The organism is Nostoc sp., assembly GCF_036917355.1.
In the GTDB taxonomy this organism is placed as follows: domain Bacteria; phylum Cyanobacteriota; class Cyanobacteriia; order Cyanobacteriales; family Nostocaceae; genus Nostoc.
Genome location: NZ_JBALDP010000015.1, coordinates 1 through 57,671, shown reverse-complemented (window position 1 = coordinate 57,671; position 57,671 = coordinate 1). Strand labels below are relative to the sequence as shown.

The following is a 57,671-nucleotide window of genomic DNA, read 5'->3' as shown; positions in this document are numbered from 1 at the left end:
CTAAACCCGCTTCTTTCAGGGTTTTGAGGTGAAAAGATAGTTTAGATTGAGTGGTTCCCAGGTGGTCACACAGGTCACAGACGCATAGTTCTTGAGAGCGCAGCAGTTCTAATACCTGAATCCGTAGGGGGTCAGACAGGGCATGAAAGCCAGCAGCGATCGTATCAGGAGTGAAGGTGCTATTAGAAACCATCAACTTTTTTTGAAGTATTTCTTTATCGTAAAGTTTCAATCATCAGTTAAAGAATACCTTAACTAAAAAGAAAAGGTCAGTCTATAGTCGATTCTTAGTTGGAATCACAATCATTGAGAAATAGGGTACTTCGGCTGGATCGACTTCATCTAGGGGGATGATGCGTTGCTGTGATGTTGATGCCCGCTCAATATATCTTGCCCGTGATGCTAACCCTAATTTATGCAAGATATCTCGTACTTTGGTAAAGTGACGACCTAGTTTCATAATTGCAGCTGCGTCGGTCATCAGCAGATGTGTAGTCAGTTCTTCTGCTGGCAATGGGGCGGGTAAGACTGTGAGAATATCAGTGTAGTAGGTGAAAGGTACACCCAAGGCTACCGGACAAGCCATCAGTGAGGAAACTCCGGGGATAACTTCTGTTTCGTATTGGTCGCATAGCCGCGTGAACAGGTACATGAAGGAACCATAGAAAAATGGATCGCCCTCGCATAACACTACGACATCTCGACCTGCTGCTAAATGGTCAGCGATTGGTTGAATTTCGTTATCATAAATAGACTTGGCCTTTTCTGGTTCCAAAGCGCGGGGGAGGTGAAATAATACCTCGATTTGATTGCCAGGAAGATATTGCGCCACGATCGCTCTAGCGATACTTTCTTTATCTGTGGCTGATTGATAAGCTACCACAGGAGCCGCACGTAATAGCCGCAGTGCTTTCAGAGTCAATAATTCGGGATCGCCTGGGCCCACACCAATTCCATAAAGACGACCTTTGGGTTGCATATTCATTCTTCCTCCGTTGCCAGGGCGTTAACTGCTGCTGCCGCGATCGCACTTCCACCGCGCCGACCGTGTAAGGTTAAAAATGGTACATTCCTGCTGTCTGCTGCCAGTGCGGCTTTTGATTCGGCTGCACCGACAAACCCTACTGGAAAGCCCAAGATAATCGCAGGTTTGGGCGCTCCTTCATCGAGCATTTCTAACAGTCGGAACAAGGCTGTGGGCGCATTGCCAATTGCGATTACTGAGCCTTCTAAGTGCGATCGCCATAATTCTAGAGCCGCCGCCGATCTTGTGGTACCCGTACTCTGGGCAAGTTCTGGCACTTCTGGCTCGTTCAGGGTACAGATAACTTGATTGTTTGCAGACAACCGCCGTCTGGTAACGCCATCGGCAACCATTCGGCAATCACACAGAATTGGCGCTCCTGCTGCTAATGCTGCCCTTGCGGATTGCACTGCTGTTGGTGAATATCCCAAGTCAGTGACGATATCCGTCATTCCACAGGCATGAATTAGACGCACAGCAACTTTTGCTACATCTTGCGGCAGCACATCTAGATTCGCTTCTGACCGGATGATTGCAAAGGAATTACGGTAAATTTCGTTGGCATCTCGGATATAGTCGGGCATTAAATTTGGGATTTTAAATTTGGGATTGACATATAAAAATCAACAGGCTCAGATTGCCGATTTCTCTAAAAAGGTGGCAATCTTGTTGTTCGCAATTGATTGAGGGATTATATTAAATAATTGTTGTAATTGTTCGAGTGCAAATCGATTAGCAAATTCTCCAAAGGACTCATCAGAATTTAAGCGTTGAATTTTATATACATATAGCATCCGCCTTATTAATGCAGGTAGTTCGGCAAAAGTTACATATTGATATAGTTCGCGTCCGAATTTCTGATTGCTGTCACCAACATAAACGTGATAGCCTTCCACGGTTGTATTCTCAGCCTCAATGCTGACGCCGAGGAGAGTAATATCACTTTTGCTATGCTGGGCACAAGATTTTTCGCAGCCAGTAAAGTGAATATTAACTGGGTAATCGAGAGTAATGCGAGTTTCAAGATACTCTGCCAATGCCAACGCATGACTTTTAGTGTCAGTGGCAGAAGCGGCGCAACCCTTTTTTCCAGAACAGGCAACTAATCCACCCTTGATGTTGGTTGCAGAGGAATCTAATCCTAGTAAAGCAATTTCACTTTGGACATCAGCAACCCATTGCTGAGGAATATCTGTAAGGAGTAAATTTTGCCAAGGGGTTAGCCTGAGAGTTCCGCTACCGTATTTTGCTGCTAAATCTGCTAAACCCCGTATCTGTCTACTCTCCAATCGGCCAAGAGGTAAGACGACACCAATGTAAAATAAGCCTTGCTGACGTTGGGGATGGATGCCAATATGCTGATATTTCTCCCCTTTGCCTTCCTCTACGGTGTACACACAAGTCGAATTACCCCCCTTAATCCCCCGATGCATTGGGAGGAAACTAGAAATACAGTTCCCTCCCCTTTCCAAGGGGAGGGTTAGGGAGGGGTAAAACTTACGCTTAAACTCAGATGAGTGAACTGTTTCAGACTTGTGTGTACACCGTAGCTTGCCTTGCTGGGGGAGTAAGTCTTTTCTTATTTCACTGCATAAAAAAGAAAAAGGTAGACGCTGTTCAACTTCCTGGAGATAATTTTCACAACCCAAAGTATTCAATAACTCTCTCAAACGTAGCCGCCGCTTACTCGTAGGATGACTATAAGCTAGATAGACATCCGCCAAAGCTGCTAAGACGGGCAAACATTCCTCTGGTGGTAACAAAATTCCCGTATCGCCGGGGGGTTGACCCTTCTCACCAACACTGAGATAGAGACGAAAGTAAACATTATCGTTAACTAAGACAGCTGCAAAGGCGATATCATTCAAGCGATCGCACACCTGAATTATCCCACCACCATCAAAGCAAACGCTAAATTTGGCCGACAGTCCCGAAAGCGCCGGATGTGCAGCAATATAATCATCCCAACCTTGGACAAAAGGGCGAGTGTCGATTAATTCTTGGGGATCGATACCAGCAGTTGGACTGGTCATAATATTGCGGATTTGGTCTACAACAGTATTGTTAGAACCCAATCCCATATTTTGGAGGTACTTCAGAACTTCAGCATTTATCCCCGTGCGGATTTCACGAACTTGCAGGTTAGCTCGGTTAGTCACATCTATATAGCCGCCACCGTGCTGTTCTGCTATATCTGCGATCGCACGGCACTGCTGACTACTAATAATTCCACCTGGTATTCTAACGCGAGATAATATACCATCTGCGGCGGGAGTAGCATAAAACAAGCCAGGACAAGTGGCAAATCCAGAAACCAAACTTAGAACTCCTTCCCCGTGCAACGCAGGGAGTAGACGGTGAGTGTGTCTTGAGGACATCCTGAGAGTTGGCATTCTGACTTGGGTCATCCCATCACAGCTGCGGCACAGTCCCGGAATTTCACCGGAGTTTCCCAACTCCCAGCTTGAGTAATTTAGATTTTGTTTAGGTTATAGATTTCAACCAGACATCATCCAGATAATTATTTTACATTACTATTGCGATAAATAAATTTTAACTGAGCTTATCCACTGCCGTGTTACAGCAATTTTCGAGCAATTGATAGTATCCCTGGAAGCAAGGATGGAAACGTTTGTTTGATTGGTACAGAGGCACACAAAGTAAGGGATTTCCAGTGAATGTAGGGGCGCAAGTCCTTGCGCCCCTACGAGTTGTTTGAATTTTGAATTGCTTATACTGGCTGGGGTTTGAGTAAATCCGTTTTGGTAACAAATTCACTGAATGTACTTGCAACTTGCTGCGGTAATGCGATGCCTGGCGTTTGCACTGGTAAGCGAGGAAACAGTAATTCTGCAACTCGATAAGCTTCTTCGAGATGGGGATACCCTGAAAAAACGAAGGTATCAATTCCTAAATCGGCATATTCCAGCATCCGCGCTGCAACTGTGTCTGGATCTCCAACTAAGGCAGTCCCAGCACCTCCACGCACTAAGCCAACACCTGCCCATAAGTTGGGGCTAATTTCTAGGTTTTTGCGATTACCTTTATGCAGTTGAGCCATGCGGCGCTGTCCTTCTGATTCAGACTGAGCAAACCGCTGATGTGCAGCTGCTATGGTTTCATCATCGACATACTGAATCAGTTCATTGGCCGCATCCCAAGCTTTTTGCGTAGTTTCGCGGACTATAACGTGCATCCGAATCCCAAAGCGGACTGTTCTACCTTGTTCTGCTGCTAATCGACGTACCTTTGCAATCTTTTGGGCAACTCGATCTGGTGGTTCACCCCAAGTTAAATACACATCAATGTGTTTGGCCGCAACTTGGAGCGCCGCATCTGAAGAACCACCAAAATATAAGGTGGGATAAGGCTTTTGTACGGGAGGAAATTGGAGTTTTGCGCCTTGAACTTTTAGATGGCGACCACTATAGGTTACTTCTTCACCTTGCATGAGCGATCGCCAAATTGTCAAAAACTCATCTGTAAGTTCATAACGCCGATCGTGATCTAAGAAAATCCCATCTTTAGCAAGTTCTTTTGTGTCGCCACCAGTGACAACATTCAAAATAATTCGACCATTAGAAATCTGGTCAAAAGTAGCAGCCATTCTAACTGCCAAAGAAGGCGACATAATTGCCGGACGAAAGGCTACAAGAAACCGCAACCGTTCTGTAACTGAAATTAATGAAGTAGCTACAATCCAAGTATCTTGTTTTTGTCCGGTACCAATCAACATCCCGCCATAGCCCAATTTATCAACAGCTTGGGCGATTTGCTGCATATAGGGATAAGTAGCTGGTCGCCTGCCGATTGTAGTACCTAAATAACGCTCATCTCCCTGTGTCGGCAAATACCAAAAAACTTCCATTTTCTTATCTCCTGGCGCTATTTCTGACTAATGGTTTCCGGTGTGATGGCTGCATATTGTTCGCTAGTCAGCATCGCTTCTTTAATATTAATTGGCTTAGGTATCACTTTTTCTTTGGCAAATAAATCTGCAATTTTCTGTTGTTTTTCCATAATTTCAGGCGTAATTGGTCTTATACCGTAAGTTCGCCTTTCAACCATTGTTGTTAAAATATCTTCATCAATTTTGAGGTGAGGAATAGTCAGTTTTACAACTTCTGCTCGGTTTTTTTCAGCCCATTGACCTGTGTTATCTATCTCCTCAAGAACTAATCGCACTAATTTCGGGTTTTCTGTGGCAAATTTTCGCGCTGCCATGTAATATCCGCCCTGAGTAGAAATGCCACTAGCATCTCGCAAAACACGAGCATTTGCTTTTTTTTGGGCCACGGCTAAATAAGGGTCCCAAGTTACCCAAGCATCTATTTTGCCTTGAATGAAAGCATCACGAGCTTCTGAAGGAGGGAGGCTAATAGCTTGAATATCATTATATTTCAAACCAGCCTCTTCTAAAGCTTTTATTAATAAGTAATGGGAAGCAGAACCCTTTTGAAAAACTACTTTTTTCCCTTTGAGATCGGCTAAAGTCCGAATCGGTGAATTATTTTGGACAATAATTCCGCTTCCTTTACCAGTGCTGGGTTTATTACTAGCAACATAAACTAAAGATGTACCAGCCGCTTGGGCAAATATCGGGGGAGTCTCGCCTACGGAGCCAATATCAACTCTACCCACATTCATCGCTTCCATCAGTTGTGGCCCGGCAGCAAATTGCGCCCATTCTACAGAAATACCTAAAGGCTTTAGACGTTTTTCGATCAATCCTTTAAGTCTGAAAATATCCCCAGAACTTTGATATCCCATTCGGACGACTTTGGTTTTTAACCCTGTGGTTTGATTTGCTGAATTTGGGGTTTGGACTGAGCAACTGATTAAAGTTGTTGAGATTGTTAATAATCCAGGTAAAAGGAATAGTGAAAAACCTTGGAAAATCTTAACTCGTGGCTGTTTGAAGGCAGGAATCATGGACGTGATACTTTGTTTTTTAATTTGCTTTTGGACTTATTTGACTAATATTTGCCTATGTTCAGTCGTAGAGGCGCACATTTGTGCGCCTCTAGTGTTGTATTGCTGCTAACCTAAAAATTTAGACTTTTTGAAGCTGAAGGTTCTTTTGGAATAGTTCTTGAACATTTTTCCAAGCATCGGCGGCAGCTTCGGCATTGTAGCTGGCGCGATGATTGCAGAAAAAGCCATGCCCTGCACCGGGATAACGGAAGATAGCATGAGTAATCTGATTTTTCTTCAATTCAGCCTCAATCTGTTCTGTATGTTCTAAGGGGATTCCCCGATCGTCAAGACCAAAGAAGGCGTAAATAGGGCCTTTAATCTCTGGAGTGCGGGTGATGGTTGGTTCTCCACCACCGGGAGTTGAGTTGGGAATACCGCCACCATAGAAGGAAGCTGTAACTTTAATATCTGGTAAAGTGGCAGCTAGATAAACGACGTGACCACCAAAGCAGAAACCAATAGAGCCGATCGCATCTCCTTGTACATTTGGTAAGGTTTTTAAATAAGCGATCGCAGCTTTAATATCACTCAATATTTCATCGGCTGTTGTCTGCTCCTTATATCCTCTCCCTTGCTGAACATCTTCAGGAGTGTATCCACCCTCAAAACCGGGAGCGGTGCGTTGAAATAAAGTCGGTGCGATCGCCACATACCCCTCTTTGGCAAATTTCTCAGCAACTTCCCGAATGTGAATATTAACCCCAAAAATTTCCTGAATCACGATAACGGCTGGGAAGGTTCCCTTTTGTGCTGGTTCAGCTAAGTAAGCATCAATTTGCAAATCTCCGTTAGGGACTTTAACTTGAGCAGTGCGAATTTCTGTGTTTGTCATCTTGGGATTAGCTTGTAATAGCTTTCAGGACACGATGTTTTATCGTAATTTTTATGCAATACTACTTAAAATACATCAATTTACCGTAGTTTAAGAGTAGTATTTCACAAACAATGTGCAAAGGCAAGTCCTTTGATTTAGAGATGTAGATGAATATAAGACCATACCAAGAATCTGATGCTAAATTAGTCAGTGCTTTGTGGGATGAGGTGTTTCCGAATAATCCGTCGCACAGCAGCCCAAAATTGGTAATCAGTCAGAAGCTTGCTGTACAGCCTGAGTTGTTTTTCGTTACTGAGATTAACTCTGTAATTGTAGGCACTATCATGGCAGGATATGATGGGCATCGCGGTTGGCTATACACAGTTGCAGTCAGTCCTCAGTATCAACGGCAAGGTATTGGTAGCAAGCTAGTGCAGCACGCAGAGAAGGTATTAATAGCGATGGGATGCCTCAAAATCAATCTCCAAGTTCGTGTTTCCAACGCAGAAGTAGTTGAGTTTTATAGAAAACTTGGCTATCTCATTGAAGAACGCATCAGTATGGGAAAGCTTGTTGTATAGATGTTTGGTGAGTTTGAACAGAAAAACTTTAGAAATACGCCAGTATTACGGCAAAAGGTGATTGTAGCATTACCAAATTTAACCCAAATTAGGAGAAAAATTTATGAAGCTTAATGCAATTCATCATATTCAAGTAACCTATCCTTTTGAAGTAGAGGAAGCAATGCTATTTTTCTACAGCAAAGTTTTGGGACTGACTGAAATTGCCAGACCTGATGCGATCAAAAATGATTCAGGAGCATGGTACAAGTTGGGAGACATTGAACTGCACGTAAGTAGTGAGAAAAACGCCAATAACCAAGCATCTAGACGGCATTTTTGTTTGCAAGTCGATAACTTGAACGCCTTTGAAGAACACCTAAAAGAGCATGGGATAGAAATTATTCCCGATCGACGACCACTTCCAGGATGCGTGCGGTTTTTCCTCCGAGATCCCGGTGGGAATCGTATAGAGATTGCAGAGTTCGTTAAGAGTACCTTTGCACAGCGACAAACAATCGATTTTGTCGCCTGAAATCCTTACTATGGAAACAATCGACACCAGTCAACGTTCGCGCAGCGTCTCGTAGAGAAGTTATGATGGTTTTCAAGGTTCTGGCGAGTGGTGTCGATGAGTTCAATACATTTGGAAAAAGAGCATAGAATTTTACCTATGCTTGTCAAAATCTTGTCAATCTGACTCCTCAATTCTGATTTCTGAATTCTTTTTCAAATCAACAATTTTCTCCTGACGTTTCACACGCACCAATACTCACCCAAGTGCTAGAACCATCTTGCCAATGTTCTTTCTTCCATATAGGGGCATTGTGTTTGAGCGTATCAATAGCATATTGGCAAGCTTCAAACGCCTCACTCCGATGAGGAGAACCCACAGCTACTAAAACGCTGATTTCCCCAACTTGCAAACGTCCAACGCGATGATAAATCGCGACTCGATTCACATCAGACATAGATAAGCGAATATCAGCAGCAATTTGATAAAATATCCGCAACGCCATCGGTTCATAAGCTTGATACTCTAGAGCAATCACAGGTTTACCGTCGGTTTGATTGCGAACCATACCACTCATCACAACCACAGCACCGTTGGCTGGATCGTCAGACTTGGTGTAGATTTCTTCTAGAGATAATGGTGCAAAGGTAATGGCAAAACTATCTTCGGCTCTTGGTTTAACAGCAGAGGCAAGTGTACTCGTCATAATTGCATTGATATTATGTGGGTTTTTTCTATTGTCTCTGAACAAAGCGTTGCTGGCCTATGTTCGCTAGCTCTTGTTAATGCTTTTGGGCAAAAAAGGATTTTTGAAGTTGAGAAATTTTGTTGCCGTTCGGGACAGCAATCAAGGGTTAAAATTATTTTCCCATAGTCAAAGTAATTTTATCTGTTAGCAAAAAATTATCATGACTCAAATATTCTAGAATTTACTTAAAATCACGAAAATTAACTGTTACCCTCTTTATGTCATATTAATATAATTAAAGCGATCAAGCTATCTGCTTGTTTATTTATTTAAGTAATCCGATGGTAATAGACATTTGAAATATTGGTGGCAATATCCACCTATAGAAAGAGCTATAAATCCACGTTTATTAGTAATACGAGGGCAAGTCGTCATTCAGCAATAGTTAGGAACAATTTAATGAAATCTTTCGTGTGTAACAAAGAATTAGAGAGGCTTGAGGCTCTGTATCAGTACCAGATTCTGGACACTCCACCAGAAGAAGAATTCGACGATCTAGCGTTCTTAGCCACACAGATTTGTAACACACCGATCGCCTTGATTAATCTAATTGACGCTAACCGTCAGTGGTTCAAAGCCAAGGTGGGATTGGATGTACCGGAAATGCCACGAAATAACGGGTTCGGCTCGATTTGTATGGAAAGTGGCGAAGTTTTGATTATTCCCGACACCTTGGCTGATGAACGATTTGCGACAAATCCCCTAGTTACCTCTGTTGAATTTGCTGTGAGATTTTATGCTGGTGTCCCTTTGTTAGCACCTGGAGGAGAAGCGATCGGGACTCTGTGTATAGTCGATCGCGTACCACACCAAATCAGTGTTCAACAGGTGGAAGCATTGCAAACTCTTAGCCGCGTGGTAGTTAGACAACTAGAGAAACGACGGGACTTAGTTGAACTGGCAAGCATCAAACGGGAGTACAAGCAGTTACAAGAAGCATTACAGCAAAGCGAATCTACTTTGGGCACTTGCAAACAAGTAGAACGACAAATTCACGAACAAGCAGTATTGCTGGATATTGTTAGTGATGCAATTGTCGTGCAAGATTTGTCCAAGAAAATTTTATTATGGAACAGAAATGCTGAAGAGCTTTATGGCTGGAAGTCAGAAGAAGCTATAGGTAAACAGTTCGATGAAATTTTATCCACTGAACCTTTGATACAACATTTAGAGATTTATCAAACTGTTTTTAAGAATGGCTTTTGGCAAGGTGAATTACACACAACCAACAAATATGGTAAGCAACTGATCGTTGAAACTCGCTGGATGCTGATCGAGGATGAGCATTCTCAAGCTCAATCAATTCTTACCGTTGATACTGATATTACTCAGAAAAAACAACTGGAAAAGCATGTTTTACGTGTTCAACGAATGGAAAGTATAGGCACTCTTGCTAGCGGTATTGCCCACGATTTAAATAACGTGTTGTCACCAATTTTGATGTCAGTGCATCTGCTCAAAGCTAAAAGCCACGATCGACAGATTAACCAGATGTTATCAATTATAGAAAGCAATGCCAAACGTGGTGCTGATTTGGTCAAGCAAGTGCTGTCATTTGCTAGGGGAATCGAAGGTGATATCCAAGGACAATCCGCTACGCCTCAACACACCGTGCTTCAAGTAAAACACCTGATTTTAGAAATCTGGCAAATTATCTCACAAACATTTCCCAAATCAATTTTAGTGTATACAGAAATTCAAGAGGAATTGTTACATGTTTGTGCTGATAGCACACAATTGCATCAGGTACTAATTAATTTGTGTCTCAATGCGCGGGATGCTATGCTTACAGGCGGAACTTTAACAATATCTGCCGAGAATATCTGGATTGATGAAATTTATGCGAGTATGCATATAGGCGCTAGAGTTGGCGCTTACATTGTCATGACAGTTGCTGATACAGGATTTGGCATTAGCAAAGAAATATTAGATAGAATATTTGAACCATTTTTTACCACAAAAGAATTGGGTAAAGGTACGGGGCTTGGGCTATCAACAGTAATGGCAATTATTAAAGAACATGGTGGTTTTATCACTGTATCAAGTTGTGTAGGCAAGGGTACAAAATTTCAGGTGTACTTGCCAGCAGTTAATCAAGTTCCAAGCCAATCATTACAAGATAGAGAAATACCAACGGGATCGGGAGAATGCATTTTGGTTGTAGATGATGAAACTGCCATTCGGGAAATTACTAAAACATCCCTAGAAAATTATAATTACACAGCAATTACTGCTAGTGATGGCATAGAAGCATTAGCAATTTATGCCCAGTATCAAGAAAAAATTAGTGCCGCAATTGTTGATATAATGATGTCCAAGATGGATGGAGCAACTACCATTCGCACATTGCAAGGCATAAATCCGCTGTTGCCGATTATTGCTGTAAGTGGACTGGCAACAAGCGAGCAAGTACCGATCGATAAAACGGCTGACTATACTGCCTTTTTACCTAAACCCTATACAACACAAGAATTATTGAAAACTCTACATACAGTTATTAGTCATTAATCTGCACTATCTAGACGATCGCAGTCATATCTACCTTTAATCTCTTGATTGAAAAAGCTGCCAATTGAGTCCGAGGAATGTAAATCTTCCCAAGTATCCTCGTCTACGCCTAAGTACTGATAAACCGCTCCACTCTGAAACTCAACTTGCAAAATCTGTTCGTTGCGATCGTAGCCTACAGCCATAGCCATTGATGAGACAACTGGTAGCATCACAATGGGTTCTTCTTCAAAGGGTAATGCAGTCGTTTCGGCAATCGCTTCGTTGAGTTCTTGCAATCCTTCATAAGCTTGTATCGGTGCCGGAATTTCCAAAAACTCTAGTTCGTTGCCTCGATCGAGCAACAACTGCAAATATCCATCAGAATGAGCGATCGCTACTAAACTGCTCAAGTCTACCTTAGATAGCTTCATTTATTTTGTACTCTCCTATTGGCGTAGTCGGGAGTGGTAAAGTTTTATGCAATATCAAGTGCTTTTAATAGTACATTTATACTAAATAATCGCTTAAGTGTCAAGTTTTTCCTTCTAAGAGAGAATTTTAGGTATGTAGAGACGCTTTAGCAAGCAGCACGCAGTGTTTTTCTCTGACATCCTGGGAAATACCCATGATTAAGTTTGGGTAAATGGGGTGTTTGAGTCACCTGCCGCAGCAATCTCTGCTTTGTGAGGGGAACTCAACAGGCGAACTAAAAAATTGCATAAATAAATGTTCAACTCGCCTCAGTTAGGTACTTAGAGGATGTCTGAGAAGTATCAAATATTTCTTGATCCTCCCTAACCCACGCCAGTCGCTCATGGGGGAAACCCCCATTGCGCAGCGTCTCGTAGAGAAGACCGCGCTGGCTCCCCTTAAAAAAGGGGGAATAAGAGTCTTAAAGTCCCCCTTTTTAAGGGGGATTTAGGGGGATCTCCAAGGGTTAGATGTATAGAAAAAAACTTTTCAGACATCCTCTTAAAAATTTCAACCAATCTTTTCTGTGTCTAGACTTAACTGAGTTTCCATTGCTATTTGTATCGCTCAATTAGCTCACCCTTTTGGGTGAGTCATATATCAACCGATCAGATGACCTGACTGAAGGAAGTTGAGATTAATAATAAAGAGGACTCTATTACTAAGGAACACGGATTGCATTTTACCTAAATATAACTTATGAAACTTACTAACTTAATAAATTCTGCACTGATTTTTGCTTCTATCACTCTTGTACCTGGAATCGCTGGCGCTCAAACAGCTACTACCAATAACGGTGAAACAATAGCTGTTAACTCTAACAATTTATCCATTAACTCGACTTCTGCGAATTACCTCCAGCCTTTGAATTTAGTTACTTTTGCTTATCAAGGAGGTCTGCAACAACATGGTATTCCTAGCGGAGAAGCGCTAGTACTTAAAACTCTGAATAGAAATATTATTGCAAAAGATTTGGTTAAAGCTGCTGTGAATGCAGATAAATTACCATCACAAGTTTTAAACGATCAAAATTATTTAAGTGCTGTTAATTTAGAACTCAACGTATTGCCAGATTATGCTGCTGCTGATTAATTTGGTTTTTCTTATATCTTTTGAGAAAGCTAAGTTTTTCAGTATGGTATATTTGTATCCTTGTTACTAAGGATAAATAAAAGCCTTTCATACATAGCGATCGCAGTGTATTAAAAGTATACAAGAAAGCTTGATATTGAAGAATAATTTCTAAATTTTGACATAAGTTATATTTATGCTGTGCTAAAGCCATAGAAAATTGTATAATCGACAGCTTATCGAGCAAAAATTTCTATAGAGAATGACAGAAGTAATAAGATCCGGGGGCCTAAATAATATTGAGTCCATTGAATTTGAAGAGCAGTGCTTAGAAAAAGCCAGACAAACAGGCGATCGCAATGCAGAAGTCGTTTCTTTGGCAAGTTTGGGCAATGCCTACCAGTCACTAGGTGAGTACCACCTAGCAATTGAGTTTTATCAGCAGTGGTTAGATATAGCTAAAGAAATAGGCGATCGCTTAGAAGAAGCCAAATCTTTATCTGGGTTGGGTAACGCTTACCAATCACTCGGCAAATACCAGCGAGCGATTGAATTTTATCACCAGTGGTTGAGTATTAGCAGGAAAATAGGCGATCGCACTGGGGAAGGCATTTGCTTGGGAAGTTTGGGTAATACTTATGAATACCTGGGTAAGTACGAGCAAGCGATTGAATTCTATCACCAGTGGTTGAGTATTACCAAGAAAACAGGCGATTGGACTGGGGAATGCATAAGCCTGGGAAGTTTGGGCAATACTTATGAATCATTGGGATCTTACCAACTAGCAATTGAGTTTTACCAACAATGGTTAGGGCTGGCAAAATTCATTAGCGATCGCAATGCTGAAGGCATGGCTTTGAGTGGATTGGGCAGTGTTTATAAGGCTTTAGGAAAGTACCAAAGGGCGTTGGAGTTTTATCAGCATTCATTAGAGATCGGAATGGATCTTGATGACGGAAACGGGGAAGCAAACGCCTGGTTTAATTTGGGTTTGGTCTTAGAAAAAATCAATCGAGAATCTGAAGCAATGGATGCCTTTTGCAATGCTCGTGAAATTTATCATGCAATGGGACTCGATGCCAACCTGCAAGATTGTAACCATGCCATTGAGTTTCTTTCTCAAAATATTGCAAGCGCACCATCTACTTTCTGGTTAAGGAGATGGTTAAGTCATTTGTCGCAGTCGATTAAAACTGGTTCTAAATAAAGAGTGCTGAGTTTTGAGTTAAAAGACCCATTTAATTCACTCACTCAGGACTCACCAGGATACTTATTGAATACTGCAACTGAGTTCTTGCGATCGAAGGAAAGCACAGAAAACGGGTCTTTTCGATTCCCCATTTCCATCCCAGGAGTGCCTACAGGCATTTGCGGAACAGATAAACCAACAACATTTGGCTTTTCTTGAAGCAGACGTTTGATGTCGCCTGCGGGGACGTGTCCTTCGATAACATATCCATTAACAATTGCTGTATGGCAAGATGACAAGTTATCCGGCACGTTGTACTTTTGTTTGACTGTTTCGATGTCAGGCGTAGAAAAATCTGTGATTTTAAAACCCTGTGTCTTTAAGTGCTCAATCCACCCGCCACAACAGTTACAATCGGGACTGTGATATACAGTGGCATTTAGCACTGTTGATTTTGATGGTGTCTGTTGCTGCTGGATGTGCCTAGTGCTACTTATCAGTTGAGCATTATCTGAAACAGAAGTTGAAAAAACAGCTTGAGCATGACTCATAGGAGCAGTGCTTCCCAAGATGCTTAACACTCCTAATGTTAGAACCACTATTTGCACAGTGGCAGGCATCAAGATGGGAAGTAACCATTTTTGCCAGCAATAAATCAATTGTTTGTGCGACATCTGATACTTCCTTACAACATTCCTTCCAAAACACTCTGCGCTTACTTTGCGCCTCTGCAAGTTTAAAAAGACTACGATTTTACATAAAAGAGATATGAGTAAAATTAAATATGTGTTACCCATAACCCTTGTAGAAACATAGCAGTGCTACGTATCTACATTCATTTTTGCTCGTATCTCTAAAACTGTACTATATCCTATAAAGCAAAAGCGATTCCTTATTAGTCATCATATTTTCATGAAAACAAATGGAGCGATGTCTACGACGGGCTACGCCTACGCTTTTCTTGAGGCGATCGTCCCATGATTGATATTTGATATTTTGGTGGCTAGTCACTTCAAATACTGTTCGGTTAAGAGACGCGATGAATCGCCGTCTCTACAATAATCAGTCTACAAGTCTGAAATAATTCGTAATTCAATTGTTAATTACGAATTACGAATTATTTATTACTTAAAGACGTGATGGTGTCAAAAAACTAATTGTTTGTGGCTTGAAACTCGATACACTATCCCAATAATTAACCTGGCTAATATTCACCTTCAGTAAAGCAATGTCAGGTTCGTCTAGTCCTTTAGGAAACCAGGTTTGAAGTTCCGGCTTCCATAGCTCTCGCATCTTGTTGCGGTCTTTTACAAGTTGTGCTGTACCTGAGATAGAAACGTATCGCTGCTGTTCGGGTGATGAGAAACTAATATTGACCTGCTCATGGTGTTCAATTTCAGTCACCTTATGGGAACCAGCATAAGTAAAAAACCAGAGTATACTATCAGAATTTATCTCACCACTCTTTGACATTGGGTAACTATGCAAGCTGCCATCATCATCGACTGTGGTAAACATACCATAATCAATATCTTTGATTAGCTCATGCAGTTTTTTAATCTGTTGATCGCGGTCTGTAGAAGTTGCCATTGTTTGTACTTTTTTCTCTATTTATCTATTTCTTATCTGGGCTGTAATTTTGATTACAACCAGATTTAATGCTGACAAAGTTATTTGTCAGTATTAACCTTTTTAGTTTCAATTGCGTGAGCCTAAAGGTGTAATTATAATAAAAATAGCTTTTTTAGTTATATCTATAGAGATATTGGTTGAGAGTGACTTTACATTTGCGATCGCCACTCATGACTTGTTATTTGCGTATTAAAGTATTAAAATTTACGCAGCAAAGTATTCTTACTCTAAGATGTTAAATTTATACCCTCTGAATGAGCCTCTTCAACCCATAGCAGGAGTATCGCTTTCTATTCAGCGTCTACTATAAACAACTAGGAAATAAAATTGCAGGATATCTGCCTTTTAAATTATGGACTGGAAGTACAGGTGGAAAAATGGTTATCGACCAAGCCGAGATGAAGCAGCAAAAAATCCTCATTTGTTAGATGAGAGTCAGTTCGAGAACGAACAAGACCGAAAGCTTGCTGAAGAAACTACAAGGAAGCATTTGGGCGTACCTGCACCAACTTTAGATGAAGATGAATCGATACTACCTCATGCAGCTTCACCTAACGGCAAAGTTTAATCCTAAGACATAGGTATTTTTTGCTTATGTCTGCTCCATACCATTATCAAGTTTAACAAAATGCAGATTTCTCAACTTTTCAGTCGATTAAACAATAAAAAATTTACTAAGTTACTCACTCAGATAGTAGCTTTAGGCTTAGGCAGTATTGTTTTATTTTCAACTACTAATGCTAATGCTGCCGAGCAAGTTGTTTTAAAGTATGGTACTTTTCAGGGGCAAATATCGGTTGAAGAATTAAGTCAGTTTACAGAAACTGGCAAAACTACTCCAACATTAAGAGCTTATTTACAGGCGGCGCAACAAGATCCCGCAGTAGCTCGTAAGGCACTGAAAGCACCAATAAAAGCTGATGCTGCATTTTTAAATAGCTTACTGGCTAGTTGGGCTGGGCCAATCTTAGTTAACCAAATTGGTGAGGTAGTTCACCCACCAGCAGGACAACTAGATCAGCAGGCATTGCGAAGCGCTTTAAGTACATCTATTCAACAAAATGGTGAAGTTACACTACTTGGAGCTATTCAGAATTATCCAAATACTTCTGTTGAACTTGAAGGAGATCGTCTCATCTCTGTTTATGAACGCCTTAGTAGTCTCGCAGAACTCTTATAATAATGATTACTTACAGACAATAAATTTGTACTGAGATGATTTGTTTAGTGTCTCAAGAGTGAGAAATTTTAGTCACTATTAGGAGCAAGTTAATACTGAAGAGTCTATCTTAGGGTTCATACTCTGTTAATTAAAAATTCCCTAACCTAAATGTAGAGTTTAGTCTAAGAATAGGAAAAGGATTTTTATGACAACCGATGTTTCTAGAGATACTAACAAAAATGTGAATGGGTCACTGATAACAGGTATTCTCTTGAGTATTTTAGGGGTTATTGCGATCGCAGCGCCTAACTTCACTACCATATTCGCCGAAACCTGGATTGCAGCGATTTTGATTTTCGCCGGATTTACAAAACTAGTTTATGCCACTCAAACCCGTGAACGAGGAGGTTTTCTTTGGAAACTTCTTTTGAGCGGGCTTTATATTGCCACCGGCATCATGCTGTTTGTTTACCCTTATACGGGTGTTTTGACACTGACTCTGTTACTTGGCACATTTTTGTTGACTGAAGGCACATTCGAGTTAATTCTGGCATTCAAGTTGCGTCCACAAGAAAACTGGACGTGGGTATTAGCTAATGGCATTATTACCCTTGTGTTAGGTGCAATGATTTGGTTCCAGTGGCCCTTCAATGCGCCTTGGCTAATTGGGACATTAGTTGGTGTCAGCATTATTTTTAGCGGCATTTCACGCGTGATGCTGGCGTTGAATGGGCGTTCTACCTTAAGTGGAGAACTACCTTAAATAGAGAATAGACGATAGGGAAAGGTTTTCTAAATGCCTAATCCCCAATCCTCAATACCAAAAAAGTTTACTAGACATTGCAGCGCAGCAGCGATGCCTACAGCTAGCTATGCCTACGCCAACAAAATTGCTAAATTAACAAAGGAAATCAAAATCAAGGCCAGCTAGCTGCAATTAACAATGGTATCTATTGCTACTCCCTTCTCGGATATTCAAAACCATTGGGCACGCTCATTTATTACAGCCTTAGCCCAACGCGGTATTGTCAGTGGGTTGCCTAATGGCACTTATCGCCCCGATAATTCACTTACCCGTGCTGAATTTGCCGCAATTATTGCCAACGCATTTGGGACAGTTTCCAAGAAGCGGCAGTATGTTCCCTTTGTTGATGTACCCACGAATTATTGGGCAGCAGCAGCCATCAAAACAGCTTACGAAAAAGCATTTATTAGCGGGTTTCCTGATAAAACTTTCCGTTTTGCTAATCGAATTACTAGAGTAGAAGTCTTAGTTTCTTTGGTAGCAGGCTTAGAAATTGCTACCAAGATAAAACCTGACCTTCTCTCAAAACTCTCACAAATTTATCAGGATTCTGTTCAGATTCCTGAGTATGGTAGAAATCACGTAGCTATCGCCACCAGCGCTGGATTGGTGGTTAGTTTTCCAAATATTAAATTACTCAATCCTAATCTCGCAGCCACTCGTGCAGATGTGGCAGTGATTATTTATCAAGCTTTGGTGTATTTAGGTCAGGCAGAAAAAATTGCCTCTAGTTACCTAGTACAGCCGCCAATATTAACGCCAACACCAACACCAACACCGACTCCAACTCCAATACCAACTCCAACACCGACACCAACTCCAATACCAATTCCAACTCCAACACCGACACCTATAGGTAGCGTTAGGGTAAATCATAGTCGGGAATTCCGGGGAGCATGGGTAGTATCTGTGTGGAATGGTGATTGGCCTTCCAAACCGGGACTTACTGTTGCTCAACAAAAAACAGAACTTACCGAGATTATTACTAAATTACAAGCGCTAAACTTCAATGCTCTGATTTTCCAGGTGCGACCAGAGGGAGACGCTTTGTATGAATCTCAATTAGAGCCTTGGAGTGCTTGGATTACAGGAACTCAAGGGAAAGCACCAGAACCATTTTACGATCCTTTAGCGTTTGCGATCGCAGAATGTCATAAGCGCAATATTGAACTTCATGCTTGGTTTAACCCTTACCGTGCTAGCACTTCCACCGACCCAGCTAAAACAGTCCGTCCTCACATTGCAGCTACCAATCCAGAAAGCGTTTATTTGTGGAAAACACAACGCTGGATGGACCCAGGACTAAAAATAGTTCAGGACAGGGCGTATAACGTAATTCTTGATGTAGTGAAGCGCTACGATGTTGATGGCATTCACTTAGATGATTATTTCTATCCATATCCCATTGAGGGACAGTCTTTCCCCGATGATAAAACCTACGCTGCATATAAAGCAGCTGGTGGTACACTCAGCCTTGGCGACTGGCGACGAGACAATGTTAACAAAATGGTACAGCGGCTTTGGCAAGGAATTAAAACAACCAAAACCGACGTTAAATTTGGTATTAGTCCCTTTGGAATTTATCGCCCCGGCCAACCCGCTGGTATTACTGGGTTAGATGCTTACAACGTACTCTATGCTGACTCAAAGAAATGGTTAGAAGAAGGCTGGATTGATTATATCGCTCCTCAACTTTACTGGCGCACAGACCAACCACAACAAAGTTATTCAGCGTTGCTAAAGTGGTGGACACAAGTAAACACAAAACAAAGACACGTTTACGCTGGCAACAATCTGACAGAACCAAGCAACAAGAGTCGGGAGAGTGATGAGATTGAAAAGCAGGTGATAGTTAGTCGTAGTCAAGCTACACAGTTATCACTGGGGAATATATTCTTTAATCTCAGTGTTTTGACAGAAAATAGTCAGGGCATTGCTGATAAATTTCAAAGTCTGCTTTATAACAAACCCGCGCTACCGCCAACTTTGCCTTGGCAGGATACAACACCACCATCTCCACCCATTGGATTACAAGTCAATAACCGCAAACTGAGTTGGCAGCCTGGAGATAATCAGCCAGTTCGTTCCTGGACACTTTATCGGCTGAGTGGCGATACTTGGACAATTCAGCGAATTTTGTCTGCTGGCACAACCTTCGCTACCGTCCAACAAGCGGGAAGCTATGCCGTGTGTGCAGTGGATAGATTAGCCAACGAGAGTGCGGGAACAGTTATTACAGTTAGTTGAACAACAGTGCTGCCCAGACTACCCACAACTTTTATGGATACAACTGACGAATAGGAGTCTGACTCTTCAAGATAAAACCAGTCCGATAATAATAGCGTAACTGCGGAATTAAAACCATCATCACCCGCTCAAACACTTATACTGGAAATTTTTTGAATAATTAACTCTTATAAGTAAAAATCATTTTTTAACCTTTTCATAACTTAAGATTAACCAAAATTTATCCGGTATCAGCTCTAGACTTTCTGAAGTAAGCATTGTACAAAAAAGCTAGTTAGTACAGGATGTAAATTACATGAGTCGAAAAGCCAGCAAAGTGTTGAAACAGTCTGGGGTAATTCCTTACAGAGTGAACAATGGTAAAGTTGAAATCTTGCTAATTACAACCCGTGACTTTCAACACTGGGTCATTCCCAAAGGAGATATTCCTAATGGCATGAGTCCACCTGATTCCGCAGCCAAAGAAGCGTGGGAAGAAGCAGGGATAATTGGGCAAGTAGATGCAAATGAACTGGGAACTTACAAGTACCGCAAACAAGGCAAAATTTACTGCGTCAAGATGTATTTACTATCAGTCGATATGCTGAGTGAAGATTATCCAGAAGCAACTAAAAGAAAACGGCAGTGGGTAGAAGTCAATAAAGCTATTAGGCGGGTTAAGTTTAATTCACTCAAACGAATCCTTAAAGGTTTTTTCCAGGTCGAATCTCAATTTTGTTCATTACGATGTTAAGTAGTGGGCAGAAAAAATTAAACTATATTATACAATACAAAACTAATAAAAGGTTTGTAGACAAAGCTCCAAACCTTACTATAAACCTTTGTTTATTCACGCCTGCTTACTTAAATCCATAATAAAGCTACCCAAGTTTTTATACCAACAATTCCATCAGCCTGCAATTTCTTAGATGTTTGAAAACTAACAATTGCATTCTTAACTGACTCAGAAAAACGCCCATCAATGGCATCAGTATATAATCCAATATCTTTTAATTGTTGTTGTAATTGTTTTACTCTTAGTCCAGAATCTCCTAGCTGCAATCCATTAAATCTATTCAAATCGGCTCGACCACTAACACCAGTTACACCAGATATATCACCTTCATATTGATGGATTAAGTATTGTCCCTGCCAAGCACCAGGAATAGTTGGGTTCCTAGTTCCGTAGTGGGCAATCCATAACGGATAACTAGCAAAATCAGATGGATTACCAAGTTCTTCTTTCCAGAAATTGGGGTAAGTATAAATAATCGGTTTGATTGGTTTTTTTGTTTGTTGTAAAAGGGCTTTTTCCACCTCTGCTAACCACTGTTTGGCGGCATTAATTACTGCTTGGCTATTTACTTTATCAGTTACCTCTACATCTATGACTGGTGGTAAGTCTCCCGGTTCTAATTTGCCCAATGTTTTTAAGAATTCCTTTGCTTGCTGAACCGGGTCAGATGTATGAGGGTGAAAAAAATGATAAGCACCCCGAATCAGACCAACAGCTTTCATGGTTTGCCAGTGATGAGCAAAAGCAGAATCTTTAATGCTTACTCCTTCTGTGGCTTTAACAAACGCAAAAGTTTTACCAGAGTTTTTTACTGCTGTCCAATCTACTCTGCCGTCTTGATCGGCAACATCAATTCCTTCCATAGAATTTTTTAACCTTTTTGATTAGTACAATCTTGAACTTATCAGAGGCTTTGATTAAATTTATGCTTTTTCTGGGTATTTGAGTAAATTACAGAAATTTACTAGGGTTGAGTGTTAACGGCTCGTACTGGAGTCACTCTAACTTTGCCTGTACAAGGCTTGATTTGTTCTGTAAGGGTAAAGCGATCGTAAGCATTAGGAGGTGTGATTTGAATTTTACTAGACATTGGACAGTTTTGATCTGGGGAACTAATGTGGTTGTATGCTATCTGAAATGAGGCTTGTTTCCCAGGAGCTAGAGTTACTTGTTGACGAGGTTGCTTACTCGAAAAGTAAGTATCCTGGGAGTGAATAACTTTAATCCCCTGCAAAGGTCGATCTTTTGCATCCAGTAGTGCCAATCCCGGATAACCGTTGAGGGTGCAAGGGAATGAACCGTTATTGGTGAAGGCGTAGGTAAGTGCAACATTCCCAACGCCAGCATCTTCAGAGACTCGGCGCACTGACAATTGACTAGTTTCACAGCGCCTCGGATTGGTGGCAATAGTAGCTTCAGGGGTAGAATGCTCTATAGGTTTTGCAGTCGGTGTAAGTGTTGAGTTCAACACAGCTTCTTTCGTCGGCTGTTCGGTGCTTGCTGGCAAAGCTTGTGACTGTTTTGTAACAGAGGAAGAACCGACACAGCCAGTTGTCATCGCAGTTAGGAGCAACAACATACTGCTTTCCACAATTAGAATTCGCATATCTTCTTTTTTTGTAGTGAACTACTTACACTGATGCTTCATATACAGTATAAGTTTCCAAATTTACAAGGGTTAGCATTGCTGTGTATACACCATCTTTAGTTTAGGTATGAGTGATGCCATTGAAGTTCAGGGCAGTACCTTTATCTGTTGTCTGCACATATATGTTAATTAATGCGGGAGGTAAATAATGGTCTGGGAAATTACTGCTGAGGAGTTGCTGGAGCGCTATGCTGATGGGGAACGTAACTTTGCTGGAATCAAATTGGCTGATTATGGACTCTATGGATTTCGCCGCTCCAAACATAGTGGACTCGATCTCGATGGTGTGGTTTTGCGAGATATCAACCTGCGAGGGGCTGATTTGCGTAATGTCTATCTGATTGGAGCCGATTTGACTGGAGCCGATTTGGGTGGTATTTTCTTGGAAAGTTGTTGTTTGGAAGGAGCAATTATCCGCGATGCTAATTTGTTTGCTGCTAATGTGACGCACAGTTCCTTCGATAAAGCCGACTTGCGGGGCAGCATTTTGAGTCAAATGAACGCCACATTTGGTCATTTCTGGGAAGTTCAAATGCGAAGTCTCGAAGATGCTATTCTCATCGAAGCTGATTTCAGAGGCGCTCATACCGATGACGGCTTGATTTGCCGAGGCATGAATTTGATTTGGAACACCACTATGCCCAGTGGAACTGTCATTCGCGGTCCCCAGTGGGGGAATGGTCGTGATAACAGATGATAAAAATTCCTCATCTTTTGCCGCAAAAATAATTGGGAATGTCAGCTTGAATTTACCTGGCATCCTGGTAAGGATTTCCTTATCGTGGGTTTGGTCTTACATCCACTCCTTTAGCGAACTCTCCCATCCCACAGGCTAAATATTCAACCGAATTAAATATTATCTGTTGCCTCAATCAAAGCACTGCAAATTCCTGGCTCACTCATCGAATGCCCAGCATCAGGAACCACTATAAATTCTGCTTCTGGCCAAGCTCGATGTAATTCCCAAGCTGATATCATTGGGCAGACTACATCATAGCGTCCCTGAACAATTACAGCCGGAATATGGCGGATGCGATCTACATTTAAGAGTAATTGATCTTCTGTTTCCAAAAATCCCTTATTCATAAAGTAATGGCATTCAATGCGTGCGAAAGCTGAAGCAAATTCACTCTCGCCAAACTTTTGCATCAGTTCTGGATCTAAGAATAGTCTACTGGTACTACCTTCCCAAATTGACCAAGCACGCGCTGCTGTTAATTGAATTTCTAAATCTGGATTGGTCAAGCGTTTGTAATATGCTGCGATTAAATCATCACGTTCATCTACGGGAATTGGTTTGAGATATTCTTCCCAAGCATCAGGAAAAATATAGCTAGCACCCTCTTGGTAGAACCAGCGCAACTCTTTTTGCCTCAGCATGAAGATCCCACGCAGAATTAATCCCGTGCATCGAGAGGGATGGGTTTGACTGTAGGCTAATGATAAAGTGCTACCCCAACTACCACCGAAGACCGCCCACTTTTCTATACCTAAATGTTGGCGCAGTTTTTCGATATCACTGACTAAATCCCAAGTGGTGTTTTCTCGTAATTCAGCATGGGGAGTACTTTGACCACAACCGCGCTGGTCAAACATCACTAACCGCCATTTTTCTGGGTAGAAATATTGCCGATAAAAAGCTGGACATCCACCACCAGGGCCCCCATGCAGCAAAACGATGGGTTGACCTTGGGGGTTTCCTGACTCTTCAAAATGGATAGTATGAAGGTCGGAAACTTGTAAGCTACCTTCTAAGTAAGGCTCGATCGCTGGGTAAAGTTCTCGCATTTTGCATATTTTATCAGTAATAGTCTGTCAAATTCATTTTGACGGTTAGAAAGACGCGATAAATCGCCATCTTTACAAGAAATTATCCGTCAATTAGTTATGCTAACCACAGTCATTACACCCCACCCCCAACCCCTCCCCGCAAGCGGGGAGGGGAGACAAAGCGTAGCTTTGGCGGGGTGGGGTTCTTTGGTTTAATAAGCAATCAAGCGGACATGATATCATTTAAAAATTGCTTCAGTGACATTCTCGACTGAGTACCAAGCGGCCATCAGCAAGTCGATAAAGCCCTTGTGGTTCAACTATTGCATCGCCTTTTTTCCAAACCTGCGATGTTGGTTGAACATTACGCACTTCACCAGTTGAATAGCTTGAAATTAATCCATCCCCCGGACTATTACGTAAAGCACCAGAACCTGTAATGAAGAATGTACCCTTTTGTTTGGAACTGCGCGAAACGCAACTATTGGCGATGAGTGCATTAGTGTCGATGACATTTGGAAATGCACCAGTGAAGCTGTTTTGAATAGAAGTGGTATCGGGTGCGTTAATATTTGTTATACCTGAAACGCCTAATTGAGAACTTGCAGTAATGTCGCTTTTTTCGGTTGGTTTTGTCCGCGACTCGATACCGAAGATCCCTTGTGAGTTGATTTGAACTTTTCCACCGGAACCAGTGTATGCATTAGCGCTGATATCGCTGTTTTCTTCGGGGATGGCGACGATGAATTTAGAGTTGATATTGATGTTACCGCCATTGCCACCAGCTTGGCTTCTACCTGCGGTAGTTGAGATTAAACCGCGATCGCGCAACAATAATAAATCAGCGATATCGAGGTTGATGTCACCGCCATTACCTGCATTTGTCAAAGAAGCGATCGCACTGCCTTTTCCAATAATTTCCAGAAAATTAGCCTTAATTCTAATATTTCCAGCGTCACCCGTACCGAGGCTGCCGGAGACAATTTCAGCATCATCACGCACAATCAGGCGATTGGTAGTAATATCTATATCGCCACCTTTACCATTAGCCCCTTCGTCAACTGATGATAGTAAGCCAGTTGCAGAACCAGTCAGGATAATGTTATCAGCTTTTACCGTTAAATTCCCCGCGTTTCCATTTCCCTGAGTTCCCGATGATATTTGGGATTCTTCTTGTACATTTAATAGTTGAGTTTTGATGCTGATATTGCCTGCGTTACCCTTCGCTTCACTGTCAACCTGAGTTCTGACACCGCTACTTGCACGTAAATCAATTTGACTGGCATTAATCCCAATATTTCCCGCATTACCTTGACCAAATGTAGAGGCAGAAATTTGTCCGTTATTGCTGAGGTTTAAGCGTCTTGTTGTAACATCAATGCTGCCACCAGAACCAATACCTCCAGTTTGCAATTCTGCAAATAAACCCGATCCTGCAAATGAGCCATCTAGTAGTTCTCCACCAACCCCAGTAATATCAATAGAATCAGTGGCACGAACCACCAAATTACCCCCTTGTCCTTTACCCCCTATTAAAACTGAGGCTGATATATTTCCACCATTACTCAACCGCAACCGTTCCGTGTCAATAGTTATCGTGCCACCCCGCACATCTGCATTACTTCTCAACACATCCGAGGATAAGTTACTTCTATAAAAACTACCCCCGAAGCGAGACAGAATTTCTTGTGTTAGAGGGTCAGACAAAATCTCTTCTGCATCAGCTTGATCTAGTCTAGCCAAAAACTGTTCTTTAGGTACCAAAACAAACCCATCGAATTCTACATCTTTGGCGCGGATGGTAATATTCCCAGCATTACCACTACTTTCAGTGGATGTGGTGTCTATATGTCCTCCTTGACTGACAGTGACTCGCGGTGTTTCAATCGTTACATTACCTCCATTTCCTGAGCCAGAAAATGTACTGCTTGATACATAGCTAGAGAAACCGCTAATCTCTACGTATTCACTAGCTTTAATAAAAATGTTAGCTGCATTTGCACTGCTAAAAGTATCTGTACTGACATAACCCCCATCTTTGAGATTGAGTCGCTGGGTTTCAATAGTAATATCCCCTGCTGTTGCTTGAGTTTTACTTCCGCTTGGTGTAACAATAGCTGTAGATATCTGGCTTTGAGTTACCTCAACCGCATTCCGAGCCTGAATGGAAATAGAACCGACATTTCCACCACCAGATGTAAGTGCTGTCACTCCCCCTGTTGGGAAATTATTTTGGACTCGGAAAGTACCCGTTTCAATCCGCAGATTACCTGTTGAACCTGAACCAAAGCTTCCGAGTCCTAAAGAAGCTTGGTTAGTGATATTGACAGCATCTGTAGCTCGCACTGTCAAGTTTCCTGCATTACCTGCACCTCCAGATACAACAGAGGTAAAGCCACCATTGATGTTAACCGACTCAGTAGCATTTAAAGTGAGGTTCCCTCCATTGCTTTTACCAAGACTAGATGTAGAGATAATACCGCTATTTTGTCCATCTCCATCTCCGGTAATTGTGATTTTTCCGGCATTGATAGTAACATCACCACCCGCACCTGTAGCAGAAGCGCTACTAGCAGATAAAATCTGACTACTGTTAGCGACAGTTACTGCATCGCTGGCTTGAATTTGAATATCACCACCCTTGGCTGCACCAGAAGTACCGCTTTGAATTCCAGAGTTGTTATCCAAACTAAGTTGATTTGCATTAACACTAATCGAGCCACCATTGCTACCGAAAAGAATGCCACCGTTTAGCCCAATTTTTCCGCCAAATAGTTCAATTGCACTATTGCCACTTGCAACGATGAAGCTACCATTCGTTAAGCTGATGGGTGCGCGTCCGACATTTTCTGCGAAGTTAAAACCCAACGAGGAGTTATTAACATTCAGCCCAACAGTTGTATCTCCACCGACTGCGCCCAATTTCAGTTGTCCATTTTGAGTAAACAAAAAACTACCATCTAAGGCGATTTCACCACCCATAAGCGCTAAGGTGCTACCAGAGCCAACATTCAAACCACTAATAATATTTCCCCGTGAATCCCGAATCAATGCTTGGCTAGTAATACTTCCAGGTTGCGAACCAAACTGCAAGCCAACAGGTACATTGATAGCTAATAACGGCGGTGCTTGGGGATTTGTGGCGCTAAATTCTATCCCATTAGGAAAGACTAAACTATTTGCTGTTGTTCCCAAAAAAGAACCTTGTATATCTAAACTGGCATTTTTCCCAAACACAATGCCATTTGGATTTAGCAAAAACAAATTTGCATCACCTAATACACCCAATCTTCCGAAAATATTTGATGAGTTACCGCCAGTAACGCGAGAAAAGATATTTGTTATCCCGTCTGGATTGGCGAAATAAACGCCTCGACCAACACCGACGTTAAAATCTTGAAAGCTGTGAAATAGGTTGGTGCCACGAGCCGCACCACCATTGATAATGTCATTTTTTTGATCGAAAGGTATGACTTGCGATCGCTCTTTTCCCAGGCTGTTATCGGGAGTTAACTGAGCAAAAGCAGGATGAATAAAAACTGCAATACCTGCCACACATCCCAGCCATCCCGTGACAGCAAACCGCCAAATTTTCACCATAACTTCTGCGTCTTTATTTGGTAATAATTGCCTATCTTGTGATGGATGGATTTTAAAGGTCATTTTTCGGTATCAATTAAGAAAATTTTGGACAATTATCCCTTCTTTCGGGTAATACTTAGCTGGCTATCGAAGACCTTTAAGCCTCCTATTAAAAGTTCCCTTAATGACATTCTCGACTGAGTATTAAACGTCCATCAGCAAGTCGATAAAGTCCTTGTGGTTCAACTATTGCATCGCCTTTTTTCCAAGTCTGCGATGTTGGTTCAACATTACGCACTTCACCTGTAGAATAGATTGAAATTAATCCATCTCCCGGACTACTACGTAAAGCACCAGAACCCGTGATGAAGAATGTACCCTTTTGTTTTGAACTGCGAACAATGCAACTATTAGCGATCAGTGCATTAGTATTGATGACATTTGGGGATAATCCGGTAAAGCTGTTTTGAATGTAACTGGTATCGGGTGCGTTAATATTTGTTATACCTGATACACCTAATTCAGAACTTGCAGTAATATCGCTTTTTTCGGTTGGTTTTGTCTGCGCTTCGATACCGAAGATACCTTGCGAATTGATTTCGACTCTTCCACCAGAACCAGTGTATGCGTTGGTGCTGATGTCGCTGTTTTCTTCAGGGCTGGCGACGATGAATTTTGAGTCTATATTGATGTTACCGCCATCGCCACCTGATTTGGCTAACCCCGCAGTTGTGGTGATATTGCTGTTACGACGCAATAGTAATAAATCTGTAGCTGTTAAGTTAATATTTCCACCATCGCCAGAGGTAGTTGCAGCAGCAATAATTCCTTTATTATCTAGTTTTACAGTACCGGAATTAATGTTAATATTCCCGGCAATTCCATCTCCAAAGCTACTAGCAGATAAAGCTGCACCATTGAGAGATAAATCACGGACTGTAACGTTAATATTGCCGCCTTCACCTTTACCTGTGAATCCTGCATCTATTGCGACTGTGCTAAAGATGCCAGTGTCAAAGTTAGAACCATCGAGAGTTATCCCCTGAAGAGAGAATTTTCCGCCAGCATTAACGGTGACGTTACCTGCATTTCCCTGTCCAATTGTTGCAGCATTGATGTTAGAACCATTTGTGAAAGAAATGTCACCAGTGGCATTAATTAGCACATTTCCAGCATCGCCTTTACCAGCAGTAGTGGAATATAGAGCGGCACCATCGGATAAAGAAAAATTACGCCCCTGAATTTCAATATCTCCACCCTTACCTACTGCATTTGGGCCAAGAATGGAGAATAAAGAACTTTTTCCCGAAATAGAAACATCACCACCTGCTCGAATTGCAATCTTACCAGCACTTCCATCTGTGGCAATAAATGTTGCTATACTACTATCTTTGATTGTTGTGTCACCCAATGTAGTTATCAAGACATTACCCGCGTTGCCTTTACCATTAGACAATGTAAACAAATCAGCGCCATCAGATAGCTCTAAACTACGGGCTACAATCTCAATATCACCACTGTTACCTATCCCTTCTGGCAACACGCCGCTAACTATTCCGCTACTAAGTTTTTCACTGCGTCCAGAAACTGTCACAGCACCGCCTGCTTGAATTTTGATATTCCCGGCATTACCTTCACCTGACGTACTAGCACTCAGGAAAGAACCATCTGTGAAAGAAACATTCTCTTTTGTATTTATTGAGATATTGCCAGCATTCCCTTTACCACCAAGATTGCTGTTAAAAATGGCAGATTCTCCGCTTACAGAAAAAGACTTTGCAAAGATATTAATATTCCCGGCATTACCTACACTTGTTTTGGAGATGCTGTTACTTATACTACTGTTATTGGCAAGAGAAACTGTATCTGTTGCTTGGATTGAGATATTACCACCGTTTCCTTTACCAGAAGTGCTAGCGAATAAATAAGAGCCATTATCTAAAAAGAGCTTTCCTGTTTGGATATCAATATCTCCACCATTACCTACTAATTCTGAAGTTGCACTACTAAAATATGCTTGATTATTTAAAGATAAAGTATCTTGAACTTTAATCGAGATTCTACCAGCATTTCCCTGTCCAGAAGTATAACTATTAATCGCGGCATTATCTAATGATAAGTCTCTAGTTTGAATGTTGATAGTGCCAGCATTACCTCTAGCTTCATCAAGAACAGTAGAACTAATTTGAGTGAAGCCAATATTATTAGTATCGCTGAGAGAAATTTTCTCTGCGGCTTGAATAAAAATATTACCTCCATCACCCAGCCCAAAGGTATCAGCACTTATTTGACCTTTGTTTTTTAAAAATAATTCTCTGGTATTGATGCGGATATCTCCACCTTTACCTACACTATCCAAACTAACGTCACTACTAATACGGCTGGGTAATTTACCTTCTCCTAATTGCTCAGTAAAAACCTTACCAAAACCGTCTATATTAATAGTTTCACGGGTATTAATGGTGATATTACCTGCATTACCTATTCCATTTGTACCTGTATCAATACTTGCACCGTTTGTCAACGATAGCAAGCCAGTTGTGAATTCTATATTTCCCCCATTACCAACACCTCCAGTTAATATATAACTTTTAATACCAGCAATTGAATAGCCAACTATCCCATCTAGCTGAATTGTGTCACGGGCATTAATAAAGATATTACCTGCATCACCTTTACCAGAAACGGCGGTAGATATTTGTGAACCACCCAATAATGAAAGGGTTCCAGTATTAACCTGGATATTTCCACCTTTACCCACACCATCAGCAAACACCCGGCTACTAATATTACTACTACTATCAAAAGTAATATCATTAGCATCGATCGTAATATTTCCCCCATCGCCTTTACTATAGGTACTGCTGCTAATAAATCCCCCATTTGTTGATTGGAGAGAACCCGTTTTTATCTGAATATCTCCAGCTTTACCTGTACCTTCTGAGTTGACGATACTAGTAAGACGGCTATAAATTCGACCTTGCTCGCCATCGCTTAGGATAGTATCTACAAAACCATCTAAACTGATGGCATCACGAGCATTGATATTGATACTACCAGCATTTCCTTGTCCGAAAGTTTGGGTGTTGAGTTCGGAACCTTGTGCTAGAGAGAGAGAAACTGTTTGAATGTTAATACTACCACCATTACCTACACTCCCTTCTTCCGCAGAACTATAAATATTACTACTATCTGTAAGCGCAATATTATCCCTTGCTAGGATGGAAACTTTACCAGAATTTCCTTGCCCAAAAGTACTGACATCTAGAAATGAATTCTTACTTAAATTCAAGGAACCTGTAATTATATTAATGTCACCTGATGTACCAACAGCGTCTTTTCGCAATGTGTTGGAAATAAAGCTGGTATCAGTGAGATTTATGGTTCCTGTGGCGTTAATTTCAATATTACCACCTTGACTATTTGATGTTCCTAAACCTGTCTCTATACCTGCTCTAAGTTTACTTTCTCCTGCTAAATTCACATCACGGGCATGAATTTTGATATTCCCGCCATTCGCACCTCTAACATTAACTTCTGCGGCGTTATTGAGAGAAACATTTGCTAGTTCTACACCATCAGGCACTACCAAACTGATATTATCATCTGCAATATTTAATCCCACATTACCCGGTGTAGCCAAACCTGCTAACTCAATATTCCCTTCATAAGTGCGAATACTACCACCATCAATATTGATATTTCCACCGACAAGCAGCAAACTTTTACCATCAGCAACTCGCAAACCCGTAACATCTTCAGCAATAAGATTTTTACCAGCATCGGCTTGCGATTGATTGGTAATTCCTGCATTCGCTTGGATTTGATTAAACAACAACGCCGAAGGATTAATCGTCAATAATGCTGTTGCTTCAGGATTCGTCGCGCTAAAAACCCCCTGATTTCCAAACTGAATTCCGTTCGCTGTTGTGCCCACAAACGAACCCTGCACATCCAAACTCGCATTTTTACCAAACATAATGCCATTAGGATTTAGCAAAAACAAATTTGCATTACCCAATACCCCCAATGTCCCGAAAATATTTGATGAGTTACCACCAGTAACGCGAGAAAAGATATTTGTTATTCCCTCTGGATTAGCGAAATAAACGCCTTGACCCTCACCGATGTTAAAATCTTGAAAACTGTGAAATAGGTTAGCACCATGAGCCGCACCGCCCTCAATGCGGTCATTGTTTGTATTAATAGGAATGACTTGCGATCGCTCCTTTCCCAGGCTGTTATCGGGAGTTAACTGAGCAAAAGCAGGATGAATAGAAACTGCAATACCTACCACGCATCCCAGCCATCCTGTGACAGCAACCGGCCAAATTTTCACCATTTCTATTCTGCCTACTATTTTTATAGTGATTCTTAGTTGTTTAATAAAGACCTCACCCTAACCCTCTCCTCTTAAGAGCTACCGTGTACACACAAGTCGAATTTCTTCTTAAATCCCAAAGATTACCTACTTAATCGCAGTGATGGTTGGGGTGGGGTAAAACCTCACCTGAAACCTTAGTAAATCAGGTTTCAGGTGAGGTTTTGAGAATTTATGCAATAAATATATTGAATTCGGGTGGTCGTTCATTGAATTCGGGTGGTTGTTTATTGAATTCGGGTGGTCGTTTGTTGAATTCGGGTGGTCGTTCATTGAATTCGGGTGGTTGGTTATTGAATTCGGGTGGTCGTTTGTTGAATTCGGGTGGTTGTTTATTGAATTCGGGTGGTCGTTCATTGAATTCAAGCAGTGGTTAGGGTGGAGTAAAACCCAGATCCTTGAACAACTTCAGACTTGTGTGTACACCGTAGCCTTTTAGGAGAGGAGATCAGAAAAACTTTTATTGCTGGAAGGGGAGTAGGATTCAAAGACTCTCTCCTAAAAGGAGAGAGGTTTGGAGTGAGGTCAGAGTGTGTTGCATCAAAATGAAAACTGCTATATTTTTTCGCTGGCAATTTTCTGGAGGTATTCAATTCGTCGCTGAATATTTTTTTTATCTACGTCATCACCGATAAGCATTTCGGACTGTGCCAGTTCTTTAACTAAAGTTGCTCCAGTTTGCCCTAGTTTACTATTACCAGTTGCTTTTAACGCTTCTTCCAGGGCTTCATACCACAGTTCATTTTCAGCATAATAATTTATGCTTTCTGGAATGCTTGTAAATCGATTTTTAGCAAGTGATTGAGGATTGATAACGGTAAATTCTGCACGTCTAATAATCGTGTCGTTTTCGCAGTCAATTGCAATTTGCCATAAATATGTTTTACCAACTGTGAGTTCGGGGTATTCGAGGGGAAGTTTTAGTTTGTTAATCCCGACTGTTGTGGGTATTTCTTTAACTTGACCAATTTTTTTAACGGTGTTGGGTGAATCAAATTCATACAGTTGGAATCGCGCATTTTGAGAACTTGACATATACCAAGCTAACATTGGACGCGTGGAAGCACTTTTACCGATAAATGTCTGAGGTGCAAGCTGTGTCAGTGGTATGCCGCTAGCTGAACATCCACGCGAACCACCCGGACGGGTATTGTCGCTGGCTGGTTTGCGATCGCGTGGTTTAAACTGAGCAAATGCTGGGACTGCGGTTATCAGGAAAACTACACCTACAACCAAGCTTGTAAGTCTATGCTTATTTTGCCAAAATCCGAAATGTTGATGACTCATGGTAAATGCTGTTGATAGTATGCTTATCTAAAACTTTTGCAGAATTCAGAATTCTGGCGAATAATGCCTTTATTCTTTCTTAAAATTACTTCATAGGTGTCCAACTAAGTTCGCATATAGTTCCACGTGGAGAAAGCGATTCACGGCGAAACTCTCCTCCTAATTCTTTAGCAAGCATTTTAAAATGTTTTGTACCTTTATTTTCTAGTTTTGATTTAATACCTGAACCGTTATCTCTCACGGATAAATTGTATTTATTTGCACTATAAACACCCGATGCTTGAACGCGCTTGACTCCTTGGGCATGTTTACCAACATTACATAGAGCTTCTTCTAAAAACAGACATATTCCCCGTTTGTGTTCTATGTTTAAATATTTATCATCAATCGGTTCAAAATTGCGAATTTTTACTTTTAATGTTTGAAAATGTTCAAAATCTTTACGTTCTAATGTACTTGAATAAACTTCATATAATAAATCGTGCAAAGGTCGTTTTAATTCAAGTATTAATCCGCTACCTAAACGCAAACTCTCTTCTGTGGTTAATGCTTCGAGTTTGAGAAATTCACCAACTTCTCGAATTTCGCGATCGAGTTTTTCAAATTGCCCAACTAGTTGCTCGTAGGGGATATCTTTAGCACGCAGATGCTTTAATCCATAAGCAAGAGTTTGCAAAGGGCCATTATGAATTACGGTAAAAGTATGTTGAATTGTATTTTGACGTTCGTTAATTTGCGATCGCAAGAATTTATCATGCTGGTAAAATGCAAAAGCACTCAAGCCAAGCCCATTTACAGCTAAGATCAGCAAACCAGGTGCTACCGGAATCCATATACCCCACAGCCACAACATCATATACCCGCAGCTAAATAGAGCAAATCCTGCTACGCCAACACTAAGTATATTTATCCAAACCGATTGGGTAAGGCGTCCGATAATTATCGGCATAAAACCCCAAACAAAGATCCATGCGTATTCTTCTATATCTCCCCAACTATGCAACATTGGGCGACTGTCGATTACACTACTAAGAATTTGACCGATCGCATGAGCGTGATATTCAATGCCATAAATTTGACCGTTTAATTCTAAGTTTGCCAATGTAGACGTATAAAAAATATCGCCAGTACTCGTGTTGCGGTTGCCAACTAATACAATGCGATCGCGCAATAATTCTGCATCTACTTTTCCATTTAAAATGTCGCGTAGCGAGACAACATGAAAAGGCTTGGAAGTATTGCGGAAATTTATTAAAATTGACAATCCGCCATCATCAACATTAACGTATCCGCCAAAATTATGAGTGATTCTGGGTAATTCAATCCCCCGAAATCTCATTGTATTGGGGTCATTTTTTCCTGTTTCCAATTTAATTCCTTTAGCTTGAAAGTATTTAATAACTAACCGCATCGCTAAAGAATATTTATCTTGGTTGATATTGTTAGGATTATTAGGATTTGTTGTAAATAACAAATAGCGTCGATTTTTGCTATCCCCATCGTTAGGTAAATCGACAAATCCAACTCGTTCAGGTGGGAAATTCTGGGGTGGAGGAGTTTGTTGGGGTGGTAATATTTTTTGAATCCCGATAATATTAGAATTCTGCTGCAACACCTGCGCAAGTTCTTTACCGCCAGGTTCAACAGGAACATTTTTGAAGATATCCAGCCCAATAGCTAAGGGTTTATAAGTTTCCAGCTTAGTGAGTAACTCTGCAATCTTCTCATCTGGAATGGGATATTGATTAACCCATTCAATATCCTTTTCATCGATACCTACAATTACTACACGTTCATCAAGTTTTTCGACTGGACGCAGATATAACATTTTATCGAAAAGCATCCATTCCCAAGATTGCATTCCTCCAGTTATACGTATCAATATCACCATAAACAGTACCATGATTCCAGGAGGTGCAGCCTGTAACCACAACCCAAATTCTTGGCGAATGCGATTCCAGAAGATTCTCCTGCTCATATCATGTCTAGATAATTAGTTATAATTTCCACAGTCATTGCACCCCCACACGTCATACCAATTAAAAATTAAAAATTAAAAATTAAAAATTAAGAAAGCCAGACAGAACAAAGGTTTGGGAGTATGTATCTGTCGCATTCTTTTTTTCAAATTGGTGTCAGATGCTTCATTTGGTGAGATAAAGGATAGCTTTGATTCTTTGGGGTTTTTCGAGTTTAATAAGTAATTAAACGAACATAATCTCATCTCGCTTTTTACCGAATTAAATTTCCCCGAATTAATCGATTAAACCTTCATCACGGGAACGAATTTCAGTTTGAATTCGCATATTCTTACCACTTTGCTTGCAGTCTTCAGGATATACTCCCAACACATCCTGAATCTTTGTCCAGTAAGTACGTACTGCTCTTTCTGATTTATACATTCGATCGGCGATCGCTCTATCTGTCAAACTCTCTTCAAAAGCCAACCGCAACACTTCTAACCATTCTGGTTTGAGTTCGATTCCCGTTTTGATGTCTTTGGTGTGTGTTGCACCATGAAGGGACAAATTAACCCGCATTAGCATTTCATCTTCGGGTAATCCTTTATCTGCGATCGCAAATCCAGCTTGATGATTATCAATCTCGTGTTTGATCCGAATTAACGCCTTCACATAACTAGTTTGCACCATGAAATTCTGATGGGGATATTCTTGGAGCAAAGTTTGCAACAGCTTAATTCCGGTATCAATTTCTGCTGTCTCCCCTTGGCGATCGGGAATTGATAAATCCATCACAATCAGGTCAAAGTGATGATATTGAAGTTGAAAAAGTGTCTCTTTTGCCGTCTGAGCCTTAATAATAGCAGCTTCAGGATACTGTCTACTTAAGACATCGAGCGTACCAGTTAAAATTAATTGGTGGTCATCTACAACCAGAATACCCAGCTTTTTTTCCACTGGTAAATATCCAAAAACTTGATGTTCTTTTAAATTTACTACTACCATATTTTCATCCAAATTCAAAGTTTCTTTAAGCTTTATGAAAATTTTCTTTGTCTCCGGCGTTTAACTTGAGAGTCATATCTTGCATCTTTTAGCCTTAACTCATTGAAGTATGCGCTCATTTTAATTGGAGATGAATTTTCAAGCTATGCAGAAAAGTGCAAATCTAGAAGTGCGATCTGATTTTGAATTCGGAATCATCAATAGACCTCTTGCAAAAGTGGTTTTTGCAAGAGGGGGGAAAAGGGTAAAGGTTAAAGGGGAAGGGGACAATACAGAACCTTTTCCCTTTTCTCTTTTCCCGACTAAGATGTGTGTACACCGTAGCCAATTTTGGGAGAAGGGGTTGGGGATTTACGCCAGAGGTTTAAGTTTTTCACCTCGGAACTGGTACTTGATTAATTACTGACGCAATTACCGCATCCATTTGTAAACCATCCAGCATCGCTTCTGGTTTCAAGATGAGACGATGACGTAGCAACGGTGATGCAACTGCTTTTACATCATCTGGCGTTACAAAATCCCTTCCTGCTAACCACGCTATGGCTTGAGATGTCTGCAACCAAGCACCGGTAGCGCGGGGTGATGCACCCAAAGTTAGATCGGGATATTGACGCGATATTGTCACCAATGCCAACAAATAATCAACGATCGCTTCTGATACTTTAACTTCTTTGACTGCTTGTCGTGCTTGCAAAATGTCGGCTACTGTTGCGATTGGTTTCAAACGGCTAATATCTAAACGTCGTGCTGCAAAACCCGCCTGACGATTGAGTAACATTTGCTTTTCAGCAGCTTTATCGGGGTAATCTACCACCAGCTTAAATAAAAATCTGTCTAACTGTGCTTCTGGTAAAGGATAAGTACCCTCAAATTCCAGAGGATTTTGTGTTGCAATTACCCAAAATAAATCTGGTAAAGGCAAACTTTCACCATCTAGTGTTACCTGCATCTCTTCCATTGCTTCTAGCAGCGCCGCTTGTGTCTTGGGGGGAGTACGGTTGATTTCGTCTGCTAGCAGGACTTCGGTAAATATTGGCCCTTTTTTCAAAGTGAAATTGCGGCTATTCAAGTCAAAAATATTTGTACCAGTAATATCTGAAGGTAAAACATCAGGTGTTAATTGAATCCGGCGAAACTCCCCTTGAATTAACTGTGCCAACACTTTTACTAGTAGAGTTTTCCCAGTTCCCGGTACTCCTTCTAAAATTACATGTCCACCCGCTAGCAACGCTACTAAGAGTTGCTGTATTAAGCTAGATTGTCCGACAATTACTTGATTAAGACCTTGACCAAGACGAATTAAGATAGGATGTGTTTCACTCATATTTTTTATTGATAAATAACTAACGCAGAAATACTATGCATAATTCCAAAAAATTAATTTTTAATTTTTAATTTTTAATTTCCCTAATGGTTCGCCATTTCCCCAACCAGCTTAACAGGTCTCGTTCACTGATGGGTTGTTTGCGAGATTGTAGCTTTAAAACTGCATCTAGTTCTGCTGCACTTGCACCTGTTTTTTCCATCCAGAAATCGATCAAGGCTTGACGTTCTAATAGTACTTGCCCTAATCCCAAGGCTTTTTGGAGTTGTAGTTGTTCTTGTTTACCTACCATTTCAACAACAAAGTCGGTGGTATCAGCTTTCTGCAACACCCCGGCTAAAGCTTGGATGTATGCTTCGCTATTATCTACAACTGGTGTATCTAAAGCTACTGGCTTGCCAAAGCGGCGATTCTGCGCCCAAACTAGCACTAATAGCAGGATACCTACCTGTATCAATATTGGAAGTAAAGGAGTTTTGGCAAAAAAGCTAGATAAATCTCCTTCGCTTTCTTTCTTTCTGACATCGGCATCTTTATAGCCGTGGATGTATTCATCGACAAATACTGTGTTATTTTTTTCAAGAACCAAACTAGCTAAATACTTGAAATTACTTAAATAATCTTGGTAGGCATTGGCGGCTAAATAAGGAGTGGTAGAAAAAATCACCTTTCCTTTTTTGTAATTTTCTTTCCAGACAACAGCACCAAAGCGATCGCCTAAATTAACTTGCTTAGAGTTAGCTTTTTTATATCGTCTACGTGTATCAATTTTAATATCACCTTCAGGAGATTTGTGCATAGTGCTAAACTCCGCTTCTGTAACCCGCGCCTTCGCACCCAAAATTACCAAAGTATTCCCTTTCTCTATCCATTCCCGCTCTTGACTATCCAGTATGGTTTCTCTGGGATAGCCGCCTACTTGTAGGAAGGTAATTGGGCTGTTCTCTGGCTGAATATCACTAAAAGGCTTTTGCCAGCGCTTGATAGAAATTCCCTGTTGTTGCATAAAAGCGTACCAAGCACCATAGCCATCAGAATTCCGGTTGTAGGTAGAGCCAGCGTTAATTTTAGTATTATTAGGAGCTGCGAACAAACTAAGTAAAACGATCGCAGCGAGTGCGATCGCTCCCATCCAAGCAAGGCGATTTGGACGTTTCATTTTCGACTTTCATTGCCTTTGAATATCACTGTTAATACTTACTTATTTTTCAGGTAAAGTCAAAATATACTTTCTTTAACTTCTTGCAGCGATCGCCTGTTTGATAAATGCTTCTAAATTTTGGGTAGCAGTGGTATTGTCAAACAGAACCTTGCTTGAGAGTTTTAGGGCTTCACGAACTGAGTATCGCCAATCAATATCTACGGCTAATCGCACTGCAATCTGAATATATTGCGAGGTATCATCTGCAATTGTTTGTGTTACAGCGATCGCTTGCAAAAAGCCGTAGGAATGACGCCCCCGCATAAACTCACCAGGACAAGTGACAATTGGTAAATGACAGGCGATCGCATCTAGTGTTGTGTTACCACCCGCCCAGTCGAAGGTATCTAAATAAATGTCTGCCAAAGAAAGCAAGTCAAAGTAATCATCACGCGGTAAGACAGGAGAGAATACGCAATAGTCAAGACTATCTAACCCGACAGCCGCAAATGCCCGTTTCAGACGTTCTTGAGAAATCCCAGAGCGAAGAAACATAAACTGAGCATTGGGAACTTGACGGGCAATTTCTGCATAAACGTAATCGTACTGCGGTAGATATTTATAAGCAGCTTGACTAGAGATGTAGACGATAGCATCTTCTCGTAATCCAAAAAATAATCGGTTGCGCCTAACTGAGTCAACTTTGATAGTAGGATAGGAAATCCCAACACCAGGCAAACGTACAAGGCTTTCGGTGTAGTGATATTGGCCATTCACAGGCTCCATCAGTTCGCTAGATAAAAAATAGTCAATGGTGGGTAATCCAGAAGTTACAGGTTGCCCCCAAGCCATACATTGAATCGGCGCTAAACGGAGTCCAGCAATGCATAGTGTTGTGGCATCCATTCCTAATTCTGGAAAAATTAACACATCAAGGCGATCGTCAATAACTTGTTGACAAAATAGCGTTGGAATTACTAATGATATGATCGCCTATTAAACTCGAAAAATCCTAAAAAGTCTTCAGTTTCCCCAGGGATTCAAAAAACTTTTGCACTGTCTTTAAATGTAATAAAATATACTTAGTTAATACAAATAAATACGGAGTTTATGTGTACTATCGATAATCGATAGAACCTAAATAATTCCTGTAATCTTTTATAGATATGAGTTACAACTGCGATTCTTGGAAATAGTGTAAATCCTGCATCTGGCTGCATTATCGCTTATGTTTTAAAGGAGAAGATTGTTCGTGCTATTTGAGCGGTGTTGTATGGACGAGAATGAAAAACGAATCCTTGACTCATGGCAGATGAATGCTAAATTATGGACACAAGCAATTCGTAATAAACAAATTGAAAGCCGTGCGATCGCCACGGATGCCGCTATAGTTAAAGCGATAACCAAACTTAATCCAAAAACATTTTTAGATATTGGATGCGGTGAGGGATGGTTGTCTCGACAGCTTTTTTCTTTAGGAATTGATGGCTGGGGTGTCGATTTTTGCGCCGATCTCATTGAGACAGCAAAGGATAGTGGTGATTCTCGCTTTGTTGTCTGTTCGTACTCGGATCTTGCATCACAAAGATTTAGCACTATTAACTATTTCTCTTGCTTGATCTGCAACTTTTCAATTCTAGGCGAATGCGCTCTTGATGAGATCGCTAAGGCCGGTCATAGCTTGTTAGAGGACAAAGGCAAAATAATCATTCAAACACTTCATCCGATAATTGCTTGCGGTGACTCTCCATACTCCAATGGGTGGCGCGAAACTTCATGGCAACCAAATGCAGATCGACAATTTTACCCTACTCCTTGGTATTTCCGAACCCTGGAATCATGGATCGACGAATTCCATGCTTTGAATTACCGATTGCTAAATTTATATGAGCCATCCGATCCCAAGACAAATAAACCAATTTCCATTATTTTTGTCTTTGAACGGGAGTAAAGTATTAATTAACCGGATTTGATATTAGTCACCCTTGAGAGAAAGCAATTTTTATTTCAATCTTAATGATGGATTTAACAGCCAATCTTTATACCAAGTTGCTAATTCCATGCTGAAGCAAAACTAAAGCTCCCCTTCTAACTGTTGGGCTACCAGTTTGGCAAATAACCCTGATTGGACAATCAATTCCGAAAAATTACCTACCTGTACGACATGACCAGCGTCAATAACATAGATGCGATCGGCATTACGAATCGTGCTCAGGCGATGGGCAATTACCACTCTGGTAGCATTTAACTTAGCTAAACTTTCAGTCACAATTGCCTGAGTGCGGTTATCCAAAGCACTGGTTGCCTCATCCATCAAGATAATTTTAGGCTTGGAAACAAGCGATCGCGCAATCAATAATCTTTGCCGTTGTCCACCGGAAAGATTACTACCACCCTCAGCGACGATCGTATGCATCCCCATTGGCATTTGCTTGATATCATCAGCAAAACCTGCCATTTGTGCGGCTGACCATGCTTCTTCTAGAGAAACTAAAGCCCCAGCGGTGATATTATTAAAAACCGATCCTGTGCCGATTTTCCCATTTTGCAGTACCACTCCTAACTGTCTTCGCACAGCCTGGAGTTCCATATCTGCTAAGTCTTTGCCATCATAATAGATGCTACCTGTCAATGGAGTTTCAAAGCCCAATAACAACCGCAATATCGTTGATTTTCCACTTCCAGAAGACCCAACGATCGCAACAAATTCCCCTGGTTCAGCATGGAGGCTGACATCATTGAGAATTAAGCTGCCATTTTCTGAGTAGCGAAAGCTGACACGATTTAGGGCAATGCGACCGCTTAATTGACTGGGGTTAACCTTGGTTGAGTCATATTCAGGCTGCGATCGCCAAATCGGTTTTGCTCGTTCCCATATTGGTACAATACTCCAAATTTCCGATACAGTATTGCTCAGGTCAATTACTCCTTTGATAAAAATCGCCAAAGCATAGTTAAAAGCAACGAATGTACCCAGTGTCAGGCGTGTCTGCATTAACAGCATGGCAAACCCAAACAGCAGTATAGAACTTACCAAAGGGAGTGCTTCGTTAAATATAGAAATACCATCTTTAATCTCTTGCCAACTCGCCTTCAGTCGGATTTGCTGGCTGTACTTTTTTGCCCAAGCTGCAAATGCGCGTTCTTCTGCCATTGTCACTCGCAGTTTGGCAACACCGTTGATTAGTTGTACCGTGAGTCCCTGAATTACACCATTGAGTTCTTGCTCTTTTTTCGATTTCTTCACCAACAGGAAACTTGCAATAATCGTAACCACAGCGGCAAATATTGCTAAACCCACGCCCACAAGCGCTAGTTGCCAACTGTAAATAAACATTAGCACCAAGTTGAATAAGGCAAAAACTCCACTCAACAAAGTCCGTTGGGTAGCACCACTGAGTTTTTGATGAATTTCCCTCACCGCCATAACGCGGTTGACTAAATCTCCAGAAGTATATTGACGAAAAAAGCTAGGACTTAATCTGAGTAACCGATCCCAAATGGCTGGCTGCAATATGCTATCAGTGGCGCTTTCCACTCGTAGGGTAATAATGCTTTGGGCAATTTGAAAAGCTAACTGTCCAAAGGCGACTGCAAACATGACCAATCCGATCTGCCACAGTAAAGCGCGATCGCTATCAGGAATGGCATGATTGATTAAAATTGCTGTTGCTTGTGGTGCAACCATTCCCAATATTGTGCCCAGTAGTCCTACCACTAAAATACTGGCGATGTCTTTTTCATAACCCTTGACCCCAAACCGCAGTAGGTCGATGGCGGTGAGCGCAATTTGGGGTAATGGTCGATACAGAACGTAAGCTAAAGGTGACAGTGTTTTTGCTACTGATTCATTTACAGGTGTCCGAGTCCGCGCTACGGGGTCAAAGATCGCATAATCCCGATTAGCTGTAGGTAACAACGCCACTGGGCGCTTTTCCAACTGAGTATAAGCTAACATCGCCCCTTGGTCTTGACGCCACCAGCCATCAGCTAAAGTTATACGGCGGATACGAATTTGTGATGCTTGTGCGATCGTAGCTACAGGGTCTTTAATAGAATTCAAATCCTCTGCTGGTGGACGAATCTCTATTCCCAGCGATCGCCCAACTGCCCCAAATGCTATCAATAAGGGTGGCCCTTCCTGAGAAAAAACCGCCTCTTGCTGCGGCTGCAATACTGTTGCTAAATCAGAGAGGGCCCCCTCTATTACTTGCTGATTAAATTGTTCGCGTTCCTGAAACTGCCGAAATTCTGCTTCTGTTTCTTTGTTTGCCAGCAAACTGAAGTAGTGAAAGAAATATATATGCAAACTGGCTAAACCTGCTAGAAGTTCCTCGAAATTTTCTAAATCTGTCGTTGTTAACACTTGTCCAATAACCGTGTCTTCTGCCTCTAGCCACATATCACTCGTGAGTGGAAACGCTGGTGAGGTAGAATTCAACGTTAATTCCTCGACTCCCATCCAGTGAGTATTGCCTTGCTGCAACTTCACCCATAGGAGTGTTTGTTGTCTTCCCTGTAGCGTTTCACCAGACGATAATGAAAAATCCTGCCCTAATGTTTGCACAAGATTTAATGGCGTTGTCAAAGTTGTTTGCTGGGCACTAAGAGATTGTCCTAAATGATTTACCCAACCTTCTAAAAGTTCTATGGCTTGAGAGTCAGCCGCCGCAATTCCCTTAACCAAATCAACCATTGACATCTGGCATAATTGGGTAGGTTCAATTGCGATCGCTACAAAATTCCATTGGCTTTGTGCTATTACTTCCGGTAACAAGACTTCACCAGCGTTGACATGAAACAGATAGCGGCGATGCTCCTTTAGTAAGCTGTTTTTAACTCTAGTTGCAAACACCGCTAATGTTCCAGACTGCACTATCCAGAATGTTTCTGAGCCATTCAACAGTACTGGTTCGTTTGCTTGGAGGGAGTACAGTTTAGAAGAAGGATTCACCTGTGGGCTACTCATTACTCAACTATGCCTCTGCCGCGTGAAGTAAGCGAAGATAAGTTCCGCCTTGCTGCCATAATTCCTCATGGGTGCCACGCTGCACGATTTTACCTTGCTCTAGCACAATAATTTCATCACAATCGCGGATTGTGCTGAGGCGGTGGGCTACTACAATACACGAACAACCACGCTGTTGCAAGTTACGGTTAATAATCAACTCCGTTTCTGCATCTAGGGCGCTGGTTGCTTCATCCAGTACTAAGACTGTGGGATTTCTCACCAAAGCGCGGGCAATTTCTAAACGCTGGCGTTGTCCACCACTAATATTCATACCGCCTTCAATCAACTCAAAGTCATATTTCCCAGGCATAGATGCGATCGCATCATGAACCGCTGCATCTTGGCAAGCCTGCACCAAATCAACTTCTGGTACAGTTGAATCCCAAAGAGTGATGTTTTCTCGCACAGTGCCGGCAAATAAAAAGATATCTTGTTCAACCATTGCCAACCAGTTAGCAAGGATAGAGCGTTTAATTTGCGATCGCTCTACACCATCAAAGCAGATTTCCCCATCCCAAGGTTGATATAACCCACAAATTAATTTAGCAACTGTGGATTTCCCAGAACCACTCCCCCCCACAAGCGCTATTCTTTGCCCTGGCTTGACAGTCAAACTCAAATTCTCAATCAACGGAGGTTCTACACGACTGTACCCAAAGGTGACATTCCGTAACTCAACATTACCCTGTAATTGCCACATTGGGCATGGGGCATTGGGCATGGGGCATTGGGCATGGGGAATACTTGTAATCAGTTCCCCTCTGCTCCTCTGCTCCTCTGCTCCCTTGCCTCCCTCCACTTCCAAATCAACGGGGTTTTGCAATACATCATCAAGGCGGTTTAAATCAGCTTCTAAATCTTGGAGTGTACTGCCGAAATTAACGAGGCTATTAACTGGTTCTAAGAAGCTCAGTGTTAAACTTTGGTAGGCAACGAGCATTCCAATACTAAGATTGCCATTCATTACTTGTAAACCACCAACCAGCAAAATAGAAGCTGTGGTTAGGGCTGTCAAAATTGTGGGTAATGTGGTGAGAATTTGAGTTTGTAAGCCTAATTGTTGCTGGGCGTTCATGGCTTTAGCGTAATAACCCGCAAACCGAGCAAATAAATCTGACTCCAGCCCAGAAGCTTTGATGGTTTCTATGGTTTGGATGCCGCTAACCGTTACTCCGCCCACTTTGCCATATTCCTGAGCTAGGCGCATATTTGCATCTACACGAGTTTGCGATAAAAATAAGAGGGCGAGAATGTTGATTAAAGCAAAACCAACTGCGATCGCACTCAGTAATTGGTCATACTGAATCATAATCAGCAGGTAAAAGACCATCATCACCGCGTCAATTACTGTAGTTGCCAAAGGCCCTGAGAGTACTTCTGCCACCCGGTCATTCAGTTGCACCCGGCTACTGATTTCCCCAGCAAACCGTTGATCGTAAAACCCAATAGGCAATCGCAGAATATGCCAGAGAAATAATCCTGATGTGCTGACTGATAACTTAACCATTAATCGCCGCAGGTAGGTAAGCCGCAGTCTGGCAAGGAATGCCCGTAATAAAGTAGTTAACAGCATTCCTAACAGCAAAGGTCGTAACCAATCTTGCCGATCTTGGATTAAAATCTCATCGATAAATACCTGAGAAAAGGCTGGCACAGCTAACCGAGGCAATGTTAGCAATAACCCAGCTAGCAAGCAAAATAAGATAGTAACTCGTGAGTTTTGTAAGCGGCTACTTAAGGCTGAGGCAATGTGATTTTTTTTGCCTCCCTTCTGAAAGTCCGCTCCTGGTTCCATTGTCAGCACAACACCCGTGTATGCGCGATCGAACTCTTCCCAACTCACTGTTCTGCGACCATTGGCAGGATCGTTGAGGTAGACGCGTTTTTTGCTATATCCTTCTACCACGAGAAAATGGTTAAAATTCCAAAAGGCAATGTAGGGAAGACGGGTAGCTGTCACCTTTTCTAGAGACAGTTTTAAACCTTTAGTATTGAGTCCATATTTTTTAGCAGCTTTGAGGATATTAAAAGCTTTACTCCCATCCCGCGAGACACCGCATTCTTCACGCAGTTTAGCTAGTGGCACAACCCGCCCGTAATAGCTCAGAATTATTCCTAAAGCAGCCGCGCCACATTCGACCGCTTCCATTTGCAAAAGTGTAGAAGTGCGGACACGATTTGGTTTAAATTTTGGGATTGGGAATGGGGCATTGGGCATGGGGCATTGGGGAGTTAAAACTTGAAAGTTGAGCTTCTGAGGGTGAAAGTTGAGCTTCTGAGGGTGAAAGTTGAGCTTCTGAGGGTGAAAGTTGAGCTTCTGAGGGTGAAAGTTGAGCTTCTGAGGGTGAAAGTTGAGCTTCTGAGGGTGAACGTTGAGCTTCTGAGGGTGAACGTTGAGCTTCTGAGGGTGAACGTTGAGCCTCTGAGGGTGGAAGTTGAGCTTCTGAGGGTGGAAGTTGAGCTTCTGAGGGTGGAAGTTGAGCTTCTGAGGGTGAACCTTCAAGTTTTAACCCCAATGCCCAAATTAACGGGATGTGCAACTTATCTTTAGAACCCCTCTCCAAACCTCTCTCCCTGTGGGAGAGAGGCTTTGATTCTTGCTCCCCAACGCTAGTCGGGAAGGGGTTGGGGGTTAGGTCTGAGAGAAAGTTGCACACGGCGTAAATTAATAAATCCCCGTCCAAGAGCGCAGCATAGGAATAATATAAGAAATCGGTGCTTTTTCTCCAACTTTCACTTGAACTGATGTAGTTGTGCCAGAAGATATTTTTAAGGCTGGGCCATTAGAGGATGACCATTTGTAGCCACTGATTGATGTAGGGTTTTCTTGAAGTTGGACAAAAGCTTGCACCTTGCCTTCACCTTTACCTGCAAGACTAGCGGCAATTTCTTTGTTACCAACGATCGCTGTAATATCTTGTGTACTTACCGGAAATGAAGAAATATCTGCAACGGTTCCGACAATGCCACCTTCGCGTTCGCGTTTGGCAAAGCTGGGAGTCACTTGTACGGACATCCCCGGCTTGATTTGCTTACCATCTTTATTAGCAAAGTAAACAAGACTCATAAGTTTTGAATTTGGCTGTTCAGCCTCAATTGACCCTAAGCGACTACCCGGATTCATCATTTGTCCGGGGACAGCACTCAGTTCGAGAATGTGACCATTATATTTGCTAATAATTCTACTTTCTTGAGATAATTGCAGTTCTAACTGGGCAATTCGCCGCTTTACTTCCCGAATTTTATTTGTTTTATCAATTGATTGCTTTAAGTCTTGTTCGCGTAGTTTAGTATTTTGAGTATTAATATCTTTAATTTTGGTTTTAATTTCGTCAATTCTATTCAGATTTTCCAGATATTCTCGTTGCGTCGTGGTTTCTTGGATTTCCAGATCCTTGAGTTGCACGTCAATATCTGACAGTTCGCTTTGAGTATTAAAATATTCTTGTTCGGCTTGCACCAGCATATCTTGGCTGATGACGTGCTGCTGAAAAAGGTGACGACGATTATCAACCCGCCCTTTGAGAGTTTTTAGTAAGTAATTAATTTGTTGTTTGCGGGAATTAATGCTTTGGCGTTTTTGAGCGATCGCTTTCAATGTTTGATCGCGTAACTTTGGCGCATCTTGCTCTCGATGCAGATTATTTTCCAAATCCATTCTCTGCTGTCCAAGAGTAATGATTTGTTGGTCAATCAGCAGCTTTTGTAGCCTGTCAGTTTCTTGATTCTGGGTTTGCAATTGTTGCAACTTTACTTGCTCTTGTTGCAACTGCTGTTTCAAAACTGATTGGTCGATTATCCCTAGTACATCACCTTGTTTAATAATATCCCCCGGCTTCACCTTGAGAGTTAGTAACGGGCCAGAACTGGGTGCTTGAAATTCCACAACATGGTGCGGTTTAATCAAGATACCTTGACCTGTGACTGTGAGCGGAATTCTGCCGAACACACTCCAAATAACAGCTACAGCAATCACAAAACTCATGGTAGATAAAGTCAACCAAGCTTGAGGCTTGACTACATTTATCGCTTGATCCAGTTGTTCTGGTGAAGATAAGCGCTCTAGTGCTTCTTGACGGAAGATGTGGCTGTGTTTTAGTTGCATTGTTCTCTTTCTGGCTGACAGCACCTAGAACCTTAAGACTTCTAGACTTTTAAGATTAAAGTGCGATCGGGGAGAACTAGGGGAGAAATAAGGAAAGCGATCGCTCCTTTTTACGATCGCGGTCATTGTCTAAACCGTGATTGAAGATTAACTCTATCTCTGACTGCGTTAGAAAGAAGGCGCTGGTGTTGAGGCAATTGAAACTTTTTACCGAAAGTCTACCAGAAACGTGGGTCAAGGTTTACGCTCTGGTTGACTTGCCTAGAAATTGCAATCAGCACTTTGTTTGATATAACAATATAAAAATTTTATTAAATATCTGAGTTAACTGCTTAACTGTCTTAACTGTCCTTGCATTTCCATTAGGAAAGTAAGAATATATTTGTGTGAATAAACAGTATTTTTACTGCCTATGTGTAAATCAAAGTGTAGCAGTAGATACTAAATATTCATTTGCTTTCCTAAAACCTCAAATCTAAATAAAGAAGACTTGTACAATGAAGAAAATCATAATTGCCTTATTAATCATACTCAGCTTAAGCCTATCAGTAGGTCAGCGCCCAGCTGTAGCTGCAACTAATGACTGCTTGAAAACGCTAAATACTGGTTCAGCTACTACCATCCCAGTTTTTTACGAAGATCAGGCTGCTTTCTACGGCTGGTCAGGAGGTGTGATTACTAATGATATGTACTACAACGCCTGCGGTAAAACTGTAACTGCTAAAATTAACTATGCTGACTGGGATAAGCTTCGGAAAGAAGGAAAGCTAGATGGTATCCGATATATATACAAAACGCCCAAAGAATCTCAAATTGGCATTAGGAAGGTTGTAGGAACTGAACCCACCAATATAAAACCTGAAGATTTCTACAACTAAGGAAGACTCATGCGGTGATTCACATGGGAGCAAAAGACCGGGTATATACTCGGTCTTTTGTTTTTGTAAAGAACCCTTTTTACCTGATAAATTCTCAAACACAATCACGTTAAATTATGAGTTTTTGCAAACTCGATAATGCCGAGCATTACTTGAGGTGAAATTTTCAGATTGGACATCTTGCAAAAGTAACTTTTGCAAGATAGTGGGGAAAGGTTAAAGGGTAAGGGGTAAGGGAAAATTCCATACCTTTACCCCTTAAGCTTTTCCCCACTTCTGTAAGAAGTCTATTGATGTTAGCAGACTTCTGGTAAAGTCCCTTACAAAAACTCTTGGATAACTTTTGCTTTGCGATCTTTATCTTTATGCTACATTTAATTTTTTATTAAGCTCCTCCTTAATTGCTTGGTAAAACTTATAATAATCATCATTTTCATAATCTGTATTGTCCTTCTTGATATCTGTTATATCCGCTTCAAGTTCTTTCAATTCTGCCTTCAAATCTGCCTTTTGCTCCACCCATAAATCTACATATTCTTTTGCATCTTCTTTTAGTATTTTTTCTTCTTCTTCTGGAGTTAACGTCTTTGTCGGTAGCAAACTATCCAAACTTATCTCAGATATATCAATGTCTATAAATTGGCTTATGAGTATTGGTGTATCTTGAGCGTAAGCGGGCATGGGTGTAGATAAAGTTACACCTAAGAAGAATGCTATTGTCAAGACTAATGAGAATGCTGTGGATAGAAACTTTTTCATCTTAGTTTTCCTTAATCCTAGAAGAGAAGTATGACTTATCTGTGTGTAGATTACAAAATTATTAAGTAAATTAGCACGAATGAGAAAAAGGACACAAGGACAGTTAAGACAGTTAAGACATTTAAGCTAGATTTAATTAATAATTAATAATTGATTTCAAGTATATATTGTCTTCCACAGAGCAATAATTTAACTATTGACATTTAAATTTTTACCAACGCGAATATTAATCAGATATTGCTTCTTGAACGTGCGATCGCGCTCCGGCTGGTTGAAGTACTGCGCGTTGCGGTAACTTCCGAATTCAACTTACAACAACACAACCCTAGCTCGTGAAAGTCGAAAGTCAGGAGTTGGAAGTTAGCGATTGCTCAATTGCGATCGCGTTTCAGTCAACGACAACTCGGTTGGGGGTCAAAGCTAGCTAATGTCAAAGAAGGGGCTAGTTCTGACCCTATTAGCTTACCCTAATAGGGTGTGGTCAAAAGCTATTTTTGGGTACAACAACAAGCTCAATCCCATAACAATATTGAAGGCAAGCCATTGTTCGCCAGACGCAACAACTGATAACCAATTCCAGATATACCGGGTAAAAAGCCAGGATTAAATACAGAATTGGGTAAGTTGGGGAACAGTTGATAAGCTCCAGTTCGCTTGGCTCTAGCCACAACATTTGTTACATTCTGGTGAGCAATTTGATGCCAATCAGGACGGGAACAGATTTTTGCACCGACTAACAGCACTTCCGCCCGACCGAAGTTGCCACAACACAAGTGATCGATCGCTTGTAAGCCAAAATTCTGAGTAGTTTGGAGAGCAATTTCAATTTCTTGTTGAATTTCTGGTGTTTCCACAATTCTCAAACTGCCTAAGCGTCCCAAACCAATGCCGGCTGCACCATGACACCACTTATTTGCAAAGTCAGGTTGTCCTGGTTGTCCCATTCTGCGGAAGTCTGGCCAGTTGGCAGTAGATTCGCAAAAGACGCTACGCTCATACTCAATTCCTGCTAAACCTGCTTCTAAGTACTTGCCCTCTGAGGTAGCGGCATAAAGTCTGAGCAAGGCATAGGAAATGCCTGCAGCTCCATGAGAGAAGCCAGTTAAGGGCTTATCCCAATAAGTATGCCAAGCTTTGGGCGCACCGTTGTAGCTAACTTGACGGTTGATTAAATGTTGTCCACAGGCGATCGCTTTTTCTAAAACGGTTGCTTCTCCTGTGGCTTGATGCAGGGATAATAACCCTAAAATTGCTCCTGCTGCTCCACTCATAATATCCAAGTGTTCGTCGGCAGCAATTAGTTCTGGTGTCATCAAATCGGCTAATATTTGAGCGTCTGGCAACAGCGTTGCATCGTTGAGAAATTGACTAATTTTCACCAGGCTATAGATCGTTGACCCTAAACCGGTTGCACCCCCAACACCCATGAAACGAGCCATGCGTTCCCAAGTTTCGCGATCGATGGTGTGGATTTGGCGACGCAGAGATTGCACTGTTCTCAATGCTAGATCGCGGTAACGGGAATCACCAGTTACTTGACTCAGTGCAGCTAAAAACAAAGCAACTCCAGAGCGTCCGTCACTAAGACAATTATTTAATACTTGCAGTTGATATCGTTCGGCGCGAGGCACAAAGTCTAAGCCAATCCAGTTAACGCTGCCATCAGGATCAGAAATGGCTCTGGTTTCTAGTTGAGTGGCGATTTCCTTGGCTTCGGCAATTAATTCTTCCGAATTCAGCAACGGTAACGATTCGCCTTGCCATTGCCCACCTTGGCGGCTGGAGGTGGTTGCAATCTTGGCATCGAAGGAGCCTTGAATAATCGCTACTTGTCGAGCTAAGTCGGTTTCATCTAGAGATTGCAACTGGTTGAGCAGGTCTTGGTAACTGGATTGTTTGAAGTAGTTGGGAATGGAAGAAGAACCGTTTAAACTCAGTTCATCAACCACCGCGCTAGCCGTGAAGAAGGGAATATCCAATTGTTCCATCGCTCGGAGTTCTGCGCTCAAAACAGGAAAGGCGTTCGGTCTATTTTGAGCAACTAGAAAAGCACGACTGAGAACATCGAGTTGAATACTGTAATCTACGCCGTGTTTGAGGTAATCGGGTGCTAAAGCTTTTTGGAGGATGATGCCATAGATACGGGTGTTGCGGAAGATAAAGCGCACCTGCTGATTTTGCATAGCAGATAGCAAACTTTGGCGTGAAATTAAGAAATCTTTGTGCGCCATCAAAAAGTGATACATCTGCTCAAACCCAGTGGTGATTTGGAGTTGATAATCGTTTGGAGACAGAACAACTTCACCTAAAAACGGCACATTTTTCCCAATCGGCAAGGTTACAGGCTCAGACAACAGATGCATATTATCTGTATTAATGTTCTGCCAGCGCGGCACTTTGCGGGGAGATAATCGGGGATCTGTGCTGCCTAGCCCGCTAATATCATAAGCGACACTGCGATCGCCACTAAAATCCCAACGCGGTAAAAGTCCGGTGCGGAGTACGGAATCCCAAAATTGTCGTGTGGCGGTTGTTTCCAAATCTTGTGTAAGCGGTGAGTCTTCAATAAGATTCGGTTCGTGGTGCAGTAGCGTTTCCATGTCAATCAGCACCAGATGTTCGCCATTGGCAATTAAGTTTTCGTAATGGCAATCTGTTCCCCGCAAAGCGTAAAGCACGCACAACAACATCCCAGAACGCTGATAGAATCGTTTTGCAGCTGCTTCATCAACACAAGGTAACTGTTCAACATGTTCCACCCAACCGTAACCGTTGCGCTCCAGCACCTGAATGACTTTAAAATCTAAAAGATTGCTGTGTTGATTACACCAATCCAAAAATTGGTTAAAGATAACCTCTAGTCCTAAATCTTTGGGTTTATAAACAAGTTTAAGTCCAGACTCAAAGGTGAGCGAAATCACCGTTCGTCCGCTTTTGTGTGCATCGGAAATGGATGTTTGAATTTCGGCAACTTTGTTTTGAGAAAATGGGGCAATTTTTTCATCAAAAGTTCGTTGAATATCTGTCCTATCTGCAACTAAACGTTCGAGAAATTCAGCAGTGAACTCAACCCAAAAATTGACTGCTGTTGCCACTAACCGACCGAGAACTGGATACTTCTGGAAGAAGGTCAGCATTCCATCTTCTAGGAGTTGATTGACGAACTTGGTGTAATGAGTGTTATTATTTTCTGTCTCCAGCCCTAGTAAGCCGAGCAAGCTTTGACCAAAGGGACGCACCTGAGAAAATTCAAAATCTAATGTCTTAGTGCAAATTCCTGCAAATCGTTTCAGTAGACCACGTTCTAAAGAACTGTAAGCGTCATGCGAAAGAATCGATAAGGGAAGACAATCTTGGGTGAATTGACTGTCGCAGCGAGTCAGTAATTGCTGTCTGGCTACCAAGATAGCAGGCAAAAGGATATCTTCAAAGGCGATCGGATTTTGTGAATCGATTGGTAGAAATACTTCGGTTGCAGAATTAAATCCTGTAGCGGTTTGGATGATTTGCTGCAAGGTTTCTGCCCACTCAGGCAAAGGTCGATCGGCAAGCAATTCAATGGTTCCAAATTTGCAACTAACAGTATCGAGGTCTAGCCCTTCCCACTGTAAGCGTTTGTACAACGTATCCAATTTACCTTCTGCTGCAACTTCACACCAGCGATGTCTACGACGGTTAATTTCTTGTTCGTTGACTCGATCGACATTAATTGCAAATCTGCTTTCATCAAGACGTTCCCAGAGAAAGCTAGCATTGGCAGCAATCGCTCTTAAATCGTCTGATGTTTTCTGTTGGGATAAGCGAACAACTTGTTGAACCATAGCTGGATTTCTCATGATGGAGTTCAAAGGTAAGTATCAATTCTGGTTTACGTTTTAATAATTGGCATTAAGAACAATACCGTTCGTCTCAAATAAGTTTTAAATTAAGTACTAATTAGGTAGGCATAATTAAAATAACTTGTAATTCTGAATTGAATTAGTTGGGGTACAAGTCTCCAACAGATAAAGACCAAAAACTTGACTATTTGGTGGATTATAGGACTCATATATTATGATTTTTGAACAATATTTAAGATAAAACTGTTTTTTCAGTCTCAGTATGTTGTCAAAAATCTCGTCGGAGTCCTATATTTCACCAAAAATTACGAATTACGAGAGATAGCAGTGTCCGCCACCACAGCCGGCTGTGTGACATAGTTTGGGCGCACTATCAGCCATTGCACCGCCACTAACACTGAGTAATTCTTCTTCGCTCAGTTCGTTGGAATCCACAAAGGTCAGTTCTGCCAGCATTTGAGCTACGCTTTCGGCTGTGAAAATATAACCTTTTTCTGCACTGGCAATTAGCAACAGTTTGATGGCTTCTGTTTGGGTAACTGCTGCTTGTATATTCTCGCGTAGTTGGCTATTTTGGAGTAGGCTTTGAATTTGTGACAACATAATTGTATTTTCTCCGAGTTGGTGATAGTAATTGTTAATGAAATTCCCTCTTTCTCTTGATTAAAAAAGTAAAGAGGGAACTGTTATGCAGTATCTATTTCTGCATTGAACCTCGGTACCAAGTATGGAAATTATCCAAATTAAAATATTGGAACAGTTGGATCTAAAAAGCTCTTTTAGAAAAACAACATGACCTTGGAGGCTACAATGCCAGAGAAAAAGAGAAGCTACATACATTTTTTAGCAGTGTCCGCCACCACAGCCTTCTGTATGACATAGCTTAGGTGCACTATCAGCCATCATCCCACCACTAACACTGAGTAATTCTTCTTCGCTCAGTTCGTTGGAATCCACAAAGGTTAATTCTGCCAGCATTTGAGAAATGGCTTCAACTGTAAAGTTATAACCTTTCTCTGCACTCGCGATCGCTATCACTTTGATAGTTTCTGCTTGGTTAGCTGCTGCTTGTACTTGCTGTTGTAATTGTGCGTTTTGCAGCAATTCTTTAATTTGGTGTAGCATAGGTTTGTTCTCCATTTTTATTGACTTATTTATACGGCAGAGATTGCACGCTTGTTTGGGGCGTGTTCTCTGCTTTTCTGATTTGAATTTAGAAATAAATAGGGGAGAACTAGGGGAAATAGTTACGATTGCGGAAAAATTTTTCAGCACAAATTAATTCGGAAATGACATCGATATCCATCGAAATGCGCGATGTATTTCTGCCTCACAATTGATTGTCCAGAGTTTTACTAGACTTCTTGCAAAAGTCGGGGTAAAGGGGAAGGTGGGGTTCCCTCTGGGGATAAGGGGGGAAAAGGGTAAAAAAACTCAAAATCCTTTCCCTTTAACCTTTACCCTTTTCCCTAAGAGTGCAAAAATATATTTTTGCAAGAGGTCTACTGTAGATCCTCCCGTTTGGAGTCAATGAATGCATCCCTTGCTATAGATCCATCCAAATCAGTGTTGTAACTGATCCGTTGCGGTCTGCCGATCTGGATATTGTTTGCTTCAAAAGCTAGCCGCACCCTTAAACGGAACTCTCGCCCCACATACCATTGTTCCATCGGTGCCGTTTTAATCCAGACGCGGACTAACATACCTGTGTGGGAGAGGTCATCAATGCCTAGCACTTCAGGCAATTCTGGTAAGCGATCGCGCCATTCTGGTTCGTTATACAATTGCTGGGATACTTGCCTAAGAATCTCTAAAACATACTTCGGGTCGTTTTCATAGGCCACCACAATAGAAAAGTCTACCCGCGACCAAAGGCGGGTTAAGTTGTTGACATCAGTGATATTGCTATTAGGAATGGTAATTAACTTACCTTCGCCATTGCGTAGTTGAGTCACGCGTAGGTTGAGATTTTCCACCAGTCCGCTTTTATTCCCAATCTCAATCACATCTCCTACAGCAAATTGATCCTCCATCAAAATTAAGCACCCATTGACCAAATCTTTCATCAAACTTTGGGAACCAAGGGAAATTGCAATACCGATGACAGCACCCCCTGCCAAAATTGAACTAGTGGGTACATTAAAAATGTCTAGAGTTCGCAAGATACCGAAGGTAATGAAAACAAAGGTGATTAATCCTTTTAGTGCCCCGGAAACTGTTGCAGATCGCAGGGCAATCCGTTGAGTTTCACTCAAAGGGAGAGAGGGATGGGTTGTCCAGACATCGGTGATGTAGTCAATTAAGCTTTTGCCAATACGAATGACAACACTGATGAAAAACCAAATAATCAGCAGCGCCAAGGGACGGGCTAAAGCGTCACTCCACCATTTCATCAGGTAGGGGACGCGAGACATGATTACCACAATCCCGATGTACCATACAAGAATAAACGCCCAAAACAGTAGCAAGGTGAGAAAAGAATAGATCCCCAGTTGGCGTTTGAGAGTGAACTGTCGCTGAATGATTTCTAGAAATTGCGATCGCTGGTGGGCGATGGTGTGTGCCTCTGGTTCGCTGGTGTCGATTGCCTGAATATTGGCCGATGTTTCTGCCTGAGAGCGTTTGACCGCAGCCTGTTTTGCCTCAGCTATATGCTCTTGATAACGAGCTTGCAATATCGTTTGTTTGCGAATTAGAGTTCGCCGCAGGAACCATAACACAACACTGCCCAACACCAAGCCGATGCTGATTTGTAGTGCCTGCCCAACCCGTTGAGACAATACCTTAGGTGAGAAGAGTCGCTCGATGCGTTCCACTTCTGCTTGTAATATTTTTTGCCACTCCTGGGATAATTCCTCCAGTGTTTTCCCATAGTAGTCAGCATCTGGCTCTGTCACTGTCACCAGCCTTAAAGAACGGGTCATTTGATCGTCATTGAGCTGGAGGATTAGGCGGTTATTCAGGGTGGCAACAGAAATTATGGGAGTTTGTTTGGCTTTGTCAGCTCTATCGAGCGCTCGCATCAGCCGTTGCGTAATTTCTTCAGCACGTACTTCCACAGGAAGACTTCCTTCTGGCGGTTCGTCGCGATTAAAAACAGTGGGAGAGACAACCTTAAATAAAAGGTTTTTGTCTAGTGGTGAATTCACGTCGGCAATTTCATATTCACCGAGACGGGTGATGCCTTTAGGCGGTTTGTGCGGATCGTTAGAAGCGGCGGTGGGTGACGAGGGCAATTGACTGTGGGCGATCGCACCCCAGCCAAACACCATTGCGATCGTCACCACAATGATTAGCACAAACCGAATTGTTAGACGCTGCAAGCGATTAAACGAGAGTATAACCATAGAGAACTATTGCCCAACTGAATATCACAACCTAATACTTCCTTGGCACTGCCTGATAAGGATATCAGCGATCGCTTCAATCAAACAAAAGAAAGCATTCAGAAAGAAGTTAAATACATCAAAAAATTTCGGTTTATTACGGCTTTTTGCTTTATATATATTTTCAAACAAATTCAACTAAAATGTGGTTTATCCTACTATTATTATTTAACTTCTTGAAGAAAGCAGAAGGTAAAAAGTAATTACAGGCATTCAAACAAACTGTAATTAAAGACCACTAAACAATTTGATTTAGTACAGGTATTAAAGTAAATTTGGGCAAGGCAAAAAGGCATACATTAAATTTTTTTCCCTTCTGCCCCTGCCTTCTCCCTTGCCCGCAGGGCAGATAATATTTCCAACAATTAGAGTAACTTATGTTGATGTTGCATTTTACCAAGATAAGTAGATTGTCTCAATTAGTGACTTTTGCTGCTTGTGGCATCCTCTTGAGTACAGCTTCCATTACTACGGAAGATTCATCAGTTTTTGCACAACTAAACCCACAACTACTCCTTTGCTGATATCACAAACACGGCAACTCAGAGCAGAGTCAGGGCCGGATGATAAAGGTCGTTGGCGATTCTATAAGCCTAACGATGTCTCAGAGGATGCAATGCAAGCCCAAGGTTGTACTAACGTTGGTGTTGGTGGTGCGAGTGGCGCAAATTGGCGCTGTCCTCGCGAGAGGAGTAGGGTAGAAGCGGATGGTGATTTCCGTAGTCGTGATTCTCGTTACGATGATTCTCGGAATCGCGATTATCGTTACGGAGCCTCTACACGGCAACTCAGAGCAGAGTCAGGGCCAGATAACCGAGGTCGTTGGCGATTCTACAAGCCTGAGAATGTCTCAGACGATGCAATGCAAGCCCAAGGTTGCACAAACATTGGTCTTGGTGGTGCGAGTTGGCGCTGTCCTAGCCAGAAGATTAAGGTAGAAGCGGACAACAGACCTTAAGATTAAGGGTTTAGAATATCTGACTGTCTGATTGGTATATAAAACAAATTTGAAAGCTTGAATCCTAACGGGACTTAGACAAAAATTAAGCCCAAATAAAGCCCAAACTAGCTTTATGAGCAGCAAATACGTCACGGTTGAAGGTCAACCAGTCAAA

The 57,671-nt window shown here is 41.6% G+C and carries 46 protein-coding genes and 1 riboswitch (1 of these 47 running past the window's edge); of the genes, 14 read left to right on the top strand and 32 right to left on the bottom strand.

The window, feature by feature from the left end:
* From V7K53_RS04170 to V7K53_RS04140, 7 genes are all read right to left on the bottom strand, one after another.
* Window positions 1-193, bottom strand: partial view of an ArsR/SmtB family transcription factor gene (locus tag V7K53_RS04170; protein WP_335196382.1) — the 5' portion only. 134 nt of this gene lie to the left of the window's left edge; 193 of the gene's 327 nt are visible here — the first part of the coding sequence; the start codon lies at window positions 191-193; its stop codon lies beyond the left edge, outside the window.
* 81 nt (window positions 194-274) lie between these two features.
* The gene (locus tag V7K53_RS04165; protein ID WP_335196381.1) at window positions 275-979 is read right to left on the bottom strand and encodes a precorrin-2 C(20)-methyltransferase; all 705 of its coding nucleotides are present in this window, start codon (window positions 977-979) and stop codon (window positions 275-277) included.
* Window positions 980-981: 2 nt separating this feature from the next.
* The gene (locus V7K53_RS04160) at window positions 982-1,608 is read right to left on the bottom strand and encodes a precorrin-8X methylmutase (protein ID WP_335196380.1); all 627 of its coding nucleotides are present in this window, start codon (window positions 1,606-1,608) and stop codon (window positions 982-984) included.
* A gap of 48 nt (window positions 1,609-1,656) precedes the next feature.
* Window positions 1,657-3,432, bottom strand: coding sequence for a precorrin-3B synthase (cobG, locus tag V7K53_RS04155; protein WP_335196379.1), 1,776 nt, complete (start codon window positions 3,430-3,432; stop codon window positions 1,657-1,659).
* Window positions 3,404-3,487, bottom strand: a riboswitch (adenosylcobalamin-variant (AdoCbl-variant) riboswitch). Its footprint overlaps the gene before it by 29 nt.
* A gap of 268 nt (window positions 3,488-3,755) precedes the next feature.
* Window positions 3,756-4,892 (bottom strand): FMNH2-dependent alkanesulfonate monooxygenase, encoded by a 1,137-nt coding sequence (gene ssuD / locus V7K53_RS04150; RefSeq protein WP_335196378.1) that lies wholly within the window; start codon window positions 4,890-4,892, stop codon window positions 3,756-3,758.
* A gap of 17 nt (window positions 4,893-4,909) precedes the next feature.
* Window positions 4,910-5,956, bottom strand: coding sequence for a sulfonate ABC transporter substrate-binding protein (locus tag V7K53_RS04145; RefSeq protein ID WP_335196377.1), 1,047 nt, complete (start codon window positions 5,954-5,956; stop codon window positions 4,910-4,912).
* 121 nt (window positions 5,957-6,077) lie between these two features.
* A complete protein-coding gene (locus tag V7K53_RS04140) occupies window positions 6,078-6,833 on the bottom strand; it encodes a dienelactone hydrolase family protein (RefSeq protein ID WP_335196376.1) in 756 nt (251 codons plus the stop codon).
* Between the two features lie 149 nt (window positions 6,834-6,982).
* Between V7K53_RS04140 and V7K53_RS04135 the strand changes: the two genes are divergently transcribed.
* Both V7K53_RS04135 and V7K53_RS04130 read left to right on the top strand, forming a co-directional pair.
* Window positions 6,983-7,396: a GNAT family acetyltransferase gene (locus V7K53_RS04135; protein ID WP_335196375.1), complete on the top strand. Its 414-nt coding sequence runs from the start codon at window positions 6,983-6,985 to the stop codon at window positions 7,394-7,396.
* Between the two features lie 103 nt (window positions 7,397-7,499).
* The gene (locus V7K53_RS04130) at window positions 7,500-7,910 is read left to right on the top strand and encodes a VOC family protein (protein WP_335196374.1); all 411 of its coding nucleotides are present in this window, start codon (window positions 7,500-7,502) and stop codon (window positions 7,908-7,910) included.
* Window positions 7,911-8,109: 199 nt separating this feature from the next.
* Here V7K53_RS04130 and V7K53_RS04125 read toward each other — a convergent pair whose 3' ends face one another.
* Window positions 8,110-8,595 (bottom strand): molybdenum cofactor biosynthesis protein MoaE, encoded by a 486-nt coding sequence (locus V7K53_RS04125; RefSeq protein ID WP_335196373.1) that lies wholly within the window; start codon window positions 8,593-8,595, stop codon window positions 8,110-8,112.
* 441 nt (window positions 8,596-9,036) lie between these two features.
* Between V7K53_RS04125 and V7K53_RS04120 the strand changes: the two genes are divergently transcribed.
* Entirely contained in the window at window positions 9,037-11,145 is a 2,109-nt protein-coding gene (locus V7K53_RS04120; RefSeq protein ID WP_335196372.1) for a hybrid sensor histidine kinase/response regulator, read from the top strand.
* On the opposite strand, the gene V7K53_RS04115 is transcribed toward V7K53_RS04120, so the two are convergent.
* Window positions 11,142-11,558, bottom strand: a complete 417-nt coding sequence (locus V7K53_RS04115) for a KTSC domain-containing protein (protein ID WP_335196371.1) — start codon at window positions 11,556-11,558, stop codon at window positions 11,142-11,144. The genes V7K53_RS04120 and V7K53_RS04115 overlap by 4 nt on opposite strands.
* Window positions 11,559-12,297: 739 nt before the next feature.
* Here V7K53_RS04115 and V7K53_RS04110 point away from each other — a divergent pair.
* Together V7K53_RS04110 and V7K53_RS04105 are read left to right on the top strand one after the other, a co-directional pair.
* Window positions 12,298-12,690: a hypothetical protein gene (locus V7K53_RS04110; RefSeq protein ID WP_335196370.1), complete on the top strand. Its 393-nt coding sequence runs from the start codon at window positions 12,298-12,300 to the stop codon at window positions 12,688-12,690.
* Window positions 12,691-12,931: 241 nt separating this feature from the next.
* Window positions 12,932-13,876 carry a tetratricopeptide repeat protein gene (locus tag V7K53_RS04105; RefSeq protein WP_335196369.1) on the top strand — a complete coding sequence of 315 codons (945 nt, stop codon included), beginning with the start codon at window positions 12,932-12,934 and terminating at the stop codon, window positions 13,874-13,876.
* A gap of 44 nt (window positions 13,877-13,920) precedes the next feature.
* Here the strand turns inward: V7K53_RS04105 and V7K53_RS04100 are convergent, their stop codons facing one another.
* The gene (locus tag V7K53_RS04100) at window positions 13,921-14,532 is read right to left on the bottom strand and encodes a DUF411 domain-containing protein (RefSeq protein WP_335196368.1); all 612 of its coding nucleotides are present in this window, start codon (window positions 14,530-14,532) and stop codon (window positions 13,921-13,923) included.
* Window positions 14,533-14,986: 454 nt separating this feature from the next.
* Complete coding sequence (locus V7K53_RS04095; protein WP_335196367.1) at window positions 14,987-15,448, bottom strand: pyridoxamine 5'-phosphate oxidase family protein; 462 nt, start codon at window positions 15,446-15,448, stop codon at window positions 14,987-14,989.
* A gap of 394 nt (window positions 15,449-15,842) precedes the next feature.
* Between V7K53_RS04095 and V7K53_RS04090 the strand changes: the two genes are divergently transcribed.
* The 5 genes from V7K53_RS04090 to V7K53_RS04070 all read left to right on the top strand — a co-directional run bounded on the left by V7K53_RS04090 (window position 15,843) and on the right by V7K53_RS04070 (window position 20,437).
* Window positions 15,843-16,058 (top strand): bromodomain-containing protein, encoded by a 216-nt coding sequence (locus V7K53_RS04090; protein ID WP_335196366.1) that lies wholly within the window; start codon window positions 15,843-15,845, stop codon window positions 16,056-16,058.
* A gap of 60 nt (window positions 16,059-16,118) precedes the next feature.
* Window positions 16,119-16,670: an alpha/beta hydrolase gene (locus V7K53_RS04085; protein WP_335196365.1), complete on the top strand. Its 552-nt coding sequence runs from the start codon at window positions 16,119-16,121 to the stop codon at window positions 16,668-16,670.
* A 187-nt stretch (window positions 16,671-16,857) separates the two neighbouring features.
* The gene (locus V7K53_RS04080) at window positions 16,858-17,415 is read left to right on the top strand and encodes an HdeD family acid-resistance protein (RefSeq protein ID WP_335196364.1); all 558 of its coding nucleotides are present in this window, start codon (window positions 16,858-16,860) and stop codon (window positions 17,413-17,415) included.
* A gap of 180 nt (window positions 17,416-17,595) precedes the next feature.
* Complete coding sequence (locus V7K53_RS04075) at window positions 17,596-19,704, top strand: glycoside hydrolase family 10 protein (protein ID WP_335196363.1); 2,109 nt, start codon at window positions 17,596-17,598, stop codon at window positions 19,702-19,704.
* A gap of 295 nt (window positions 19,705-19,999) precedes the next feature.
* Window positions 20,000-20,437 (top strand): NUDIX hydrolase, encoded by a 438-nt coding sequence (locus V7K53_RS04070; RefSeq protein WP_335196362.1) that lies wholly within the window; start codon window positions 20,000-20,002, stop codon window positions 20,435-20,437.
* A 110-nt stretch (window positions 20,438-20,547) separates the two neighbouring features.
* Here V7K53_RS04070 and V7K53_RS04065 read toward each other — a convergent pair whose 3' ends face one another.
* A complete protein-coding gene (locus V7K53_RS04065; protein WP_335196361.1) occupies window positions 20,548-21,342 on the bottom strand; it encodes a GH25 family lysozyme in 795 nt (264 codons plus the stop codon).
* A gap of 101 nt (window positions 21,343-21,443) precedes the next feature.
* Window positions 21,444-22,085: a DUF4232 domain-containing protein gene (locus V7K53_RS04060; protein WP_335196360.1), complete on the bottom strand. Its 642-nt coding sequence runs from the start codon at window positions 22,083-22,085 to the stop codon at window positions 21,444-21,446.
* A 190-nt stretch (window positions 22,086-22,275) separates the two neighbouring features.
* Between V7K53_RS04060 and V7K53_RS04055 the strand changes: the two genes are divergently transcribed.
* On the top strand, window positions 22,276-22,824 hold the full coding sequence (locus V7K53_RS04055; protein ID WP_335196359.1) for a pentapeptide repeat-containing protein: 549 nt from the start codon (window positions 22,276-22,278) through the stop codon (window positions 22,822-22,824).
* 152 nt (window positions 22,825-22,976) lie between these two features.
* Here the strand turns inward: V7K53_RS04055 and pip are convergent, their stop codons facing one another.
* The 9 genes from pip to V7K53_RS04010 form a co-directional block, all read right to left on the bottom strand.
* The gene (pip, locus tag V7K53_RS04050; RefSeq protein ID WP_335196358.1) at window positions 22,977-23,915 is read right to left on the bottom strand and encodes a prolyl aminopeptidase; all 939 of its coding nucleotides are present in this window, start codon (window positions 23,913-23,915) and stop codon (window positions 22,977-22,979) included.
* Between the two features lie 237 nt (window positions 23,916-24,152).
* Window positions 24,153-27,560: a two-partner secretion domain-containing protein gene (locus V7K53_RS04045; protein WP_335196357.1), complete on the bottom strand. Its 3,408-nt coding sequence runs from the start codon at window positions 27,558-27,560 to the stop codon at window positions 24,153-24,155.
* Between the two features lie 100 nt (window positions 27,561-27,660).
* Window positions 27,661-31,821 carry a two-partner secretion domain-containing protein gene (locus tag V7K53_RS04040; RefSeq protein ID WP_335196356.1) on the bottom strand — a complete coding sequence of 1,387 codons (4,161 nt, stop codon included), beginning with the start codon at window positions 31,819-31,821 and terminating at the stop codon, window positions 27,661-27,663.
* Between the two features lie 594 nt (window positions 31,822-32,415).
* The gene (locus tag V7K53_RS04035) at window positions 32,416-33,147 is read right to left on the bottom strand and encodes a DUF928 domain-containing protein (protein ID WP_335196355.1); all 732 of its coding nucleotides are present in this window, start codon (window positions 33,145-33,147) and stop codon (window positions 32,416-32,418) included.
* An 85-nt stretch (window positions 33,148-33,232) separates the two neighbouring features.
* Entirely contained in the window at window positions 33,233-35,125 is a 1,893-nt protein-coding gene (locus V7K53_RS04030; protein WP_335196354.1) for a CHASE2 domain-containing protein, read from the bottom strand.
* A 277-nt stretch (window positions 35,126-35,402) separates the two neighbouring features.
* A complete protein-coding gene (locus V7K53_RS04025; protein WP_334873657.1) occupies window positions 35,403-36,113 on the bottom strand; it encodes a response regulator transcription factor in 711 nt (236 codons plus the stop codon).
* A gap of 373 nt (window positions 36,114-36,486) precedes the next feature.
* On the bottom strand, window positions 36,487-37,437 hold the full coding sequence (locus V7K53_RS04020) for an AAA family ATPase (protein WP_335196353.1): 951 nt from the start codon (window positions 37,435-37,437) through the stop codon (window positions 36,487-36,489).
* 67 nt (window positions 37,438-37,504) lie between these two features.
* Window positions 37,505-38,596: a DUF4350 domain-containing protein gene (locus V7K53_RS04015; RefSeq protein WP_335196352.1), complete on the bottom strand. Its 1,092-nt coding sequence runs from the start codon at window positions 38,594-38,596 to the stop codon at window positions 37,505-37,507.
* Between the two features lie 75 nt (window positions 38,597-38,671).
* Window positions 38,672-39,508, bottom strand: coding sequence for an O-linked N-acetylglucosamine transferase family protein (locus V7K53_RS04010; protein ID WP_335196351.1), 837 nt, complete (start codon window positions 39,506-39,508; stop codon window positions 38,672-38,674).
* Between the two features lie 343 nt (window positions 39,509-39,851).
* On the opposite strand from V7K53_RS04010, the gene V7K53_RS04005 reads away from it, so the two are divergent.
* Window positions 39,852-40,529, top strand: a complete 678-nt coding sequence (locus V7K53_RS04005; RefSeq protein WP_335196350.1) for a class I SAM-dependent methyltransferase — start codon at window positions 39,852-39,854, stop codon at window positions 40,527-40,529.
* 123 nt (window positions 40,530-40,652) lie between these two features.
* Here the strand turns inward: V7K53_RS04005 and V7K53_RS04000 are convergent, their stop codons facing one another.
* The 5 genes from V7K53_RS04000 to V7K53_RS03980 all read right to left on the bottom strand — a co-directional run bounded on the left by V7K53_RS04000 (window position 40,653) and on the right by V7K53_RS03980 (window position 47,932).
* Window positions 40,653-43,547 carry an NHLP bacteriocin export ABC transporter permease/ATPase subunit gene (locus V7K53_RS04000; protein WP_335196349.1) on the bottom strand — a complete coding sequence of 965 codons (2,895 nt, stop codon included), beginning with the start codon at window positions 43,545-43,547 and terminating at the stop codon, window positions 40,653-40,655.
* 7 nt (window positions 43,548-43,554) lie between these two features.
* Window positions 43,555-45,807 (bottom strand): NHLP family bacteriocin export ABC transporter peptidase/permease/ATPase subunit, encoded by a 2,253-nt coding sequence (locus V7K53_RS03995; protein WP_442940465.1) that lies wholly within the window; start codon window positions 45,805-45,807, stop codon window positions 43,555-43,557.
* Window positions 45,773-46,153, bottom strand: coding sequence for a hypothetical protein (locus V7K53_RS03990; protein ID WP_335196347.1), 381 nt, complete (start codon window positions 46,151-46,153; stop codon window positions 45,773-45,775). Before V7K53_RS03990 ends, V7K53_RS03995 begins: the two co-directional genes overlap by 35 nt.
* A 101-nt stretch (window positions 46,154-46,254) precedes the next feature.
* The gene (locus V7K53_RS03985; protein ID WP_335196346.1) at window positions 46,255-47,694 is read right to left on the bottom strand and encodes an NHLP bacteriocin system secretion protein; all 1,440 of its coding nucleotides are present in this window, start codon (window positions 47,692-47,694) and stop codon (window positions 46,255-46,257) included.
* Window positions 47,695-47,770: 76 nt separating this feature from the next.
* Window positions 47,771-47,932: a hypothetical protein gene (locus tag V7K53_RS03980; RefSeq protein WP_335196345.1), complete on the bottom strand. Its 162-nt coding sequence runs from the start codon at window positions 47,930-47,932 to the stop codon at window positions 47,771-47,773.
* A gap of 259 nt (window positions 47,933-48,191) precedes the next feature.
* Here V7K53_RS03980 and V7K53_RS03975 point away from each other — a divergent pair, with 259 nt between their 5' ends.
* Window positions 48,192-48,572 carry a hypothetical protein gene (locus V7K53_RS03975; protein WP_335196344.1) on the top strand — a complete coding sequence of 127 codons (381 nt, stop codon included), beginning with the start codon at window positions 48,192-48,194 and terminating at the stop codon, window positions 48,570-48,572.
* Between the two features lie 363 nt (window positions 48,573-48,935).
* On the opposite strand, the gene V7K53_RS03970 is transcribed toward V7K53_RS03975, so the two are convergent.
* The 5 genes from V7K53_RS03970 to V7K53_RS03950 all read right to left on the bottom strand — a co-directional run bounded on the left by V7K53_RS03970 (window position 48,936) and on the right by V7K53_RS03950 (window position 56,517).
* Window positions 48,936-49,331: a hypothetical protein gene (locus V7K53_RS03970; protein ID WP_335196343.1), complete on the bottom strand. Its 396-nt coding sequence runs from the start codon at window positions 49,329-49,331 to the stop codon at window positions 48,936-48,938.
* Window positions 49,332-49,843: 512 nt separating this feature from the next.
* A complete protein-coding gene (locus V7K53_RS03965; protein WP_335196342.1) occupies window positions 49,844-53,152 on the bottom strand; it encodes a type 2 lanthipeptide synthetase LanM family protein in 3,309 nt (1,102 codons plus the stop codon).
* A gap of 330 nt (window positions 53,153-53,482) precedes the next feature.
* Window positions 53,483-53,773 (bottom strand): Nif11-like leader peptide family natural product precursor, encoded by a 291-nt coding sequence (locus V7K53_RS03960; protein ID WP_335196341.1) that lies wholly within the window; start codon window positions 53,771-53,773, stop codon window positions 53,483-53,485.
* A gap of 240 nt (window positions 53,774-54,013) precedes the next feature.
* The gene (locus V7K53_RS03955) at window positions 54,014-54,295 is read right to left on the bottom strand and encodes a Nif11-like leader peptide family RiPP precursor (RefSeq protein WP_335196340.1); all 282 of its coding nucleotides are present in this window, start codon (window positions 54,293-54,295) and stop codon (window positions 54,014-54,016) included.
* Between the two features lie 377 nt (window positions 54,296-54,672).
* A complete protein-coding gene (locus tag V7K53_RS03950) occupies window positions 54,673-56,517 on the bottom strand; it encodes a mechanosensitive ion channel family protein (RefSeq protein WP_335196339.1) in 1,845 nt (614 codons plus the stop codon).
* Between the two features lie 556 nt (window positions 56,518-57,073).
* Between V7K53_RS03950 and V7K53_RS03945 the strand changes: the two genes are divergently transcribed.
* Window positions 57,074-57,514 carry a hypothetical protein gene (locus V7K53_RS03945; protein ID WP_335196338.1) on the top strand — a complete coding sequence of 147 codons (441 nt, stop codon included), beginning with the start codon at window positions 57,074-57,076 and terminating at the stop codon, window positions 57,512-57,514.
* Window positions 57,515-57,671 lie beyond the last annotated feature (157 nt).

Coding starts and splice junctions, on each gene's coding strand:
- V7K53_RS04100 (WP_335196368.1), bottom strand. CDS start 14,532: ATGTCGCACAAACAATTGATTTATTGCTGGCAAAAATGGTTACTTCCC.
- V7K53_RS04085 (WP_335196365.1), top strand. CDS start 16,119: ATGCAGATTTCTCAACTTTTCAGTCGATTAAACAATAAAAAATTTACT.
- V7K53_RS04145 (WP_335196377.1), bottom strand. CDS start 5,956: ATGATTCCTGCCTTCAAACAGCCACGAGTTAAGATTTTCCAAGGTTTT.
- V7K53_RS03965 (WP_335196342.1), bottom strand. CDS start 53,152: ATGGTTCAACAAGTTGTTCGCTTATCCCAACAGAAAACATCAGACGAT.
- V7K53_RS04140 (WP_335196376.1), bottom strand. CDS start 6,833: ATGACAAACACAGAAATTCGCACTGCTCAAGTTAAAGTCCCTAACGGA.
- pip (WP_335196358.1), bottom strand. CDS start 23,915: ATGCGAGAACTTTACCCAGCGATCGAGCCTTACTTAGAAGGTAGCTTA.
- V7K53_RS04120 (WP_335196372.1), top strand. CDS start 9,037: ATGAAATCTTTCGTGTGTAACAAAGAATTAGAGAGGCTTGAGGCTCTG.
- V7K53_RS03970 (WP_335196343.1), bottom strand. CDS start 49,331: ATGAAAAAGTTTCTATCCACAGCATTCTCATTAGTCTTGACAATAGCA.
- V7K53_RS04080 (WP_335196364.1), top strand. CDS start 16,858: ATGACAACCGATGTTTCTAGAGATACTAACAAAAATGTGAATGGGTCA.
- V7K53_RS04040 (WP_335196356.1), bottom strand. CDS start 31,821: ATGGTGAAAATTTGGCCGGTTGCTGTCACAGGATGGCTGGGATGCGTG.
- cobG (WP_335196379.1), bottom strand. CDS start 3,432: ATGACCCAAGTCAGAATGCCAACTCTCAGGATGTCCTCAAGACACACT.
- V7K53_RS04135 (WP_335196375.1), top strand. CDS start 6,983: ATGAATATAAGACCATACCAAGAATCTGATGCTAAATTAGTCAGTGCT.
- V7K53_RS04090 (WP_335196366.1), top strand. CDS start 15,843: ATGGACTGGAAGTACAGGTGGAAAAATGGTTATCGACCAAGCCGAGAT.
- V7K53_RS04075 (WP_335196363.1), top strand. CDS start 17,596: ATGGTATCTATTGCTACTCCCTTCTCGGATATTCAAAACCATTGGGCA.
- V7K53_RS04125 (WP_335196373.1), bottom strand. CDS start 8,595: ATGACGAGTACACTTGCCTCTGCTGTTAAACCAAGAGCCGAAGATAGT.
- V7K53_RS04025 (WP_334873657.1), bottom strand. CDS start 36,113: ATGGTAGTAGTAAATTTAAAAGAACATCAAGTTTTTGGATATTTACCA.
- V7K53_RS04065 (WP_335196361.1), bottom strand. CDS start 21,342: ATGGAAGGAATTGATGTTGCCGATCAAGACGGCAGAGTAGATTGGACA.
- V7K53_RS04095 (WP_335196367.1), bottom strand. CDS start 15,448: ATGGCAACTTCTACAGACCGCGATCAACAGATTAAAAAACTGCATGAG.
- ssuD (WP_335196378.1), bottom strand. CDS start 4,892: ATGGAAGTTTTTTGGTATTTGCCGACACAGGGAGATGAGCGTTATTTA.
- V7K53_RS04055 (WP_335196359.1), top strand. CDS start 22,276: ATGGTCTGGGAAATTACTGCTGAGGAGTTGCTGGAGCGCTATGCTGAT.
- V7K53_RS04030 (WP_335196354.1), bottom strand. CDS start 35,125: ATGAGCAGGAGAATCTTCTGGAATCGCATTCGCCAAGAATTTGGGTTG.
- V7K53_RS04160 (WP_335196380.1), bottom strand. CDS start 1,608: ATGCCCGACTATATCCGAGATGCCAACGAAATTTACCGTAATTCCTTT.
- V7K53_RS04105 (WP_335196369.1), top strand. CDS start 12,932: ATGACAGAAGTAATAAGATCCGGGGGCCTAAATAATATTGAGTCCATT.
- V7K53_RS04115 (WP_335196371.1), bottom strand. CDS start 11,558: ATGAAGCTATCTAAGGTAGACTTGAGCAGTTTAGTAGCGATCGCTCAT.
- V7K53_RS04130 (WP_335196374.1), top strand. CDS start 7,500: ATGAAGCTTAATGCAATTCATCATATTCAAGTAACCTATCCTTTTGAA.
- V7K53_RS03985 (WP_335196346.1), bottom strand. CDS start 47,694: ATGCAACTAAAACACAGCCACATCTTCCGTCAAGAAGCACTAGAGCGC.
- V7K53_RS04110 (WP_335196370.1), top strand. CDS start 12,298: ATGAAACTTACTAACTTAATAAATTCTGCACTGATTTTTGCTTCTATC.
- V7K53_RS04005 (WP_335196350.1), top strand. CDS start 39,852: ATGGACGAGAATGAAAAACGAATCCTTGACTCATGGCAGATGAATGCT.
- V7K53_RS04060 (WP_335196360.1), bottom strand. CDS start 22,085: ATGCGAATTCTAATTGTGGAAAGCAGTATGTTGTTGCTCCTAACTGCG.
- V7K53_RS03950 (WP_335196339.1), bottom strand. CDS start 56,517: ATGGTTATACTCTCGTTTAATCGCTTGCAGCGTCTAACAATTCGGTTT.
- V7K53_RS04045 (WP_335196357.1), bottom strand. CDS start 27,560: ATGACCTTTAAAATCCATCCATCACAAGATAGGCAATTATTACCAAAT.
- V7K53_RS03960 (WP_335196341.1), bottom strand. CDS start 53,773: ATGTTGTCACAAATTCAAAGCCTACTCCAAAATAGCCAACTACGCGAG.
- V7K53_RS04165 (WP_335196381.1), bottom strand. CDS start 979: ATGCAACCCAAAGGTCGTCTTTATGGAATTGGTGTGGGCCCAGGCGAT.
- V7K53_RS04020 (WP_335196353.1), bottom strand. CDS start 37,437: ATGAGTGAAACACATCCTATCTTAATTCGTCTTGGTCAAGGTCTTAAT.
- V7K53_RS04035 (WP_335196355.1), bottom strand. CDS start 33,147: ATGAGTCATCAACATTTCGGATTTTGGCAAAATAAGCATAGACTTACA.
- V7K53_RS03995 (WP_442940465.1), bottom strand. CDS start 45,807: ATGCCCAATGCCCCATTCCCAATCCCAAAATTTAAACCAAATCGTGTC.
- V7K53_RS04015 (WP_335196352.1), bottom strand. CDS start 38,596: ATGAAACGTCCAAATCGCCTTGCTTGGATGGGAGCGATCGCACTCGCT.
- V7K53_RS04070 (WP_335196362.1), top strand. CDS start 20,000: ATGAGTCGAAAAGCCAGCAAAGTGTTGAAACAGTCTGGGGTAATTCCT.
- V7K53_RS03975 (WP_335196344.1), top strand. CDS start 48,192: ATGAAGAAAATCATAATTGCCTTATTAATCATACTCAGCTTAAGCCTA.
- V7K53_RS04000 (WP_335196349.1), bottom strand. CDS start 43,547: ATGAGTAGCCCACAGGTGAATCCTTCTTCTAAACTGTACTCCCTCCAA.
- V7K53_RS03955 (WP_335196340.1), bottom strand. CDS start 54,295: ATGCTACACCAAATTAAAGAATTGCTGCAAAACGCACAATTACAACAG.